The sequence below is a fragment of the Bartonella elizabethae F9251 = ATCC 49927 genome (assembly GCF_000518165.1).
Lineage (GTDB): Bacteria > Pseudomonadota > Alphaproteobacteria > Rhizobiales > Rhizobiaceae > Bartonella > Bartonella elizabethae.
Genome location: NZ_JADB01000004.1, coordinates 57,672 through 115,342, shown reverse-complemented (window position 1 = coordinate 115,342; position 57,671 = coordinate 57,672). Strand labels below are relative to the sequence as shown.

45 protein-coding genes, 1 tRNA gene and 1 other RNA gene (2 of these 47 cut by a window edge) are annotated in these 57,671 nt (G+C 38.4%); 22 read left to right on the top strand and 25 right to left on the bottom strand.

The features are described from left to right. Both ybaL and T429_RS0105585 read left to right on the top strand, forming a co-directional pair. Positions 1–937 carry the 3' portion of a cation:proton antiporter domain-containing protein gene (gene ybaL / locus T429_RS0105590; RefSeq protein ID WP_005773241.1) on the top strand. Its footprint begins 806 nt before the window's first position, so the window shows 937 of its 1,743 coding nt (coding positions 807–1,743); its start codon lies off the left edge, out of view; the stop codon is at positions 935–937. 24 nt (positions 938–961) lie between these two features. Further along, a complete protein-coding gene (locus T429_RS0105585) occupies positions 962–1,915 on the top strand; it encodes a lysylphosphatidylglycerol synthase transmembrane domain-containing protein (protein WP_005773240.1) in 954 nt (317 codons plus the stop codon). A 574-nt stretch (positions 1,916–2,489) separates the two neighbouring features. Here T429_RS0105585 and T429_RS0105575 read toward each other — a convergent pair. After that, positions 2,490–2,565 (bottom strand) — tRNA-Lys (locus T429_RS0105575). A 436-nt stretch (positions 2,566–3,001) separates the two neighbouring features. On the opposite strand from T429_RS0105575, the gene T429_RS0105570 reads away from it, so the two are divergent. The 5 genes from T429_RS0105570 to T429_RS0105550 all read left to right on the top strand — a co-directional run bounded on the left by T429_RS0105570 (position 3,002) and on the right by T429_RS0105550 (position 10,571). Beyond that, complete coding sequence (locus T429_RS0105570) at positions 3,002–4,570, top strand: TerC family protein (RefSeq protein ID WP_005773239.1); 1,569 nt, start codon at positions 3,002–3,004, stop codon at positions 4,568–4,570. Positions 4,571–4,996: 426 nt separating this feature from the next. Then, on the top strand, positions 4,997–5,605 hold the full coding sequence (locus T429_RS0105565) for a fumarylacetoacetate hydrolase family protein (RefSeq protein WP_005773237.1): 609 nt from the start codon (positions 4,997–4,999) through the stop codon (positions 5,603–5,605). After that, on the top strand, positions 5,602–6,234 hold the full coding sequence (locus T429_RS0105560) for a LysE family translocator (RefSeq protein WP_026500894.1): 633 nt from the start codon (positions 5,602–5,604) through the stop codon (positions 6,232–6,234). Before T429_RS0105565 ends, T429_RS0105560 begins: the two co-directional genes overlap by 4 nt. Positions 6,235–7,002: 768 nt before the next feature. Next, on the top strand, positions 7,003–8,403 hold the full coding sequence (locus T429_RS0105555; RefSeq protein WP_005773235.1) for an amino acid permease: 1,401 nt from the start codon (positions 7,003–7,005) through the stop codon (positions 8,401–8,403). Positions 8,404–9,179: 776 nt separating this feature from the next. After that, positions 9,180–10,571, top strand: coding sequence for an amino acid permease (locus T429_RS0105550; RefSeq protein ID WP_005773234.1), 1,392 nt, complete (start codon positions 9,180–9,182; stop codon positions 10,569–10,571). Positions 10,572–10,698: 127 nt separating this feature from the next. Here T429_RS0105550 and ilvC read toward each other — a convergent pair whose 3' ends face one another. From ilvC to T429_RS0105535, 3 genes are all read right to left on the bottom strand, one after another. Then, positions 10,699–11,718, bottom strand: a complete 1,020-nt coding sequence (gene ilvC / locus T429_RS0105545; RefSeq protein ID WP_005773233.1) for a ketol-acid reductoisomerase — start codon at positions 11,716–11,718, stop codon at positions 10,699–10,701. Between the two features lie 1,145 nt (positions 11,719–12,863). Beyond that, positions 12,864–13,598: a pyridoxine 5'-phosphate synthase gene (locus tag T429_RS0105540; protein ID WP_005773232.1), complete on the bottom strand. Its 735-nt coding sequence runs from the start codon at positions 13,596–13,598 to the stop codon at positions 12,864–12,866. A gap of 84 nt (positions 13,599–13,682) precedes the next feature. After that, positions 13,683–14,804 carry an ATP-dependent DNA helicase gene (locus tag T429_RS0105535; RefSeq protein WP_005773231.1) on the bottom strand — a complete coding sequence of 374 codons (1,122 nt, stop codon included), beginning with the start codon at positions 14,802–14,804 and terminating at the stop codon, positions 13,683–13,685. 935 nt (positions 14,805–15,739) lie between these two features. Between T429_RS0105535 and T429_RS11225 the strand changes: the two genes are divergently transcribed. The 4 genes from T429_RS11225 (at position 15,740) to T429_RS11170 (ending at position 18,256) form a co-directional block, all read left to right on the top strand. After that, entirely contained in the window at positions 15,740–16,060 is a 321-nt protein-coding gene (locus T429_RS11225; RefSeq protein WP_322785256.1) for a Rossmann-fold NAD(P)-binding domain-containing protein, read from the top strand. A 48-nt stretch (positions 16,061–16,108) separates the two neighbouring features. Next, complete coding sequence (locus T429_RS11045; RefSeq protein WP_244548681.1) at positions 16,109–16,657, top strand: NAD(P)-dependent oxidoreductase; 549 nt, start codon at positions 16,109–16,111, stop codon at positions 16,655–16,657. Between the two features lie 231 nt (positions 16,658–16,888). Then, complete coding sequence (locus T429_RS0105525; RefSeq protein WP_005773228.1) at positions 16,889–18,097, top strand: MFS transporter; 1,209 nt, start codon at positions 16,889–16,891, stop codon at positions 18,095–18,097. 27 nt (positions 18,098–18,124) lie between these two features. Further along, the gene (locus T429_RS11170; protein WP_005773227.1) at positions 18,125–18,256 is read left to right on the top strand and encodes a hypothetical protein; all 132 of its coding nucleotides are present in this window, start codon (positions 18,125–18,127) and stop codon (positions 18,254–18,256) included. A gap of 224 nt (positions 18,257–18,480) precedes the next feature. Here the strand turns inward: T429_RS11170 and T429_RS0105515 are convergent, their stop codons facing one another. From T429_RS0105515 to T429_RS0105475, 7 genes are all read right to left on the bottom strand, one after another. Further along, positions 18,481–20,283, bottom strand: a complete 1,803-nt coding sequence (locus T429_RS0105515; protein WP_005773226.1) for an acetolactate synthase 3 large subunit — start codon at positions 20,281–20,283, stop codon at positions 18,481–18,483. A 234-nt stretch (positions 20,284–20,517) separates the two neighbouring features. Continuing rightward, a complete protein-coding gene (gene miaA / locus T429_RS0105505) occupies positions 20,518–21,390 on the bottom strand; it encodes a tRNA (adenosine(37)-N6)-dimethylallyltransferase MiaA (protein ID WP_005773225.1) in 873 nt (290 codons plus the stop codon). A 935-nt stretch (positions 21,391–22,325) separates the two neighbouring features. Further along, a complete protein-coding gene (locus T429_RS0105495; RefSeq protein WP_005773224.1) occupies positions 22,326–23,852 on the bottom strand; it encodes a Do family serine endopeptidase in 1,527 nt (508 codons plus the stop codon). Between the two features lie 148 nt (positions 23,853–24,000). Further along, the gene (hflC, locus tag T429_RS0105490; protein WP_005773223.1) at positions 24,001–24,936 is read right to left on the bottom strand and encodes a protease modulator HflC; all 936 of its coding nucleotides are present in this window, start codon (positions 24,934–24,936) and stop codon (positions 24,001–24,003) included. Positions 24,937–24,938: 2 nt separating this feature from the next. Next, positions 24,939–26,084, bottom strand: coding sequence for an FtsH protease activity modulator HflK (gene hflK, locus T429_RS0105485; RefSeq protein WP_005773222.1), 1,146 nt, complete (start codon positions 26,082–26,084; stop codon positions 24,939–24,941). Positions 26,085–26,204: 120 nt separating this feature from the next. Further along, complete coding sequence (locus T429_RS0105480; protein ID WP_005773221.1) at positions 26,205–26,714, bottom strand: dihydrofolate reductase; 510 nt, start codon at positions 26,712–26,714, stop codon at positions 26,205–26,207. Beyond that, complete coding sequence (locus T429_RS0105475) at positions 26,711–27,505, bottom strand: thymidylate synthase (protein WP_005773220.1); 795 nt, start codon at positions 27,503–27,505, stop codon at positions 26,711–26,713. The genes T429_RS0105480 and T429_RS0105475 overlap by 4 nt, the downstream gene beginning before the upstream one ends. A gap of 219 nt (positions 27,506–27,724) precedes the next feature. Between T429_RS0105475 and T429_RS0105470 the strand changes: the two genes are divergently transcribed. The 3 genes from T429_RS0105470 (at position 27,725) to T429_RS0105460 (ending at position 33,046) form a co-directional block, all read left to right on the top strand. Then, entirely contained in the window at positions 27,725–29,032 is a 1,308-nt protein-coding gene (locus T429_RS0105470) for an MFS family transporter (protein ID WP_026500893.1), read from the top strand. An 875-nt stretch (positions 29,033–29,907) separates the two neighbouring features. Then, complete coding sequence (locus T429_RS0105465; protein WP_005773218.1) at positions 29,908–31,215, top strand: MFS family transporter; 1,308 nt, start codon at positions 29,908–29,910, stop codon at positions 31,213–31,215. Between the two features lie 523 nt (positions 31,216–31,738). Next, positions 31,739–33,046 carry an MFS transporter gene (locus T429_RS0105460; RefSeq protein ID WP_005773217.1) on the top strand — a complete coding sequence of 436 codons (1,308 nt, stop codon included), beginning with the start codon at positions 31,739–31,741 and terminating at the stop codon, positions 33,044–33,046. A 67-nt stretch (positions 33,047–33,113) separates the two neighbouring features. Here the strand turns inward: T429_RS0105460 and T429_RS0105455 are convergent, their stop codons facing one another. After that, on the bottom strand, positions 33,114–33,419 hold the full coding sequence (locus tag T429_RS0105455) for a DUF2853 family protein (protein ID WP_005773215.1): 306 nt from the start codon (positions 33,417–33,419) through the stop codon (positions 33,114–33,116). Between the two features lie 97 nt (positions 33,420–33,516). Here T429_RS0105455 and ssrA point away from each other — a divergent pair. The 5 genes from ssrA (at position 33,517) to T429_RS0105435 (ending at position 37,485) form a co-directional block, all read left to right on the top strand. Beyond that, positions 33,517–33,873, top strand: a transfer-messenger RNA (tmRNA) gene (ssrA, locus tag T429_RS10345). A gap of 168 nt (positions 33,874–34,041) precedes the next feature. Then, complete coding sequence (locus tag T429_RS0105450; RefSeq protein ID WP_005775199.1) at positions 34,042–34,587, top strand: SspB family protein; 546 nt, start codon at positions 34,042–34,044, stop codon at positions 34,585–34,587. A 7-nt stretch (positions 34,588–34,594) separates the two neighbouring features. Next, on the top strand, positions 34,595–34,777 hold the full coding sequence (locus T429_RS0105445; RefSeq protein WP_005773213.1) for a DUF4169 family protein: 183 nt from the start codon (positions 34,595–34,597) through the stop codon (positions 34,775–34,777). 11 nt (positions 34,778–34,788) lie between these two features. Next, positions 34,789–35,040, top strand: coding sequence for a ribbon-helix-helix domain-containing protein (locus tag T429_RS0105440; RefSeq protein WP_005773212.1), 252 nt, complete (start codon positions 34,789–34,791; stop codon positions 35,038–35,040). 108 nt (positions 35,041–35,148) lie between these two features. Continuing rightward, the gene (locus T429_RS0105435) at positions 35,149–37,485 is read left to right on the top strand and encodes an ATP-dependent helicase (RefSeq protein ID WP_005773211.1); all 2,337 of its coding nucleotides are present in this window, start codon (positions 35,149–35,151) and stop codon (positions 37,483–37,485) included. Between the two features lie 55 nt (positions 37,486–37,540). Here the strand turns inward: T429_RS0105435 and T429_RS0105430 are convergent, their stop codons facing one another. After that, positions 37,541–38,170 (bottom strand): DapH/DapD/GlmU-related protein, encoded by a 630-nt coding sequence (locus T429_RS0105430; protein ID WP_005775197.1) that lies wholly within the window; start codon positions 38,168–38,170, stop codon positions 37,541–37,543. A 138-nt stretch (positions 38,171–38,308) separates the two neighbouring features. Here T429_RS0105430 and T429_RS0105425 point away from each other — a divergent pair, with 138 nt between their 5' ends. Genes T429_RS0105425 through T429_RS0105415 form a run of 3 tightly spaced genes read left to right on the top strand, consistent with a single transcriptional unit; the run spans position 38,309 to position 41,634 of the window. After that, complete coding sequence (locus T429_RS0105425; RefSeq protein ID WP_005773209.1) at positions 38,309–38,890, top strand: SCO family protein; 582 nt, start codon at positions 38,309–38,311, stop codon at positions 38,888–38,890. 30 nt (positions 38,891–38,920) lie between these two features. Beyond that, positions 38,921–39,790: a 50S ribosomal protein L11 methyltransferase gene (locus T429_RS0105420; protein WP_005773208.1), complete on the top strand. Its 870-nt coding sequence runs from the start codon at positions 38,921–38,923 to the stop codon at positions 39,788–39,790. 17 nt (positions 39,791–39,807) lie between these two features. Then, positions 39,808–41,634 (top strand): aminopeptidase P family protein, encoded by a 1,827-nt coding sequence (locus tag T429_RS0105415; RefSeq protein ID WP_005773207.1) that lies wholly within the window; start codon positions 39,808–39,810, stop codon positions 41,632–41,634. A 231-nt stretch (positions 41,635–41,865) separates the two neighbouring features. Here the strand turns inward: T429_RS0105415 and ligA are convergent, their stop codons facing one another. The 12 genes from ligA to T429_RS0105355 all read right to left on the bottom strand — a co-directional run. Then, positions 41,866–44,025: an NAD-dependent DNA ligase LigA gene (gene ligA, locus T429_RS0105410; RefSeq protein WP_005773206.1), complete on the bottom strand. Its 2,160-nt coding sequence runs from the start codon at positions 44,023–44,025 to the stop codon at positions 41,866–41,868. A gap of 134 nt (positions 44,026–44,159) precedes the next feature. Continuing rightward, positions 44,160–45,821, bottom strand: coding sequence for a DNA repair protein RecN (recN, locus tag T429_RS0105405; protein WP_005773205.1), 1,662 nt, complete (start codon positions 45,819–45,821; stop codon positions 44,160–44,162). A 7-nt stretch (positions 45,822–45,828) separates the two neighbouring features. Then, complete coding sequence (locus tag T429_RS0105400) at positions 45,829–46,722, bottom strand: outer membrane protein assembly factor BamD (protein ID WP_005773204.1); 894 nt, start codon at positions 46,720–46,722, stop codon at positions 45,829–45,831. Positions 46,723–46,884: 162 nt separating this feature from the next. Then, the gene (gene lpxC, locus T429_RS0105395) at positions 46,885–47,769 is read right to left on the bottom strand and encodes a UDP-3-O-acyl-N-acetylglucosamine deacetylase (RefSeq protein WP_005773202.1); all 885 of its coding nucleotides are present in this window, start codon (positions 47,767–47,769) and stop codon (positions 46,885–46,887) included. Positions 47,770–47,983: 214 nt separating this feature from the next. Then, complete coding sequence (gene ftsZ / locus T429_RS0105390) at positions 47,984–49,756, bottom strand: cell division protein FtsZ (RefSeq protein WP_005773201.1); 1,773 nt, start codon at positions 49,754–49,756, stop codon at positions 47,984–47,986. A gap of 63 nt (positions 49,757–49,819) precedes the next feature. Beyond that, entirely contained in the window at positions 49,820–51,121 is a 1,302-nt protein-coding gene (gene ftsA, locus T429_RS0105385) for a cell division protein FtsA (protein ID WP_026500892.1), read from the bottom strand. Continuing rightward, positions 51,118–52,029 (bottom strand): cell division protein FtsQ/DivIB, encoded by a 912-nt coding sequence (locus T429_RS0105380; protein WP_005773199.1) that lies wholly within the window; start codon positions 52,027–52,029, stop codon positions 51,118–51,120. Before T429_RS0105380 ends, ftsA begins: the two co-directional genes overlap by 4 nt. After that, positions 52,017–52,937 (bottom strand): D-alanine--D-alanine ligase, encoded by a 921-nt coding sequence (locus tag T429_RS0105375; protein ID WP_005773198.1) that lies wholly within the window; start codon positions 52,935–52,937, stop codon positions 52,017–52,019. The genes T429_RS0105380 and T429_RS0105375 overlap by 13 nt, the downstream gene beginning before the upstream one ends. 238 nt (positions 52,938–53,175) lie before the next feature. Continuing rightward, entirely contained in the window at positions 53,176–54,153 is a 978-nt protein-coding gene (murB, locus tag T429_RS0105370; protein WP_005773197.1) for a UDP-N-acetylmuramate dehydrogenase, read from the bottom strand. After that, positions 54,131–55,558 carry a UDP-N-acetylmuramate--L-alanine ligase gene (gene murC, locus T429_RS0105365; RefSeq protein ID WP_005773196.1) on the bottom strand — a complete coding sequence of 476 codons (1,428 nt, stop codon included), beginning with the start codon at positions 55,556–55,558 and terminating at the stop codon, positions 54,131–54,133. The genes murB and murC overlap by 23 nt, the downstream gene beginning before the upstream one ends. Further along, a complete protein-coding gene (murG, locus tag T429_RS0105360; protein ID WP_005773195.1) occupies positions 55,542–56,678 on the bottom strand; it encodes an undecaprenyldiphospho-muramoylpentapeptide beta-N-acetylglucosaminyltransferase in 1,137 nt (378 codons plus the stop codon). The genes murC and murG overlap by 17 nt, the downstream gene beginning before the upstream one ends. After that, positions 56,675–57,671 carry the 3' portion of an FtsW/RodA/SpoVE family cell cycle protein gene (locus T429_RS0105355; protein WP_005773194.1) on the bottom strand. The gene runs 152 nt beyond the window's last position, so the window shows 997 of its 1,149 coding nt (coding positions 153–1,149); its start codon lies beyond the right edge, outside the window; its stop codon occupies positions 56,675–56,677. The genes murG and T429_RS0105355 overlap by 4 nt, the downstream gene beginning before the upstream one ends.

Below are 57,671 nucleotides of genomic sequence, written 5' to 3'. Positions count from 1 at the left end.
TATGAGCGAATCAGAATTAAGTCACCATGCTGCTGAAGAATCTTTACCCCTGCGCGATGCCTTTTCTGTTCTCTTTTTTGTTTCTGTAGGCATGTTATTTGATCCAGAAAAGCTCTTAACTCATTTTTTTCCTCTCTTAGCAACCTTATTTATTATCGTCATTGGAAAATCTGCTGTCGCTTTTTTCATCGTTAAAGCTTTTCGCTATTCAAATGCAACAGCTTTAACGATTGCTGCAAGCCTTGCCCAAATCGGAGAATTTTCCTTTATCCTTGCGGGTTTAAGTCTAAGCTTAGGACTTTTAAACAATGACGCTCATGATTTAATTCTTGGAGGAGCAATTTTTTCTATTTTGCTCAATCCTCTTGTTTTCATTGCCTGTAACAAAATAAAAAAACATCTAGAAAAAATTTCTGCCTCTTCACAAAATACCCAAACAATTATTGATATTGATACACAAGATCCTGACCAAGATTTTTTGCCAATAACCTTAAAAAACAACCATATCGTCATTATTGGCTATAGTCGTATTGGTCAATGTATTGCATTATCTTTAATAAATAGAGATCACCCTATAGTAATTGTGGAAGAATCAAAACGCCTCGCTGATAAAGCAATTGCCGATGGCTTTGAGGTTATTTGTGGCAATATTATTCAACAAGAAATAATGAACGCTGCCAATATAAATCATGCACATAAAGTTGTTATTACAATGCGAAGTACCATTGAAGTCGGAGAATGTATCGTGAATATACGTGATATGCAGAAAGATATCCAGATAATCACACATGCATTATCTGACACAGAGACAGCTTATCTCATTGATTTAGGGGCTGATGTTGTAGTAACGGATGATGAAGAAATTGCCAATGGCATTATAGAGCATATAACAGAACAAAGGTCTGTAAAGAATATGCATAATCATGAAAATTTATAGAAAACATAACATGGATAAAGAAGCGTGAAAATAAAGCAATTTATATGGCCCTTAATTGGTATCTTAGCAATGCTGATATCTGTTCGGATTCTTTATATAAAGCTCTCTGCCATTTCGTTCGAAGACGTATTGGAACGTTTGAGCGATTTAAATACACAGCACTGGTTATTAGCCTGTTTATGTTCTCTGCTTGCCTATGCTGCTCTTGCTGGTTATGATCGTATCGCCTTACAACATCTAGGCCATAAAATTTCTTGGATTTTTATTGCGATCTGTTCATTCACAACTTACGCTCTTTCGCATAATATCGGTGCTTCAGTTTTTTCTGGTGCCGTCGTGCGTTATCGCGCTTATAAAATGAAAGGATTAAATGGAACAGAAATCGCCATATTAGTAGGTTTTTGTTCTTTTACTTTTGTCATCGGTACAATCTTACTGTTGGGGATCGTTTTGGTTTTGCAACCCGAAATTATCACCCTCATTCATGAAGAGCTTCCCGAATGGCTAGGAACGACAGTTGGAGCAATTTTACTCAGTTGCATAGCACTTTATACGTTTGGGAGTTGGCTGCAATTGAAGCCCTTACGCTTGGGCAAGAAAATTCAGCTTTCCTATCCACGACTAAAAATTGTTATTCAACAGCTCCTCATTAGCCCTCTAGAGCTTTTAGGAGCAGCAGGAATTATATATGCTGTTCTCCCCTACAATGCAGATATTCATTTTATTTCTGTTCTTGGTGTTTTCCTTGCATCTTTTACGATAACGCTTCTCTCCAATGCGCCAGCAGGAGGTGTCGGCGTTCTTGAAGCGCTCTTCATAACAGGTATGCCCAATATAAATCCAACCGATGTTATCGCAGCACTTATTGTCTTTAGAATACTCTATTTGATCATACCACTCATCATTTCGTTATTTGTGGTTGCCATTTTTGAAGCACAACAATATTGGAAAAGAGCCCCCAAAACACCTCCTAAATAAGTAAAAGGCTATCAATGGCTTCTTTTGTGTGTGCTTATAAATGATAGGATCATATTGAAGTTCAAGTTGTATCTGTAAATTAATACAATCATTATTTTTATTTATCTTTTTTTCCTTCGAACTTGAAATGCTCCCTTGATAAGAAACTTATTCTGAATAAAAACAGAGAAATATTTATCTATTTTCCTTCAAAGAAATTCCCATAAACTTGAAAATATCTACCCGTGTAGAAAACACTCATTTCGATAATATACAACATATTGATTTATGAAGATAATTTATCGTTATTCACCTTGAATACCGTAAGATTCTCTCATTTCCAATCTCTCCTACCTTGAATCAATCAAAACCGTGTTTTTTGCACGTTATAAGCAGGAAGAAGCGCCTGAAGTTAAACTGTACAAAAAAGGATTAAAATACCTCTTTTAAATCGTTTCAAGGACAAGAGTTGCTGGTATAATATTGGGACGAACAAAGTGTGTAGTGTCAGCTTTTTCCTCCCCCAATTTCATTAAACCTCTTATATCTTAAAAAATTTCACGCAATCAATAAATTATTTATAATATAAAATAAATGGTGGGTGATGAGGGGATCGAACCCACGACCCGCTGATTAAGAGTCAGCTGCTCTACCGACTGAGCTAATCACCCATAAGCTTTCCCAAAAATGAGAGTGGACGTTTCTATAACGCTCCTAAGGGTAGATGTCTAGATATTTTGTTGTTTTTTATAGAGAGTCACTGTTTGTAAGGTTAAAAATATGACATTCACCACTTGATCTTATATAAAAATAAACCCATTATAAGAAGCTCTATAAATAAATTTTCTGTTTGTTATACAGGACCCATAGTTGGAGGATTATCGAGCATAATGCCCGAGCAAAATTTAGAGGAACCTTCTTGTGATTGTAAGCGAGATGGGACGTCGTTTTGTTTTATCAATAATCATATGCATTTAAGCAATGCTTTGCTGTTTTTTTCTCTGAATGTAAATTTTTTACATTCAATGTTTATGATCCAATATACGAATAAAAGCTCATGAATTTTTTTTGTCTATTGCGCGCTTTTAAGCTTTTAAAAGGTAAGAAATGATGGAATGGATCACTGATCCCCATGCGTGGTTTGGTTTGGTCACGTTGGTTTTTCTCGAAATTGTTTTAGGAATAGATAACCTTATCTTTATTGCAATTTTAGCTGAAAAATTGCCATTGCATTTGCGTGACCGAGCACGCTTGATAGGTCTTACTTTAGCATTAATCATGCGGCTTTTCCTTCTTACAGTTATTGGATGGGTTATGAGACTCGATACGATCATTCTTTCACTTTCATCCTTTGTCTTTAGTTGGCATAGCTTTATTTTAATTGGGGGTGGAGCCTTTTTACTGGCAAAAGGAACGTTAGAATTACATGAAAGGTTAGAAGGAGTATCACATGAAAGGAAAACAGGCGTTGCTTATGCTGTTTTTTGGCAAGTCATTGTTCAAGTCGTGGTGCTAGATGCTGTTTTTTCACTTGATAGTATTATTACCGCAACAGGTATGATCGCAAAAGAGCAAGCAACAGTTATGTATATAGCAGTCATTGCCGCTATGGGAGTCATGATGTGTGGCTCTGGCCCTCTTATGCGTTTTATTAATCGTCATCCCACCATTGTAATCCTTTGTCTTGGATTTTTGATGATGATTGGTTTCACGCTCATCGTTGAAGGATTTGGTTTTCATATTCCCAAAGGGTATTTATATGCTGCTATTGGTTTTTCTGTTCTCATCGAAGCTTTTAATCAAATTGGACGTCGTAACCGTGAAAAGATGATTACAACGAATGATCTACGCAGTAGAACAGCTGATGCTGTTTTAAGGCTCTTAGGAGGGGGAAGTAAAGATAGTCATCTTGCTGAAACTGTAGATGTCATTGCGGAACAAGCCGCAGCTTCTGAGTTATTTAGACCAGAAGAAAAAGAGATGATTCGTGGTGTTCTCGATTTAGCAGATCGTCCTGTTCGCTCTATCATGTCGCCGCGCAATGAGATTGAGTGGTTAGATTTAAATGCTGATGAAAATGAAATGCGTGAAGAATTACAAAAGGTTAAGCATAGCCGCTTAATTCTTGCACGTGAAAAAGTGGATGAATTTGTTGGCGTTGCGTTGACAAAAGATCTTCTTTTGAATCTGGCTGAGGGTAAAAAGATTAATTGGAAAAAAGCGATGCGAGAACCGCTTGTTGTTCATGAAAACACAAGTGTTTTACGATTGATGGAACAATTACGTCATTCTTCGATTCAGCTTGCAATTATTGTTGATGAGCATGGCTCTTTTGAAGGAATTGCAACACCAACCGATATTCTTGAAGCTATTGCGGGAGATTTTCCTGATGACGATGAAGAGCTCATGATCGCAGAACAACTTGAAAATGGCAGCCTTCTTGTAGAGGGATACGCTGATATCCGCCGTTTAAGTAGTTATCTTGGACGAAATCTTGTTGATGAAGCAGACCGTTATACGACTCTGGCAGGCTTTATGCTTTGGCAATTTGGTCATTTGCCGAATGAAGGAGAAAGTTTTGAAACGGAAGGTTTACGCTTTAAAGTGATTGAAATGGAACGCCGAAACATATCTAAAATCCTTATTTCTCCACTTGTGTTACCAGAAAAAAGCTAATTCTTTTGATCCATAAGATAAGTAAAAAGATTTTTCTTCATGATGAAAAAGTGAAAAGAATAGGAAATTGATAACTTAATTATATCGTCCTTATTTTATTTTTTTAAGCATGAAAGAATATACAAAAATTAAGTTATCAATGAATTTTTAGTACAAAAAATTCTCATCGACTGTGATTGCTTAGAGAAGCATCTAAGCAAAAATCCTGAGTTTCCCCACGCATTCCTTAATGTTCTTTCTGTAAAACCCTATAGCCTACCCTCTCATTAAAAGCTTAGAGAGACAATACTGACTGTTTATTATCAATAATTGATCATTAATCCACACAATGCATATTTTTTACAAAGCTCATAGAGCGATATGAGAAAAGATATTGTTACCCTAGTGATATATTTTCGATATAAAAGACATTTTTGGAGATTTCCTATGATTAATAATATTTACTGTGTCGGATATAATTATGTTGAACATGCTCATGAACTAGGGAATGTTGTTCAAGATGAACCTGTTATCTTTAGCAAACCGAATAGTTCACTCATCTTAGGAAATCAAATTGATCTTCCTAGCTTTTCTGAAGAAATACATTTCGAAACTGAAATTGTGCTCAGAATCTCAAAGGATACCTTTATGGTCAATGAGAGAGAAGCTGAAGAATGTTATGATGCTGTAGCAATAGGTCTTGATCTAACCGCTAGAGATTTGCAAACGAAACTAAAAGAAAAAAAGCTTCCTTGGCTTTTATCTAAAGGCTTTAAAGGAGCTGCATACGTCTCTGACTTCATAAAAAAAGAAAAAATGAATGCCCCAATAGCCTTTACAATGAAGTTGAATGGTGAAACGAGGCAAGTTGGCAATACGAAAAATATGATCTTTAGCTTTGAAAAAATAATATCATTTTTAAGTCACTACATTCAGCTAAGAGATGGTGATATCATATATACAGGCACTCCACAAGGCGTAGGAAAACTTTCCTCATTTGATGAAATAGAACTATATCTCGAAGATCAATTAATTTCAGAGCTAAAAGTGAAATGAATCATCAAATACTGACCTTTTTCATCGTTTCATTTTTTTTAGTCATCTCACCAGGGCCGAATATGGCCCTTATCATTGATAATGCAGTGAGACTGGGGAAAAAGAATGCATTTGCTAATGTTTTAGGATTGTGCACAGCAACATATGCACATGGTGCATTTTCCATACTAGGTGTATCAGCAATTGTTCTCAATAACAAAACGCTCTTTTTTTTGGTAAAGCTCATGGGGAGCTGCTATTTATTATATATAGGCATTAAATCGATTAAATCTGGAATTAACACCTTAAACTCAAAAGAAATAATACAAAAAAATGAAAAGAATACTGAAGCTAAAGTGAAGTTTTTAACCAGCTACGTAGATGGTTTTATGACACAAATACTCAATCCTAAAGTATCTATGTTCTATATAGCGGCCTTTCCTAAATTTTTGGCGTCTGGCGGCGGTCATAAAAAAGGTTTTGAACTTGTAACGATACATTCCTTTAATATCTTTGCATGGTTTACTTTAATGACCATTTTTATATCATTTGCTCGCACCACTTTAAAAAAGAAAAAAATAAAAGGATGCATTAATAGTGCGACAGGAACAGTTTTGTCTCTATTTTCTTTTTTCATTTTCTTTGGATAACACTTCCTCTTTGATAAGAGATCGCAAAGCTAATTCCGTGATTCTATCTATCGCTATGAATATTCCAACCTCTAACAGAGCTGATCAACCACTAGTTGCTTCTCATGTTCTCTGTATAACTGAATGACACCGCATTTCTTTATCATCGTCTAAAGAATTTTTGTATCAACAAGTAAAAGCCTTACGCAAAATTTTATAAAATATTATCAATAGATAAGGGAAATTATTATTCACAACTTTAAAAGAGAAAAGTATGGCATTCCTCTTTTTCTTTGTAAAAAGGATAACTCCTTCTCACTTATGATAGCATCATAAAAATAAAAAAAGTGATTTTAGAAAGCACTTAAACTTTCGATCATTAAAGACTTTTCCCTAAACTAAAATGACAATTCTCTAACGCTCCTTGAGAAAAAATTAAAATGCTCTCTTATGAATAATAATATACTGATGATAAATGATAATTTATTATAAAGTCATAAAAAAGTCTAACAATTCCCAGAGATAATTTTAAAGGAGTACTCTATCGAATCCTTTTTATGAGCCATTTATTTGTTATTAAAACAACAAAAAGAGCCCTCTTCAAATATCTGTTATGTTAATTTAAGAGAAAAACATTCTTTTTTGCAGAACTATATTCTTTTCTTTATCCACACAAAATCATAAAAAATGTTTTTTTCCTTTACTCCTCATTTATATCATGCTTCGATATGAAATATACCTTTTTAGTGTCATTTAATTTCAAAATAATTCAAAGGGAACCCCCAAAAAATGAACCATAAACAAAATTTAAAAGATGATCCTCAAAAGAAACTACAACGTGGACTCGATAATCGTCACGTACAACTTATAGCCCTCGGTGGGGCTATTGGAACGGGACTCTTCATGGGATCAGGAAAAACAATTAGTGTAGCAGGACCTTCTATCATACTCGTTTATGCTATTATTGGATGTGCTCTATACTTTGTCATGCGTGCAATGGGAGAATTATTGCTTTCTAATTCACAATATCGATCTCTTATTGATTTTTCAACCGATATGCTAGGGCCGGGAATCGCTTTTTTTGTTGGCTGGAACTATTGGTTAAGCTGGGTTGTGACTGGAGCAGCAGATATTATTGCTATCATTAATTATATGCATTTCTGGTGGCCAACACTTAATCCATGGATTGTTGTTTTTGCTTGTATTGGTTTCTTTTTAATCCTTAACCTCCTTGCCGTAAAGTTTTTTGGTGAACTTGAATTCTGGTTTGGTCTTATCAAAGTTGTAGCAATTTTAGCATTAGTTATTGTTGGATTTTATATGATCGCTACAGGCTTTACTTCTCCAAATGGTACGGTTGCTTCTCTCAGTCACGTATGGAATGGTGGAGACATATTCCCCCGAGGGATTACCGGTTTTTTTGCGGGATTTCAAATTGCCATTTTTTCTTTTGTTGGTATAGAAATTGCTGGAACAACGGCAGCTGAAGTCAAAGAACCTAAAAAAGTTCTCCCTAAAGCAATTAATGCAATACCGGTGCGTATTGTCCTTTTTTATATCCTTTCTCTTGCTGTGATTATGTCCGTTACACCTTGGAATCAAATTGTTCCAGAAAAAAGCCCCTTTGTCTCCATGTTTTGGCTCGCTGGCATTCCAATAGCTGCGGGTTTGGTCAATTTTGTTGTTCTCACCTCAGCAGCTTCTTCAGCAAACAGTGGTATTTTTTCAACTAGCCGTATGATATATGGACTTGCAACACAAAAAGGGGCTCCTCCAATTTTAGGGAAGCTTTCCAAATACCGTGTTCCAGCCAATGCTTTGTTCTTTTCCTGCCTATGTATTTTAGTAGGATATACAATTGCATCATCATCTCCAAGCATCATAAGTGCTTTTACAATTGTGACCTGCATTTCAGCGATTGCATTTTTATTCGTATGGTCCGTTATTTTAATTAGCTATATTGTGTATCGTCGCAATCACCCTCATTTACATGCTGAATCCGTCTACAAAATGCCGGGAGGTCCCATTATGTGCGGGGTTGTGTTAGTTTTCTTTGCTTTTATGCTCTATTTGTTGACATTAGAACATGACACACTAACAGCTTTAAAATACAGTATCTTTTGGTTTATTTTCTTAGGCATCATGTACTTTATGTTTATAAGAAAAAAAATTGCTCCCAAAAATAAATAAGATCATACAAAACATTTCAAAAAAGGGTAACTAAGGGTTACCCTTTTTCTACTTAACCTGTCTCCCAACACCTCAAAAAAAGAGAATTTCTCTCAGCACAAATTTGTAAATAATCTGACCTGTTAAAAGAAGTGTGCTGCTAACCACTCATATGGTTCTACCCTACATAAGGCTCTAGCAAAGCCTCCCCTGAATACTGACCACACATTCTTAAAATACCTAAAATGTATAAAATTTTCTATGCTTTATCACTGCTCTCAACAAGGGTTTTTGTACGGCATAATAGGATAAAACACGAGCTATTCTGTAAAGAATTTTCTATAAAACTTCACCTACATTGGTGACTAAAAATATTTAGATTTTATCTAAAATAACTGCAAAATTTTTTCTATAAAATACTTTTAAATAAACTATAAATTATTATTTATTCGAAAATATTTAAAATATATTATTAATATATAATTATAGTTATTATGAATATAAAATTAAAATGCAACAAATATAAACAATAATAAGTAAAATTCCATTATTTATATAATATATTTTAAATATAAATATGTACAAATAATAAAAAATTAAAATTTTATACTAAAATTTATATGACATAAATTTTATACAAAATAATTATTTCATTAATTTATAAATTTTTTTCATTATTTATATAAAATAATAGAAAAAAATTCCTTTACTCCTTAACCATATCATGTTCCGATAGAAGAGATTATCTTTTTTAGGGTAATTTTTATTTTAAAATAACTAAAGGGAACTTCCCAAAAATGAACAAACAAAATTTAGAAAAAAAAACTAAGAAGAAATTGCAACGTGGACTCCATAACCGCCACATACAACTTATAGCTCTTGGTGGAGCGATTGGAACAGGTCTTTTTATGGGATCAGGAAAAACAATCAGTGTAGCAGGTCCCTCAATCCTCCTCGTTTATGCGATTATTGGTTGTGCTCTATACTTTGTCATGCGTGCTATGGGAGAATTATTGCTTTCTAATACACAATATCGATCTTTTATTGACTTCTCCACCGATCTTCTAGGGCCATGTGCTGGATTCTTCATCGGCTGGACATATTGGTTGTGTTGGATTGTTACTGGAACTGCTGAAATTATTGCTATTGTCAGTTATGCACACTTTTGGTGGCCTGAACTCAATCCATGGCTTCCTGTTATCATTGGTCTTATGTCCTTTTTAATCCTTAACCTCGTCGCCGTAAAACTTTTTGGCGAACTTGAGTTTTGGTTTGGTTTTATCAAAATCATAGCAATTTTAGTTTTAATTGTTGTGGGATTTTATATGATCTTCACCGGTTTTATTTCTCCAAACGGTACAGTTGCTTCCCTTAGCAATATATGGAATGGGGGAAATCTTTTTCCACGAGGAATTACAGGCTTTTTTGCTGGATTTCAAATTGTTATTTTTGCTTTTGTTGGCATTGAGCTGGCAGGAACAGCGGCTGCTGAAGTAAAAGAGCCTCAAACAGCCCTACCGCAAGCTGTCAATTCAATACCAATCCGCATTGTATTCTTTTATATCTTCTCTCTTCTTGTGATTATGTCTGTGACGCCTTGGAATCAAATCAGTCCAGATAAAAGCCCTTTTGTAACAATGTATGCCCTTATTGGTATTCCAACTGCTGCTGGTTTGATGAACTTTGTTGTCCTCACAGCAGCTGCGTCTTCCGCAAATAGTGGAATTTTTTCTACCAGCCGTATGGTATATGGGCTCGCAACACAAAAAGGAGCACCTAAATTTTTAGGAAAACTTTCTCGTAATCACGTTCCAGCCAACGCATTATTCTTTTCATGTTTATGCATCTTATTAGGTTATGCGGTTGTAACGTTATCTCAAACTCTCATAGCTGCTTTTACAATTGTTACGACAATTGCCGCAACGTTGTTTATATTTGTATGGTCTATCATTTTGATCAGCTATATCGTCTATCGTCGCAACCGTCCTCTCCAGCATGCTGTCTCTCCCTATAAAATGCCAGGGGGGGTTATTATGTGTTGGATCCTTCTCGTTTTCTTTGCATTCATTATTTATTTATTGTCATTAGAAGCAGATACTTCCATAGCTTTAAAATACACTCCAGCATGGTTTATATTTTTAGGCATTGTATATTTTCTTTTTGGAAGAAAGAATTATGCGAAAACTTAAAAAATAAAGCCCTTTAAACAATAAAGCTTGTGTTGCAAGAAAACATATAAAAAGGGTAACTCAAGTTACCCTTTTTTGATATTTGTCTATAAAATTATAAAGGTGATAAAAGATCTCTGGAGAGACTTCAATTACGTTCTTTATCAACCAAAGCGTTAGATTTTATCCAAGGCATCATAGAACGAAGTTTTTTACCAACTTCTTCAATAGGATGATTATCATTTAAACGCCGCATAGTTTTAAAATGAGCCGCACCTGCCTTATATTCTTGAATCCAATTCGATGTAAATTTACCTGTTTGAATATCTTTCAATATACGCTTCATTTCTGCTCTGGTTTCATCTGTAATCACACGTGGACCAGACATATATTCACCCCATTCTGCTGTATTAGAAATCGAATAATTCATATTTGCAATGCCCCCTTCATACATGAGATCAACAATCAGTTTAACCTCATGTAAACATTCAAAATAAGCCATTTCTGGTGCATAACCTGCTTGTGTGAGTGTTTCATACCCTGCTCGTATCAGTTCAACAAGACCACCACACAGAACTGCTTGTTCACCAAAAAGATCCGTTTCACACTCTTCTTTAAATGTTGTTTCAATCACCCCAGCACGTCCACCACCAAGTCCACATGCATAAGATAATGCTACACTATGAGCATGCCCTGAAGCATCTTGCGCCACCGCTATTAAGCAAGGAACACCACAACCCCGTTGGTATTCATGACGAACTGTATGCCCTGGACCTTTAGGAGCAATCATCACAATATCAACGGTTTTTTTAGGTTCAATCAAGCCAAAATGAATGCTCAAACCATGAGCAAAAGCAATCGCCGCCCCATCACGTAAATGGTTATGAATATGCTCTTTATAAATATCAGCTTGCAACTCATCTGGTGTTGCCATCATGATGAGATCTGCCCATTTTGCTGCCTCAGCAACACTCACCACTTCAAACCCATCGGCCTTAGCCTTTTTAACTGTTTCCGACCCTGAACGCAAAGCTATCTGCACATTTTGTACACCGGAATCTTTCAAATTCAAAGCGTGTGCACGCCCTTGAGAACCATAACCAATAATGGCCACTTTTTTTCCTTTAATGAGATTAACATCCGCATCACGATCATAATAAACACGCATAAAAACACTTCCTTCCTTCTCTATTTAAACTGGATTTCAGATTATTTTTATTAAATAAGAAACATTATCTTCAGTGCATTACACACTCATAAAGATAAAAAACGCTGCTTATAAAAACACAACAATTGAATAATCTTTTAAAGTTTACATATTGCATAGAAAAACCGTAGCCCCCAAACATTCCCAAAACATATATGAATCCCCAAATAAACTTCAACTGCTGTCCTACAAAGGCGATACCTACACAAAACAAGATTTCTAAAGAAAATATATCTGCTAAGATTCTATTCTTCTATCGCGCAACAAAACGTTATAGCCTAAAATTAAGATACAACATATAACTTCTAGCATGAACCAAATTAATATGGATAGCAAGAAAAATTACAAAATAACAAAGATTGTTTTAATACAACCTTCAAAAGCATATATCTAACAATATCTCTAAAATAACAGAGAATATGCATTCCCTTACAACTTTTACTTTTTGCATTCTTTAATAGACACACCTCTCACACGAAACAAAATGTCCAAAATAGAACACTCTTGTGTTATTCACCCACGCACTTTTTTTAATCTCTCACTGTGTTCGAGCTCTTTTCAAGAATCCCCAATCTAAAATTTGTAAGAGTTTAAGATTTATGGTGCTCCCTCTTTCCTTCATAAAGCTATAAATTGATATCATCACTCTATTTTTTGCTCCCAATATTACAGCAACGCGTATTGCATGGATCTCATTTATAAAAAGTATTTTCTGATTTTAAATCCATTTCTGATGAAATTATAAAAATCCTTGCATTTCACAAGAAAAACCATGAAATGAGTCCCTGAAAATTCGTGTACTAATTCATTAAAAATCCTCTAGCAATTTCCTTATAATGAAAAATACTTTCAAAATTCTATTTTTCATCCCCCTATATCTTATCCCTTTGAAGAAAGCATAGTAAGAAGGTCCCTCATAATGACGATCTAAATAAAAAGTATCTCAAGCACTCAAAAAAACAAAAAACGATCAATAAACAGAGAAATAATAGAATATTTATAACACGTGTTAACAGTGCTATTTATTTAAACAGATATAAAATTATTTTTTTAAGATAAACTGGACTTTATAAAAGTTTTTTTCCAATTTTACAGAGAGAAAAAGATTACGATAATAACCGAAGAAAACGCTGAACAGTTGCATGTATTCCATACTCCAACGCATCAGCAATAAGCCCATGGCCAATAGAAACTTCATCAAGCCAAGGAATATTTTTAACCAGAGCAGAAAGATTCATAATCGTCAGATCATGTCCTGCATTCATACCTAACTGCAACTCTTTCGCTCTTTTTGCCGCCAGAACAAGTTTATCGAGCTCTTGATCTTGTTTTATTTTGTCCTGAAATGCACCACCATAAGGTCCCGTGTAAAATTCTACACGATCAGCCCCTATTGCTTTAGCAATATCAAGACCATCGATAGAAGGATTAGCAAACAATGATACACGAATCTTTCTTTTTTTTAAATTCTGAATAATAGGGGCTAAAAATTCTGCACTCTGAGCAAAATTCCACCCATGATCAGATGTTGATTGATCTGGATCATCAGGGACAAGAGTGATCTGGTCAGCATAATTTTCAGCAATACCCAAAAACTGATCACTTGGATAACCTTCAATATTAAACTCAGCCGTAGGAAAAGTGTTCTTTATTAAACCGTATATATCTGGCAAATCCGCAAAACGAATATGCCTTTCATCAGGGCGCGGATGAACCGTCAACCCTGCCGCTCCAGCAGCAAGCGCTATATACCCAATATTCTTGATACTTGGCCACGGAAGATTGCGTCGGTTGCGCAAAACAGCAACAGCATTAAGATTAACCGAAAGTTTTACCGCCATGCCCATTTCCATTTTTCTATAGTGTGTAACAAGATAGAAAAAAGATATTTTCCATCTGAAACTTAGATGATACACATATTTTTTCTATCGGACAATCGTTAAACGCTCTGCTGCGCGGGTAATTCCCGTATAAAGCCAGCGTGCATACATATCACGAAAGGCGAAACTTTCATCAAACAAAACGACATTGTTCCATTGAGAACCTTGCGCTTTATGAACCGTCAAAGCATACCCATAATCAAAATCATCATATCGCTTTTTTAATGCCCACGAAATTTCCTGATCAGGATTTTCAAAAGCTGCTTTTAAAAGTTTAATTTTTGTTACCCCACGCTCACTTTCTTCTGGTTTTACCAGAAGATTAATACTTGGTTTAACCGTCTCTTTCTGTGAAGTCATCACCTTCCATAAAGAGCCATTTAATAAACCTTTAGCAGGATCATTTCGCAAACACACAAGCTTATCTCCCGCTTGCGGATAATCTGCTGTAAATCCCTTTAACATACGCAAACGCTGATTATAAAGGTGACGTGTACGATTAATTCCGACCAAGACCTGATCCGCATCCAAAACCAATTGTTGATTAACCTCTTTACGTGTCACAACGCGCGCTTCTCCATAATCACCATAAGCAATATCGCGTCCTTCACGCACATCCATAGCAAGCCGGATAATCGGATTATCTCTCGCTTGCCGATGAATTTCTGAGAGAAGAAAATCTGGTTCTCCATTGGAAAAAAAGCCTCCACCTGAAATAGGAGGCAATTGGCCTGGATCACCAAGAACAAGAATTGGCGTCCGAAAACTCATTAAATCACGGGCCAATTGTTCATCGACCATCGAGCATTCATCAACAATAATGAGTTTAGCTTGTGCAGCAGCACTTCTTCGATTTAATGTAAATGTTGGAGCAATAGACTTTTTCCCCGTAATTTCATCGGAAACTTCCTCTTCTCCACGTGGACAATAAATCAATGAATGAATTGTACAAGCATTGCTTGCACCTTTAGAACGCAAAACCTGCGCTGCCTTGCCCGTAAAAGCAGCAAACTGGACAGAACCATCAACTGTCTCTGCAAAATAGCGTGCGAGTGTCGTCTTACCCGTTCCCGCATAGCCAAAAAGGCGAAAAAGAGGAGAATGCCCTTCCCTCAACCACGCGGCAACAGCCTTCAATGCATTATTCTGTTCCGACGAAAATTGCATGATTTATCAAAATAAGATTCGCATAAAAAGAGCAAGCATTAAAAAACATGACCAAAAAAACTGTCATTAAGAATTTCTCATACACAGGCTATTGAATAACTTTCGTAGCATAATTATCAATTATTTACCCATTGCTTTTTCAAGATCTGGTAACATTTTAAATTTTACCTATACATCGATCCTCAATGTAACACCTTATACTTATCCAATAAAATGTCATTTTTTACAACAGTAACACCAACAATGGAATATGCATATCTTAAATTTACTATAACACCTATAGATGCTTTTTCTAACCAAAGTTTAGAATGAGAAAAAGAGCATTGCAAGTGTAACACCCTCGCGAGAAAAAATGTCCGTAACAGGATAAGAAGTATGTAATTTTATGAATACCATTTTATACAATCAATCAGCTTTCTGACACATAAAATAAAGTACATCCATTATTACGAAATAATAATTAAATATATCAAAAACCTTTTGGCAGAAATAGAAAGAGCTCTCATCAAAACTCCTTAATCCCATGAAGATATACCTATAAAGTTCCTATCTCCCTCTTATCATGATTTTAATAAATTTTACTCTTCATGCTACAAATAAGTTATATCTCAATGAATAAAGAGAAACATCACGCTTATATGAAGCACGCTTTATCTCGCACAAATATATGTAGCTTTTCCTGTTTCGACAATAAAATCTGGTTCGTAAAGATGGCCGTCTTGGTAGTCTATTATAAGAAAACTGGGACATGGTTTCAGTCCAGCCTAGCACTTCAGATTCGTCCTCTAAAATATGAGAAAAGTGTAATTCTCCATCTACTCAGTCAAACTTTTTTGTCACAATGTTTTAAAGTTTATAAAAACTAACTGATTAATGCTATTCTGATTGCTAGAAATAATAAGCTCAAATATTAATGAATGAAACGGGAGGTTTAAATTGAAAATATTGATTCCAGACGACTATCAAAAAGCCACCCTAACATTACAGCCTATTACAAAATTAATGAAGTACTTGTTATAAATAATTTAGCTAAAGAATGTAATGTAGAAGATAAGCTCAGAGAAATAGACATTCTTATCTTAATCAGAGAGCGGACTATTGTTGATAGAAATCTTCTCCTAAAACTGCCAAATTTAAAATTAATCTGCCAAACAGGTCCTATAGGTTCACATATTGATATAGAAGCTTGTAGAGAGTTCGGAATTGAAATCTTAGACGATGTGGCAATCCAACTTCTGTTGCTGAATTTGGCCTAGCTCTTAATGATGTCTGCGCGTAGAAAACTCTGTCAATCTGTGTCTGATATGAAAAAAGGACGATGGCAAACAACATTTGGCAACCAAATGAAAGGGGCTACTCTTGGAATATTCGGGTTTGGGCGTATTGGCAAAATGGTTGCTCAATATGCTCAAGCTTTTGGCATGTCCATTTTGGTTTATGGGAGCGAGCGCTCAACGCAAGAAGCAAAAAATTTAGGTTATCATTTTACGCATTCAAAAGATGAGTTTTTTACACGTCCTGACATTATATCTCTACATTTGCGTTTAAGCGATAAAACCAGAGAAATCATTAAACTAGATGATCTATTAAGTATGAAGCCTCATGCTATTTTTGTCAACACAGCGCGTTCAGCTTTGGTTGAAAAAGGGGCAATAGAAAAAATACTAACTTTGGAAAATTCAACTTACTTTGCACTGGATGTTTATGACAGCGAGCCAGTATATGAGAGCAAATTATTGCAATCAGACAGAGTTCTGTGCACACCGCATCTGGGCTATGTGACTAAAGAAAGTTTTGAGAGTTATATTGAAAAAGCTTGTCAAAATATAACGTCTTTTATGAAGAGCGCTTAATGCCGGCTGAGTCAATGTTTATAAAATTTATTCTTTATCGCTAGCATATCAAATTTGCACGACACATCATAGGTTATTTCCTTGAATTAAGCGTATTTCTTAGCTTTCATATGAATACCAATCGTATTGATAGATTTTTATGTAATCAGCATAAAATACTAATTTATTGTTGCAATCATTATTTAAAAAGGCAATTTTATTGGATTACTCTTTAATTGGAGGGAGGACATAGTGGGCAATAATAAATTTATAGAAAAAAATTATTATCGATGGATTATATTACTTGTTGCCACGATCGCCCAAACATCAGCCTGCTTCTTTGTTCAAGGGATTGGTCCTTTAGCTGAATTTTTTAAGAAGGATTTTTCGCTCAGTGACTCTCAGATAGGTTTGCTGTCTTCAGCTGCGCAGTTCCTCCCTATTATTGGATTACTTGTAGCTGGCGAATTACTAGACAAGTTTAACGAGCGCTATATTGTTGGCGTTGGCGCGGTCGGTGTTTCTGTCACACTTTTGTTGGGAGCAATCGCAGATAACTATATTTCCCTTTTGGTTTGTTTGCTCATTGTCGGGGGATTTTATAGTTCTGTTCAACCCGGTGGTGCTAAATCTGTTTCTTCATGGTTTCCACAATCCCAGCGCGGATTTGCAATGGGAATAAGACAGGCGGGACTACCATTAGGTGGAGCTTTGGCTGGGATAGTTCTTCCTGCGAGTGCACGTATCTATGGTATACAAGGTGCGTTTTTGGTTGGTGCCATCGTTTCTTTTTTAGGTGGATGTATATTTATTATTTTTTATCACTCACGAGCAAAAGTTATCGCTATCGTTCCAGAAAAAAGGGGAAGAGTTTCATTCTATACAAATGTAAGGTCTCGTCTTGCAATGTTGGCTGCGCCGCATATGAAGAATATTATTTTTTCAGGCGTTTCACTTACGATAGTTCAATATGTTTTAACCATTTTTATAACGATTTATTTTCATAGAATCTATCACCTGTCTTTAGATAAAAGTGCTTATTTGTTTTTTGTATCACAAGCTTCTGGTGCCTTAGGAAGAATTATCTTAGCAGCGTGGAGTGATCATTGTAGAAAAGGACGATTTTTTCCAGTCTTGTTTTGCATGATTGCAGTCGTTTTTGGATTATTAATATTAATTTTGAGCATTCATGGATCCATAATTTATTTAACGCTTTTATCTGCTTGGTTAGGTTTTTTTGGAATGGGATGGTATGGCCCTTGGGTTGCTTATATTGTAGACTCTTCGCCAAAAGAAAGCATTGGCTTTTCTCTGGGTTTAGCAATGTCTGTCAACCAAATCGCAATTATTACTGCTCCACCATTATTTGGATTAATCCAAGATTTTACAGACACTTATTTACTAACATGGCTGATTTTAATTTTAATGATTGTTTTTTCACTTTTCTTAATAAAAAAGTAGGCAAATATAATTGGAGAGAAAATTATAATGATAAATGAAAATACTTTTGAGTTGAGCAATGGCGAAAGAAACAAACTTTGGGAAGCTTTAGACCATGCTATTTATGGTCCATACGGTGGTATTGAATACTCGGTTGAGTTAAAAAAATCTATTATCTAAAAGATGCAACGAAATAGCTATTAATGTGAACGTATGAATTTAAAAAAAAACAGCGTGTACAAATAATAATATACCCCGTATCTTTAAATAAAGCCCTATGTCTTTAAACAAAGAATAAAAATCATAAAATGAGCTCTAAGGATAATACACAAAGAAGAGACAGAGATGAAGCCTCCAAAGACTTCATCATCACCATCCTTCACCATTTTGCGAACATATTCATTTTATACAAGAATTTTCCCCGCAGAAGAAACAGCATTTGCAACAGTTTCCTCGCTTGCTTCATCAGGTAATAACATCTCATTATGGGCACATCCCGATGGGATCATGGGAAAACAATTTTCTAAATGATAAACACGACAATCAAAAAGAACAGGCTTATCACTGTCAATCATTTGCTGAATTTTATCATCAAGTTCATCGGGTTTTGAACAATAAATTCCCACCGCTCCATAAGCTTGTGCCAATTTCACAAAGTCAGGCATCGATTCCGTATAAGAGTGAGAAAGACGATTACCATGCAGTAATTGCTGCCACTGACGAACCATTCCCATATATTGATTATTTAAAATAAAAATTTTCACGGGTGTGTCATGTTGAATGGCTGTTGCAAGCTCTTGAATATTCATCTGAATGGAAGCATCACCAGAAATACAAACAACAAGCGCATCAGGATGGGCTATTTGCACACCAATCGCCGCAGGAAGACCATACCCCATCGTTCCAAGACCACCAGAAGTCATCCAATGTTTTGGTTCATCAAAGTGATAATATTGCGCTGCCCACATCTGATGCTGTCCAACATCCGTTGTAATATAAGCACGAGCATCTTTGGTCAGTGCATAAAGCCGTTCAAGAGCATATTGGGGCATGATAACATCTTTTTTTTCCATATATGCCAATGAATTACGAGCTCTCCAGCGATTAATTTGCGTCCACCATATTTTTCGACTTTCTTGATCAAACTTTGATTTCTGCTCATGCAAATGTTGCATTATATCTGCCAAAACATGCCCCACATCGCCAATAAGTGGAACTTCTGCTTTGACGATTTTATTAATTGCAGAAGGATCAATATCAATATGAATAATACGTGCATGAGGTGCAAATGCATCAAGGCGTCCTGTGATACGATCATCAAACCGAGCGCCAACAGCCAACATGACATCACAATCATGCATGGCCATATTAGCCTCATAGGTTCCATGCATTCCCAGCATTCCGAGCCAATTTTTTCCAGAAGCAGGATAAGCACCAAGTCCCATTAAGGTTGAAGTAATGGGAAAATCTCCCCATTGAACCAAATTACGCAAGAGCTGGATAGCCTCCCCTCCCGATGAAATAACACCACCACCAGAATAAATAACAGGACGTTTTGCCTCAACTAAAAGAGAAACAGCAGTTTCAATAGCCTCACGATTATTCCCTTTCAACGATAGAGAAGAATGCAAAGACTCTTGAACTTGAGGCGCCCTATAAAATCCTGAAGCAAATTGAACATCCTTGGGAATATCAATCAAAACCGGTCCTGGGCGTCCCGAACGCGCAAGAGAAAAAGCTTCATGAATAATGTCCGCAAGATCATTGACATCTTTAACCAACCAATTACCCTTCGTACAAGGCTTTGTAATTCCAACTGTATCAGCCTCTTGAAAAGCATTTGTTCCAATTAGCGTTGTCGCTACTTGACCAGAAAAACAAACAAGAGGGATAGAATCCATGAGAGCATCTTGCAAAGGTGTCACAGCATTCGTTGCCCCTGGACCAGAAGTCACAAGCATAACACCGACCTTTCCAGTACTGCGTGCATAGCCTTCAGCGGCATGCCCCGCTGCTTGTTCATGACGCACCAAAATATGCTGGAGTGTATCTTGGTGATAAAGAACGTCAAAAATAGGAAGAACAGCCCCACCAGGATAACCAAAAATATGTGTAACACCTTGATCTATAAGAGCCTGAACCACTATTTCAGCCCCCGACATTACTTTTCCATCTACACTCTCTCGCTGTCTTGGATCATTTCTCATTTTTCCCACTCACCTACTTGATAGGACAATAAAAAAGCCCCTAACGGAGCCCATAAAAAAAGACTCTCAAGGAGCCCTCTACACAACATATATTGTATGATCTCCCCCATTATTCTAACGCATAAAATATATAAAAAACCCTCTATAGAAGAATTTCTAATTCCATTGAACCCATTCGTCAATAAAAAACTAATATTTTCTCAAAAAATTCTTCTTAAAGCTCCAGTTTTTTCATCAAGAAGTAAGTATCCATTCTTTATCAAATTGATGACGAAACCATGTCATTTGTCTTTTTGCGTATCTCCTCGTTTGTGTTTTCACCGCTTCCAGAGCATTTTCAAAGCTTCTATCTCCATCCAAATAAGCCATAAATTCAGGTATACCAATTGCTTTCATCGCTGGTAACGAAGGGGAAAGCATAAGTTTCTTTATGGCTACCACCTCTTCTAAAGCCCCTCTTTCAATCATAGAGTCCAAGCGTTTATGAATACGTTCATAAAGCAGAGGGCGAGGTGGCATGAGAAGAATTTTTTCAGCACAATGAGACATAATGAGAGGTGTTGTTTTTTGCTTCTGCCACCAACTGAGCTTCTCACCGGTTGCCTCATAAACTTCCAAAGCACGAACAATACGCTGTCCATCTTGCGAAGAAATCTTTTCAGCAACAACAGCATCAATCTGTAACAACTGGCGATAAAGACTTGCAACACCCTCTTTATCAAGCAGCAAGCGCCATTTCTGCCGCACAACATCTGGAACACGAGGGATTTGCGAAATCCCCTCCAAAAGAGCACGAAAATAAAGTCCTGTTCCACCAACAAAAATAATGGATCTCGATGTAAAAGTAACCAATAGCTTCTCAACATCACACAACCATTGTCCTACAGAATAATTCAAACGAGGACTCACATGACCATAAAGATAATGGGGAACAATCGCGGTATCAGCCGCACTCGGCCGTGCCGTTAAAATATTTAAAATGTCATAAACCTGCATTGAATCAGTGTTAATAATGAGAGCATTTCTTTCTTGAGCCATTTGCAAAGCAAGTTCTGATTTTCCACTTGCCGTGGGCCCTGCTATCAATGTAATTGTTCTCTGTGTCATGAAGAGCAATTCCTACCAATCAGAAACTTATTGCCACATGCATAACCACCTGCAAAGCCCCTGTATTTTTTTCCATTATCATAAAGTAAAAACTTTATAAAAATACGAACAAGACTTTTCCTTCCAGATAAAGAAAACCCTTATGAAAATTATAAAACAGAAAAAATGGACTTAATAATAACATCATAGGAATTTGCAAGAATCTTTTGCGATCATACTTCAATATAACAAACGATAGCCATATTCATTCTGTCCATTAGGCTATTAAAAATAAGCTTTTTATCCTCATTTATGGAAAAGAACACTAAGCTAACTCTTTATAATCAAACAGATTTATTTTTTCTATAAAAACAGCATACTGCTCTAGCTTAAAAATAAAAGCCCCAGCAGCTTTCTTCTTCACACTTTCTTTGATATCATTATTTTTTCATTCATCACAAAGAAAGATGTCAATATATCGATAGCTTATTGAGTCTAATACCATTTTTCTATGGAATGACTTTTTCAACCTGAAGAGAAAAAAACATTCTCTACAGTACAATAAGTATAATTACAAAGTGCTGAAAGTCTTCCTAGATAAAACATTATTTATAATAATAATTGAGCGTTTTGAAATTTACCTGCAAGCTCTATAAGATTGATTTATTTTGCTCCCTTTCTCACCAGAAACGATATCAATACCATTTACCTGCGCGACAGAAATTATAAAAATCACTTTAAGAAAGACAGCAAATATGATTGCTAACTTGTACTTTTATTTAGTGCACAAATGGAGCCGTCTGATAAACTTTATGTCATACAATCCACACTCTTCATCGTGAAATAGGCTTTAAAAAATACGAGATAGATATCAGGTTGAGCTACTTAAATACCCATATATTAAGGATAATAAAAAACAAAAAAACGAATTCTCCAGACATGAATCCTATAAGGCATCAATCCATTGGGATCGTTACGAACCGCAACTCTCCATCTGGACGCGCTATGATGAATAGAACATTTTTGCGTCCAGCTTCACGTAATTTATGAAAACGTTTTTTAGCCTCATCAATTGTTGTAATAGCACTCTGGTTGATATCAACAATCACTTCACCAACGCGAATACGCTTTTTATCCGCAGCACTATTTTGTGTAACAGATGTCACCACGAGTCCTCGAAGTTTATCTGAAATTGAATAACGATGACGCAAATCCTCTGTCAATTCAGATAACGTCATGCCCATCAATTGCATTGTTACACTTTTGGGCAGATCATTACCTTTTTTATCATCGACTTCTTCTTCTGTATCTTCATTGTCATCGGTCTCAATCAAACGTCCAAGCTTAACTTTTACGGTTTTTTCTTGCCCATTCCGAAAAATAGTGACATTCACAACTCTTCCTTCTGAACTCTCCGCGACTAAACGGGGTAAATCATGCGCATGCTTAATTTTGGAATTCCCAAAGGAAAGAATAACATCTCCTGTTTGCAACTGGCTATTATCGACATTATTTTTTTCCGTCTGTTCTACTTTACCAGCCACCAAAGCTCCTACAGCATTTTTTAGTTTTAGACTTTTTGCAATATCCTCTGTCACCGGCTGAATACGAATAGCCAACCAACCACGCCTTATTTCTCCAAACTCACGCAACTGATTAATCACAGACAGAGCCATATCCGATGGTATAGCAAATCCAATACCAATCGATCCTCCAGAAGGGGAAACAATGGCTGTATTAATGCCAATGACTTCACCATTTCTATCAAATAACGGACCACCAGAATTGCCTCGATTAATCGCTGCATCTGTTTGAATAAAATTATCATAAGGACCAGCATTAAGATCACGGTTACGTGCAGAAATAATACCAACCGTTACACTCCCACCAAAACCATAAGGATTACCAATAGCCATAACCCAGTCACCAATACGCGCTTTTTCTGAATCACCAAAACGCACAGCTTTTAATTTTTTACGTCCCGCATCCACTTGAAGCAACGCTAAATCTGTTTTGCTATCCTTACCAAGGAGCTTTGCCTTGAGTTTTGTACCATCCGTAAAATTCACTTCAATATCATCAGCATCAACGATAACATGATAATTCGTAACAATAATCCCTTTCTGGGCATCAATTACAAAACCAGACCCCAAAGAACGCACCTTTTGAAATTGACTATTTTTTTCCCCCTCTTTGGGTGTAAAAAAATCATTAAAATATTCCTCCAATAATGAATCTTTGGGAATAACGGGTATCGAAGTATTTTCATCCTGTTCTGTTCCTTCAACAGTCTGTGCCGTAGAAATATTCACAACCGTCTCCAAAAGCTCAGAAGCTAAATCAGGAACGGAAGGCAACGCTTTATTTGTCTCTGCGCTCCAAGACAAACGCATGGATCCTGATAAAAACAAAAGCACACAAAAAACAACTCTTGTGATAAAAGACTTCAAAAATATATTTCTACTCACAATACTTCTACCCATGACATGCCTTTAAACCAAAGCTGTAAAGAGCCTTACTCAATATTTATTATGCAAAATCAGTATGGCTTAACATTCTTTTATATTCATCATAAAACAAAGAGCTATAGAGGATACAGCTCAGACACGTACCCTCCATACATTGTTTTATCTATTCCCCATTGGACTTTGAATCAGTTTTATTCAAATTAGGACTCATTGTTGATGAAAGTTTTTTCTTTGCTTGCGGAGAATTTCGAAAATAAAAAAAGAAATCCTCATTTGGTGAAATCACCATCGGTATTCTCTCTAAATTCTTATACTGCTCCATCGCTAACCAAAAATCGTAAAAAGATGGATTAACTTCTCGCGCTTTGAGTAAAATGCGAATACTTTCAGCCTGTCCTTCACCGCGGGTAATTTCAGCATCACGCTTTGCAGCCGCCACAATTTCCTCATATTCACGATTTGCCTCTGCAACGATACGATCTCGTTCTTGTTGACCACGAGCGCGAATATTTTCTGCAACCGCTTCCCGCTCCGCAGCCATTTGCCGATAAACATCTTCGGAAACAGCATCAGTTAAATCTGTTTTCCGAATACGCACATCAACAATCTTAATACCCAGCGAACCTGCATCTATAGAAAATTGCTTTTGAACCTCAGCCATCATCGCACCTCGTTCATCCGATAAGGCTGCTTTAAATTCTCGCTTACCATAAACAGCCCGCAAAGCGTCAATAAAGCGTGGTGCGAGATTTTCACGTGCTGCAATTTGCGGGCGCCCTGAAGCAATACGCTGTAAAAACAATTTAGGATCTGTAATACGATAAATAAAGAACGCATCCACTTCATAATAAGCCCCCCCACGAACTTGCACAGATTGTGTAGGAACATCGTAACGCAACAGCCGATTATCCACCACAATCATCTTATCCACAAAAGGTATTTTTACATAAATTCCAGGATTAGATTCCACCTTAACAATCTGTCCAAAGCGCTTAATAGCAACTTGTTGACGAGGATAGACAATAAAAAATGACATCCACAACATGACCAAAAAAATTATTATGGTACTAAAAACAAACAAAAAACGAGACTGCTGCATGATTAACGTCCTCCAGAAATCTGAGTATCCAAGAGCGATGTAGAACGTGCTGATTTTATCTTTGTTTTTTCTGATAAATTATTATGCAGCAATTCATTCAAAGGAAGATAAGGCACCGCAGGAGAATTAATTTGATCGAGAAGCAATTTATTGGGGGAAGAAAAAATACGCCCCATCGTCTCCATATAAAGACGATAACGCGCAGCCTCTGGTGAAATTGCAGCCTCACGAGCTATGGCTTGGAAACGTTCAGCACGCCCTGTTGCCTCTTCAACCATTTGTGCTTTTTCACCTTTTGCGATTTCCCGTGTCCGTGAAGCTTCACCATTTGCTAAACCAATTTTTGTAAAACGCACACGATTTCCTTCTTCAATCATTCGTCCACGTTCTTGCTCAGCCTGCTGCACAGAATTAAACGCCGCAGCAACTTTGGTAGGAGGAGCAGCTTCACTAATCGATACACGGCTTATTTCGACTCCGAGTTGATATTTATCGACAGTCAACTGGGTAATCTTTCTCACATCGTTAGCAACTTCTTCTTTTTTATCACGTAAAACATCATCAACAGGTCTTGAGCCAATAACCTCTCGCATTGCACTTTCAGCGACCTGACGAACAGTTCCTTCTTGATCATTCACATTAAATAAAAATTGCCCTGGGTGTGAAATGCGATAGTAAACAGAAAAATTGACATTCACAATATTTTGATCACTCGACAGCATCAAACCTTCACTTTGTTGTCTCTGTCCAGGCTGCCCACCAATTGCAATTGTTTTTTCCGTTAAAGGAACTTTCATATAAGTCTCAATAGGCCAAAAATGAAAATGCAACCCATCACCGATAATTTCTTCCTTAGGCACACCGAAACGTAATTCTACGGCTTGCTCATTTTGTTGAACAATATAAAGTGACTGATAAAGAAAAATACACACAGCAAGCAGCAGGAACACGACAAAAACGCCCCCTCGACTAAATTGTTTAAACTGATCCTGTCCTTTACGCAAAATATCATCAAGATTGGGGCCATTTCCGCCACCATTATTGCCACCAGAACCAAACAGATTCTTAGCCGATGTTTTTTTATCACCACTGTTTTTATTTTTATCGCCACTCCACGGGCCACCACCATTTTGATTTGTCCAGGGCATTATCACCTCTTTAACTGACTACCATTCATTCAAATACCACCCCTTCACTTAAAGCCTATAGGGTTCCTCTTATCTCAATTACGCAATAGATAAACCCTTTCCACTTCATATGACAAAAAATTATTTCCGCTCATAAACAACAAAACGTGTCGGATGGCTATCTTTATCTCCTTTTGGAATATCTTGTGTTTGCACAATAGTCCACTTTTCTTTATCAAAAATAGGAAAAAAACGATCACCTTCTATAGAAGCTAAAACTTCTGTAAGGAATATTTTGTCAGCAAGACCAAATCCTTGTTGAAAAATTTCACCCCCACCAATAATAAAAATTTCCTCTACATTATTTTGAGAAGCAGCATTTGTTGCAAGAGAACATGCCTGTGATAAAGAATGCGCAACAACAGCCCCTTCAGCGCTAAAGGTACAATCGCGTGTAATGACGATATTTGTGCGCCCTGGTAAAGGTCTCCCGATAGAATCCCAAGTTTTTCGCCCCATTATAATAGGCTTAGCCAACGTCAACGCCTTAAAGCGTTGCAAATCTGTCGATAAATGCCACGGCATTGCACCTTCACGACCGATAACACCATTTTCTGCAACAGCAGCAATCAAACAAATGGAAATCTTCATATTGCTACCGGCGCTTTAATATGGGGGTGTGCTTCATAATTAAGCAATTCAAAATCCTCAAATTTAAAAGAAAAAAGATCTGTTACCGTTGGATTTATACGCATACAGGGCAAAGCATTTGGTATACGAGACAATTGATATTTTGCCTGTTCAAAATGATTAGAATAAAGATGCGCGTCGCCCAGCGTATGAATAAAATCACCAACTTTAAGACCACTGACTTGTGCAATCATCATCGTTAATAATGCATAGGACGCAATATTAAATGGAACCCCTAAGAAAATATCCGCCGAACGCTGGTAAAGTTGACAGGATAATTTACCCTCAGCAATGTAAAATTGAAAAAAACAATGACAAGGTGGCAGAGCCATCTCTTCTATCAATGCGGGATTCCATGCTGATACAATCAGGCGACGAGAATGAGGCGTCTCCTTAATCATCGTCAACAGATCACTGATTTGATCAATATGGCGTCCATCAGGAGCAGGCCAAGAGCGCCACTGATACCCATAAACAGGACCAAGATTTCCTTGTTTATCAGCCCATTCGTCCCAAATAGATACACCATGCTCCTTTAACCATGCAATATTTGTATCGCCTTTAAGAAACCATAAAAGCTCATAAATAATTGAACGTAAGTGTAATTTCTTTGTTGTCAACAATGGAAATCCTGCTTGTAAATCAAAGCGCATCTGATAGCCAAAAATAGATCGCGTCCCCACTCCTGTCCGATCTGTGCGATCAATACCCTGATTTAAAACATGCGATAAAAGAGCAAGATATGATTTCATAGAGCTATTATGTCCGATTCTTTTCATTATAGAAAATAAAAACTATAAATCCGAATAAACATAATTCAAATCTTTTTCCAAAAACATCTTACACAAGAAATTATCATGATCTGATTAAAATTTTGATGCAAAAGATAAAATACTATAGACAGCTTCTAAGAAAATAACATAGAGGGATAATGAACAAAGATGGATGAACGTAAAATGAAGGGATTGACTATGGAAAAACAAGAATCTTTAGCACCACATGATACAAGAAAACGTGTTCTTTCGATCATATCGAGTGCATCAGGGAATCTGGTAGAATGGTATGATTTTTATGTTTATTCTTTTACATCTATTTATTTTGCCTCACAGTTTTTTCCCTCCAATGGAGATGTTGTTACCGAACTTTTAAAATCTTCCTTCGTCTTTTTTATAGGCTTCCTCATGCGTCCAATTGGCGGTTGGCTCTTTGGATTTATTGCTGATCGTTATGGACGTAAACGCTCTTTGCTGATTTCTGTTTTTATGATGTGTGGTGGTTCGTTTCTCATCGCTCTTCTTCCTACATATGAAACGATTGGAGCAGTAGCACCAATTCTTCTTATTTTACTCCGCATGCTTCAAGGGCTCTCAGTCGGCGGTGAATACGGAACAACAGCGACTTATATGAGTGAAGTTGCTCTTAAAAAACGTCGTGGTTTCTTTAGCTCGTTTCAATATGCCACGCTCATTGGAGGTCAACTCCTTGCAAGTTTGGTTATGTTTATTCTCGCCCTCTATCTCACAGAAGATCAGTTAAAGGCATGGGGATGGCGTATTCCTTTTGCGATTGGTGGATGTGGCGCAATTGTTGCGATTTATCTGCGTCGTTCACTTCACGAAACAACCACTAAAGAAAGTCGCTCTAAAAAACAAGCTGGCAGTCTTAAAGAACTTCTACGCAATCACACAAAAGCGTTTCTTTTAGTTATCGGTTTTACAGCAGGAGGATCGCTGACATTTTATACCTGTACGACTTATATGCAAAAATATCTGATAACAACAACCGGATTTGATAAGCATACTGCGACAACAATAATGACTGCCGCACTATTTGTTTTTATGCTACTCCAACCGCTCTTTGGTTCTCTCGCAGATAAAATTGGCACAAAAGCTTCACTGCTTATTTGGAGTTCCTTATCTATCATCTTTACAATTCCTGCACTTAAAATTATTGGAAACACTAATGATATGTGGGTTGCTCTCTCTATTATTATTGGCATGCTTTGTATTATGAGCTTTTATACGTCCGTCTCTGGTATCGTAAAAGCAGAAATGTTTCCTGCTTCAATCCGAGCAATGGGGGTTGGTCTCTCTTATGCTATTGCTAACGCGCTATTTGGTGGTTCTGCTGAAGCTGTGGCGCTTGAATTTAAAAAAATCGGCTATGAATCTATATTCCACTTTTACATAGCCGGCATGATGATCATTGCCTTCATCGCAATTCTCTTAATGCCAGATGCTCGTAAGAAAGGGTATTTACAAGGAGATGATATTGATTAACTTTTGATCCTAACAAAAAAAGCCCAGTATTCTGGGCTTTTTTTATATCTGCTCTACGGGAATTTAAAACTTACACTTTTTTATTTTTATCCTTCTAAACACGCTAAAGAAAAAATTTTCTCTCCTCCCGCATGGGACCCTTATAAAAATAAATAGCTCCACACTGTTATGAAGAGATGTTTTTGGGACTGAATTTCGTTTACTGAAGACAAAAAACATTTAATTTATTTTAATACTTCTATTCTTCATCAAAGTCGAAGCTAAATAATTACCCTCCAAGAGGTTTTATCAATAATAAATGACACATTGTCTCATGCTTTTGTTTAATACATTCTTTTATGGTCGCCTACAAGCAAAACAAAGCCCCCATGAAAAATAGAAAATACCCATTATATTATGAACCTTCGCACTTTTTAAAGACACGTTTCTCAAATATACTCAAGTCCATTTCACGACACAATATCAAACCTATAAGCCCAAAACAGCATTCATCACTCTAGAAAAAATCTTACAGTGAGACTACTAAAATTTAAGTTGCAATATCATTCTTTTACCATTGTAAATTTTTAACCTCTCCATTAGCCTCTATAAAAGAATATAATTATGAAATAAAAGTAATAATTACAAACAGTATAAATTAAATTATAAGTCATAATATAATTTAATTTTATTTGCTTTATTTACATTTATATTAATATAAATATTGTTTATTATTTTTAATATGCAAAGAAAAACTCTTAAAAAAATAAAAATACAACAAATGATCTTAAAGTGTTTTCCTAAGAAATTATCATGATACAATTAAGTTTTTATGATACAGATCATCAATAACTTTGACGAGTATAAAAATTATCAATGTAAAAGGGGAAAACATCATGAATCACCAAATAACTTTAGATCCACATGATACAAGAAAACGTATTTTTGCTATCATATCCAGTGCCTCAGGAAATCTGGTAGAATGGTACGACTTTTATGCTTACTCCTTTGCATCGGTTTATTTTGCATCACAATTTTTTCCTAAAGATAATGATAACGTTACACAACTATTAAAAACTGCAGGAATATTTTTTATTGGCTTTCTTATGCGTCCTATTGGAGCATGGCTCTTTGGCTTCATTGCTGACCGCTATGGACGCAAACGTTCAATGCTGATTTCTGTTTTTATGATGTGTGGGGGATCTCTTCTCATTGCTATACTTCCCACTTACGAAACCTTGGGAATAACAGCAGCATTCCTGCTACTTTTAATCCGCATGTTTCAAGGGCTCTCCGTCGGTGGTGAATATGGTACAACAGCAACTTATATGAGTGAGGTTGCTCTTAAAAAGCATCGCGGATTCTTTGCATCTTTCCAATATGCCACACTCATTACGGGACAGCTTCTTGCGAGTTTCATTATCTTTATTCTAGCACTTTATTTCACTGAAGATCAGTTAAAAGCATGGGGCTGGCGTATTCCTTTTGTCATTGGTGGCTTTGGAGCAATGGTTGCAATGTATCTGCGCAGTTCGCTCCATGAAACAACGACAGAAGAAAGTCGCTCTAAACAACATGCTGGAAGTATTAGAGAACTTTTACGCAATCATACAAAAGCTTTCTTTTTAGTTATTGGCTTTACGGCAGGAGGATCGCTTACATTTTATACATACACCACTTACATGCAAAAATATCTGATCACCACCACCGGATTTGATAAACACACTGCGACGACAATAATGACTGCCGCACTCTTCATTTTTGTGTTACTCCAACCTCTCGTTGGTTCTCTAGCCGATAAAATTGGCACAAGGATTTTGCTCATTAGCTGGAGTGCCTTATCCATTATCTGCACAATTCCTGTCCTTAAAATGGTTGGCAATGCTCACAATGCATGGGCTGCGCTATTAATCATTATTGGAATGCTGTGTATTATGAGTCTCTACACCTCCATTGCTGGTATCATAAAAGCAGAATTATTCCCTGCTTCAATCCGAGCAATCGGTGTTGGACTTGCTTTTGCCATTGGGAATGCACTGTTTGGGGGCTCTGCGGAATATGTAGCGCTTGGATTAAAAAATATGGGATACGAATCTGTTTTCTTTTTTTACATAATTGGTATGATGATTATTGCACTTATCTCAATTCTTTTAATGCCAGATATAGACAAGGGGGGATATCTGAAAGACGATGAGATCCATTAAATTTTTACACACACTAAAAAGCCCAAGGACTTGGGCTTTTTATGAATGTTATAAAGTCTTAAAAACAACAGATATAAAACAATTCATTTTCGACCGTTTACCATACAGGAAAAACTCTTATGCTTCTTGCACAAGTTGAGGATCTATAAATCTATATTATTGAAATTTTTCAAAGATCTTTAATCACGAAGCGACAAAATCATAAAAAATTACACAACTTTTTTCACTGTTTAAATATCCTATAGGAAATTCTTAAACTAGTTATTTAAGAACTCTTTTTACCAACATTTCACCCCGCTTAAATCTCCTTTTCAATGTGCCCCCTTCCCCTTACATACGCTGTGATGCACTTTATCCTACAACGCAATAACACCCTCAAAAGGCTCACGCCTATATAAAAACAAACTCTCTTAAATAGCTTTCATAAGAAATTACTATGATATAATTAAATTTTAGTGATACAAATTATAAAACAAACTTAATAATAAAAAGATAAATTATAAATCTAAAAGGGGAACATTTCATGAAAAATGGAACAACTTCAGCATCACAGGATGCAAGAAAACGTATTTTTGCTATTATAGCAAGCGCATCGGGAAATCTCGTAGAATGGTATGATTTTTACGTTTATTCATTTGCATCAATTTATTTTGCCTCACAATTTTTTCCTTCAGATGGTGATGCGATTACGCCCCTGTTGAAAACTGCAGGTGTCTTTTTTATTGGCTTTCTTATGCGCCCTATTGGAGCTTGGTTTTTGGGATTTATCGCTGATCGTTATGGACGTAAATTCTCGATGCTTGTCTCCATTTTTATGATGTGTGGAGGTTCTTTTTTCATTGCCATCCTTCCCACCTATAAAACCTTGGGAATAACATCAGCAATCCTTTTACTTTTAGCTCGGATGATGCAAGGACTTTCAGCAGGTGGCGAATATGGTACAGCTGCCACTTATATAAGCGAAGTTTCCCTCAAAAAACATCGTGGGCTTTTTGCTTCTTTCCAATCTGGCACCCTTATTACAGGTCAACTTCTCGCTAGTTTTACTATATTTATTTTAGCAATTTATCTCACTGAAGATCAGTTAAAAGCATGGGGATGGCGTATTCCTTTTGTGATTGGTGGATTTGGAGCAATCGTTGTGATTTATCTGCGCCGTTCACTCCATGAAACAACCACAAAAGAAAGTCGCTCTCAAAAACACTCTGGGAGTCTTAAGGAACTTCTCACCAAACATACAAAAGCCGTTGTCGTAATTGCCTGCTTTGCATCAGGAGGATCACTCACATTTTATACCTTTACGACTTATATGCAGAAATATCTGATCACCACCACCGGCTTTGATAAACATACCGCAACAACGATAATGACAGCTGTACTATTTATTTTCATCCTGTTCCAACCCATAGCGGGAATCATCGCCGATAAAATTGGAACCAAAACTTTACTCATCATTTGGAGTATACTCTCTGTGCTCTTTACATTTCCTGGGCTCTGGATCATCGGTAACACCCATAGTATAGGGGTTGCATTATCTGTTATTATTGGCTTGCTCTTCATTATGAGCATGTATACATCTATCTCTGGTGTCGTAAAATCAGCCATGTTTCCCTCTTCTATACGTGCATTAGGCGTTAGCATCTCTCATGCTATTGGCAATGCTTTATTTGGTGGTTCTGCTGAATACGTCGCGTTTGGATTAAAAAAGGTTGGATATGAATCACTCTTTTATTTTTACATAACCATCGTAATGATTATGGCTTTCATTGCGCTTCTTTTTGTCCCGAGTATGCGTAAAGGAGGATACCTCCAAGAGGATGAAAAACGTTAACGCCTTCTATAAACGAAAAAGCCCAAGAAATTGGGCTTTTTTATCATTATCACAAATTTAATATTGTTTAAATTTTATCAAGTGCATTGAGTTGCTTAGCGACTAAATAATAAAAAGTTATACGACTTTTTCTACGCTCTCCAGCCATCATCTGAGCAACTTTTGAAACAGCCATTTTAGCATTCTTCTCATCAGCTTCTAAAACATCTTGGACCCATTTTTCAACGCGTTCTAACTCTTTTGGATCGGATGTTGCAACAAGCGCAGCATCCTGCTTTTTCATCACCAAAGCTAAACGATGGCTAAGTCGTTCGACTGCTGCTATATCGGGATTTGGATCATATACTTTAATATCTGCTAGATTATTTGTCATTTTGCATCATCTCCTCTTCAAAAATGAGCAACTATACTTTTATAGCCGCATCATATAGCTCCATAAATAATTAGAGGATTAAAAATATTAACAACCCCCCCTTTTCCTAAGACTGTTCTTCATCTATATTTAGAGAGCTGGCTTTCCAGCTATGGTAATAAATGGACGGTGAAATAAACCTATTGGACCCGGGGGCGGTACCCGGCGCCTCCACCAAAATATAAACCACCAAAATTATATTTTGGTGGGGGCGAAATAGGATCGACAAGGGTGTAAAGATCGCTCTTTTACTCGGCATTGTACCACCGTTATCGGGCTAAATGAGTAGTTGCAAATGACAACTATGCGGAAGCACGTCTCGCCGCTTAAGGTGGTGTGAATGTTTCAAACTGACTCTTAAACCGTCGCAGGTTTAAGCGGGGTTGGAAGGCACCTGGCAACAGAAGCCTTCACTTTTAAATGTTATTGATTGATCTTTCAGACATTATCAGACATTATTTTTTGTGTTTTTTTGATTCAATGAGGTACCTCGTAGACAAAATACTGCTGGTTTTTAATACATTCTCTTACACAAGATCAATACGGCCCATTCTGCTACGTGAAATAAAAGGAATAAACTTCGATGGTTAAAGATCAAATCCGTTACGATATTCTCGTTCAGGATGCGCTTCGTGGAGTTATCCGTAAAGTTTTATCAGAAGTTTCTAAAGCAGGACTTCCGGGAAATCATCATTTTTTTATAACTTTTTTTACAAATGCCCCAGGCGTTAAAATTTCTCCTCGGTTAAAAAATCGCTATCCTGAACAAATGACGATCGTCTTGCAACATCAGTTTAGAGATCTCAGTGTTTCAGAAACAGCCTTCGAAGTGACCCTCTCTTTCAGAGAAATTACCGAAAAACTCGTGATTCCTTTTACTTCTATTCAAGTCTTTTACGATCCTGTAGCAACCTTTGAAGCAGCATTTGATCTCCCCTCAAAACTTCCCGCTGTAGAAAGTGAAAATTCAGAAAATAGCTCTTCTACGCCTATCGTTCCATCAAACAAACAAAAAAAAGAAAATACGCTCATAAAAGAACAAAATCTCAGTGCCAATAAAGAACCTTCAAATAACGATACAAAACCAAGTGCTGATGTTGTCTCTTTAGATTCTTTTCGGAAAAAATAAATTTTTTATGACTGAACCGATAAATCTTCGCCAATTTCGAAAACAAAAAAAGCGTGCAGAAAAAGCTCTTCATGCTGCGGAAAATCGTTATCGTTTTGGACGGACAAAAACTGAAAAACTTTTCGAGCAACAAAAATCTTTCAAAACGCAAAAATTTCTTGATCAAAATCGTTTACAAAACGACGAATAAAGAGGGAAAAAATGAACGAAAGTGTTCGTATTGATTGGTCAAAAGTCATTCCGCAAAAAATATCTGTTCGCGTTGATGGACACGCAACAAGCGTCTCTTTAGAACCGCCATTTTTAGAAATTCTCAAAGATATAGCCCGCAAAAAAGGACAATCTTTAGCCTTCATTATCACTGATATTGATAGCCAAAGACCACAACAAGTCAATCTTTCAGCCTCGTTACGCGTTTACGCTCTTCAAAGTATTCTTACTCAACGTCTTTAAATACTTACTTTTGTTTTAACATCTCTCATTCAATTAAGACTTTTGTGGCTTTAAAAAAGTTTTTTAAACCTAGCACTTTAATGAAAAAAAGATTACAAAAAAGGTATAATGAATAATTTTTCCGATCACATACCTTTTTTTGAAGAAGATGACGCTCCAACCCATGATGAGAAAAACTCTGGGATTGCTTCCCATGTTCTAAAAAACAAACAATCATATAACATAGACTATTTAGAACAGCTCAACCCAGAACAGCAACAAGCTGTTATAAATACGGAGGGTCCTCTTTTAGTCCTTGCAGGTGCAGGTACTGGAAAAACACGCGTTTTAACAACCCGTATTTCTCATATTCTACGCTCTGGACTTGCCTCTCCTCAACAAATACTTGCTGTCACTTTTACCAACAAAGCAGCCCGTGAAATGAAAATACGTATTGGTGAACTCATTGGTGAAGTGGTAGAAGGAATGCCTTGGCTTGGAACTTTTCATTCCACTGGAGCTAAAATTTTACGCCGCCACGCAGAGCTTGTTGATTTAAAAAGAAATTTTACAATTCTCGATAGCGATGATGTTCTCCGACTTTTAAAACAGCTTATTCAAGCTGAAGGGTTAGACGACAAGCGCTGGCCCGCACGAAACCTTGCCATGATGATTGATTCTTGGAAAAATCAAGGGCTTTCACCAGAACATATCTCAAAAAGTGATTCGCATTCCTTTGGCAATGGCATGGGACGGGACCTTTATCACAGTTATCAAAATCGATTAAAAGACCTGAACGCTTGTGATTTTGGCGATCTTTTGCTTCATTCTATCTCTATCTTCCAACATAATCCAGATATTCTTCGCGAATATCATTCTCAATTTCGCTATATTCTTGTCGATGAATATCAAGATACAAATACAGCACAATATCTTTGGCTCCGCCTTTTGTCGCAACATCCTCAAGGTCATCATGTTAATCTTTGTTGTGTTGGCGATGATGACCAATCCATTTATGGATGGCGTGGTGCAAAAGTCGAAAACATATTACGATTTGAAAAAGATTTTCCTTCTGCCCAAATTATTCGTCTAGAACGCAATTACCGCTCAACATCTCATATTCTTAAAGCCGCCTCTCATCTGATTGCTCATAATGAAGAAAGACTGGGCAAAGTTCTTTTCTCTGCTCAAATAAAAAGTGAGGAAGAAAAAGTAAAAATTCATTCAGCATGGGATTCGGCAGAAGAAGCGCGAGCCATTGGAGAAGAAATCGAACGCGCTAAACTAAGCGGTCATGCCTTAAATCATATGGCTATTTTGGTACGCGCATCATTTCAAATGCGTGAATTTGAAGATCGCTTTGTAACGCTTGGTCTTAACTATCGCGTCATTGGTGGTCCTCGTTTTTATGAACGAATGGAAATACGTGATGCCATGGCTTATTTGCGCGTTGTTGTCCAACCGGCTGATGATTTAGCCTTTGAGCGTATTATCAATACCCCTAAACGCAGCATAGGCGATGCAACCTTGCGCATTCTTTATGAGAGTGCACGCGCACGTGCTGTTTCTCTCTTTTCTGCGGCCACTGACATCATTGAAACAGACGAGCTAAAGCCTAAGACACGCAGTGCTTTACGAAACCTTATTGAAAACTTCCACCGCTGGCAAAATATGCTGCAAGACACCCCCCACAGAGAACTTGCCGAGATCATTCTTGATGATTCTGGTTATACAACCATGTGGTTAGAAGACCGCTCACCAGAAGCGCCCACACGATTAGAGAACCTTAAAGAAATGATCCGTTCCATGGAACAATTTGAAAATCTTCAAAGCTTTTTAGAACATGTTGCACTGGTGATGGAAACGGAAAATAATGAGAACATGGATGCCGTCAACATCATGACACTTCATTCAGCCAAAGGACTTGAATTTGAAACCGTTTTTCTTCCAGGTTGGGAAGAAGGACTCTTTCCCCATCAGCGCTCCTTAGATGAAGGTGGACGTTCAGGATTAGAAGAAGAACGACGTCTTGCTTATGTAGGGCTTACAAGAGCAAAAAAATATCTGCATATATGGTTTGTATCCAACCGAAGAGTTCACGGACTTTGGCAATCAGCTCTTCCCTCCCGTTTTCTAGATGAACTACCAACAGAACATATAGAAGCCATAGCCATGGAAACATCTTATGGTGGTTATGGAAAATCCTCCTTTCAACATCACAATTGCTTCTATAATGACTATGCAACACCAAAACAAAAGCGTGTACAAAAAAACAAAAATATTGAAGGGAACGTTATCACTCAATCAATCTCTCACGCACCATCAGATTTTTCTATTAATGATCGAATTTTTCACATAAAATTTGGTTATGGTCATATTACCGCGATAGACGATCATAAATTGACAATCATGTTTGAAAAAGCTGGAGAAAAGCGTGTTCTAGATAATTTTGTAGACAAAGCTTAACGAAAGAAAACCACAATCCATTTTTTCAAAAGACCTCTTTATTTTATTTTGAATGTCATTTCCATTTGCGAACAAAAGCCTCAATGGAAAGGTTTTGCATATCAGGCAATGCGTTATAAATTTTATCAAGCGGCCAATCCCACCAAGCCATATCTAAAAGATTTTCTATCACATGATCGGGAAAACGCATCCGCAATTGTTGAGCTGGAACCCCAGCAACAATCGTATAAGGCATAATATCTTTTGTTATAACGGCATTAGCTCCAATAATTGCCCCATGTCCAACTGTTACCCCAGGCATAATAACCGCTCCATGCCCAATCCATACATCGTGCCCAATGATAACACGTTTTGCACAACGCTTTTCGCGAAAAGAACAATCGAGTGACCTATAACGAAAATATTCGTTTGGCCGATAGGTTATTTTATGTGTTGAAACGCGCTCCATGGGATGTTCCAACGCATTTATCCGTACATGAGAGGCAATCGAACAAAAACGGCCAATATCGCTATAAATAGCCTCACTGTTACGTTCTAAATAAGAAAAATCCCCAATGATTACATCCCGCAAAATTACTCGCTCATTAATTTCCACATAGCGTCCTAATTTACAACCATGCAACCGTGCCGTTGTGTGAATACGTGGTTTATTTTCATGGAATCGAAGATCATTCTCAATATTCATTTAGCTTTCACCAATTTTTGTCCGATAATTAACACAAGAGACATAACCATCAGATGAGCAAAATCAACTATGAAACAAAGATTGCAAAACAAACCAGCCAATGCTAGAGTTTTTTGGCGCCTTTAAGAGAGACAAGCTATGAAAAATGTAATCCGCATCTTGGGACTAACAGTTATATTTCTTACGGGAATTTTTATTTATGATACATTGATCAATAAGCCTTTAGGTGATGACTTTACGCTCACCGATTCCAATGGACAAACTGTTACGCAAGCTGATGTTCGCAGTAAACCTTCAATTATTTTCTTCGGTTTTACGATGTGCCCTGAAATCTGTCCTACAACATTGATGAATCTTGATCGATGGTTAACAGCTCTTGGACCAAAGGCTGATAAATTAGGAATATGGTTTGTGACCGTTGATCCTGAACGAGATACACCGGAAGCTCTTCATGAATATCTCAGTAATTTTACCAATAAAATTATTGGCATTAGCGGAGAGCCTGAGAAAGTTCATAAAATGGTTAATTCATTTAATATTTTTGCTAAAAAAGTACCTGGAACAGATGGAAATTATACTTATGATCATACAGCAGCAATTTTTTTGCTTAAAAAAGGTGGCAAACTCGCTGGTATTATACCTTATGAACCCAAAGAAGATGATAATGAATTAAAAGACGAAATCGCCATTGAACGACTCAAAAAACTTGTCTCAAACTAAATAAAAAGCCAATTATAAAGAAAGAACAGGATGTCACAGCAAATTCGTCTGTATTATACTGCTTTTAAAAGTGAAGCAGAACGATTTTATACGCTTATAGAAGCAGCTTTTGACGAAGAAGGATATCCTTTGGCTCTTACAGAGATAGATGAAAAAAATGCCATCTATGAGCTTTCACTCTATGTAGATCAAGACAATGAAGAGCGTGTTCTGCAACGTTTTGCACAGACCCTTTCTATAGATTCTGATAAAATTAATAGGGAAGTTTTACCTAATATTGATTGGGTGCAAAAAAGCCTAGAAGGACTACAACCTGTACATGCTGGCCCTTTTTTCCTTCATGGAAGCCATAACCGTAATGATATCCCACAAGGTGTTTTTCCCATTGAAATTGACGCAAATCAAGCTTTTGGCACTGGACATCATGGAACAACAGCCGGTTGTTTAGAAATGATTGCCAAAATCATGAAACACGAGAATCCACAAAATGCCCTTGATCTTGGAACTGGCAGTGGTGTCTTAGCCATTGGCATAGCAAAGCTCAAACCTATTGCTATACTTGCATCTGATATTGATCCCATTGCTATTAAAGTTGCACAACACAATATCGCACTCAATGGCGTAGAAAAATATATTAGGGCAATTACAGCAACAGGTTTTGCTCATGATGAAATTGCATCACGTGCGCCCTTTGATCTCATCATTGCCAATATCCTTGCCAATCCGCTTATTGAACTTGCTCCAGAAATGGTTCAAGTCCTTCAAAAAGGTGGATCACTTGTACTTTCTGGAATCCTTGAAGAACAACATAATCTTGTCTTGGAAGCTTATGTAAAACAGGGATTAAAACATCTTGAAACATACCACCGTCAAGGATGGGTTACGATACATCTTAAATAAATGAAAAGGACGTTGTTATGTATCAATCTTTTGAAGCAACAACAAATCCCAGCCATGCTCTCGGGCGTATTTCCTCTCTTCGTAAAGAACTCGATCGTCTTGGGCTCGATGGTTTTCTTGTTCCCCGGTGCGATGAACATCAAGGAGAATATGTCCCCCCCCATGCTCAACGTTTAAGCTGGCTCACTGGCTTTACGGGTTCAGCAGGGATCGCTCTCATTTTAAAAAATAAAGCTATTATCTTTACTGATGGGCGCTATAAACTCCAAGTTCGCCAACAAACTAATCCTCATATTTTTGAATATGAAGATCTCGTAACGTGCCCCCCCTCACAATGGCTTGAAAAAAATGGAGCACAACTTTCTATTGGCTTTGATCCATGGCTCCACACCATTGCCGCTACAGATACACTGAAAAAATCCTTAGAGATAAAAACAGGTGGAAAGCTTATAGCAGTCCAACAAAATCCTATTGATCTTATCTGGCATGATCAACCACCATCACCACAATCTGCCTTATCGATTCATCCTCTCCAATATGCAGGATGGGATAGCGATGAAAAGCTCTCCTTAGTTCGCAAAACCATACAACAAGCCAATGCAGATGCTTTTATTTTTACAGATCCCTCCTCTATTGCATGGATGTTCAATATACGTGGCAATGATGTTTCCAACACACCTTTTTCTCTTTGTTTTGCCCTAATACCTGTAAACGAAACACCAGCCTTATTCATTGATAGCAACAAGCTTGGCGAAGAACAAAAACAATATCTGGAACGTTATACAAAATTATATGAACCAGAACAGCTTATTGCAAAGATTCAAGATTATAGTCAAAAAGGCATGATTTTTGCTTTAGATCCACAGTTAACATGTGAAAAGTTACGCACTATCCTTGAAGAAAGTGGCAAATCTTTCATCACACTGACCGATCCTGCAGCTCTACCCCGAGCCATTAAAAATGCCACAGAACAAGAAGGAGCGCGGAAAGCACATCTGTGCGATGGTGTTGCTCTTACCCGTTTTTTTACTTGGTTAGACAAACAAACACCAAGCACAATAAATGAAATTTCTGCTGCTCAGAAATTAGAAGAATTTCGCATCAATACAGCAAAAGACATGGGAAAAAAACTTGAAGATCTCTCTTTTGATACAATCTCAGCAGCAGGTGCACATGGAGCAATTATCCATTACCGTGTAACAAATGAAACCAATAAACCACTCAAGGCTGGTGAACTTTATCTTGTGGATTCAGGTGGACAATACAGGGATGGCACCACAGATGTCACACGCACAGTTGCAATTGGGGATATTGGAGAAGAAGAAAAACGCTGTTTTACTCTGGTTCTTAAAGGCATGATTGCTCTTTCAACAGCATGTTTTCCAAAAGGAACACGCGGACAAGACATTGATGTTCTAGCACGCATTGCCTTGTGGAAAGCCGGTTTTGATTATGCCCATGGTACGGGTCATGGCGTTGGTTCTTATCTCTCTGTTCATGAAGGACCACAAAATATTTCGCGCAAAGGATGCCAAGAATTGATTCCTGGAATGATTGTTTCGAATGAACCTGGATATTATCGTGAAGGCGCTTTTGGTATCCGTCTTGAAAATTTGCTTATTGTAAAGCCAGCACAAAAAATTGCTGGCGGAGAGAAAGAAATGCTCTCGTTTGAAACACTCACCCATTGCCCCATCGATCGAAAGCTCATCCTTCCAGAGCTTTTAACACAAGAAGAGCGACAATGGCTCAATAATTACCATGCACGTGTTTATCAAATGAATGAACCTTATTTAAGTGAAGAAGAGAAAGAATGGGTAAAAGAGGCAACTATGCCTCTTTAAGTAAAGAAATACAAATATCTCTTAAAGCTTCCAATAAGGACACCCCTGTCCTTTTTCCAAGCCAAAATATGCACTGAACGTGAAGAAATATCAAAACGCTTCATTATTTTATCGTCTTGATAAGACTTTCACAGCATTAATAATTATAAATTGGCTTTCAATATCAGTAAATCGCATCTAATGAGAAAAAAAGATAAGCATATCCATCATGCTTGAGTGTCATTTTCCCTCTTAACCATAATGTCCCTCAATCAGCTGTAGCCAAGCCTCTTCATCGATAACCTCAACACCTAACTCCCCAGCTTTAGTCAATTTTGATCCCGCTCCAGGCCCTGCAACAAGAAGATCTGTTTTTTTAGAAAGTGAACCGGAAGTCTTTGCCCCTAATCGCTCTGCCAATGCTTTTGCTTCATCGCGAGACATATGCGCTAAAGTTCCTGTAAAAACTATGATCTTTCCCGCTAACGGTGAAGATTCTGTCAAAACAGGCTCCTCATCGAGAGGAGTTACTTCTTCAAGCAAAACAGCCAAAACCTCACGGTTATGGGCTTCTTGATAAAAATCAACAATTGCCTCCCCTACCTGTGGTCCAATTCCTTCAATATTGGTAAGCTCCAGCCAAGCTTCATTGCCTTCTTTATTTTCCTGCTCACATGGCATAAGCGCTTCCATTGCCGCAGTTTCAAAAGCTGTATAAGTTTGATAAGCACGTGCAAGACGGCGTGCATTGACCTCTCCAACATGGCGAATTCCCAATGCAAACAAAAAACGACTGAGAGGAATTTTTCGACGTGCATTAATGGCATCATAAAGTTTGCGCACTGAAACAGCACCAAAACCCTCCATATTTTCCAAACGTACCAACGAGTTTTCTTGGCGCCGCTGTAAAGTAAAAATATCAGCAGGTGTATGAATCCGAAGCGTTTCTTCTTGAATATGAAAGAAAAACTCCACCTGTTTTTTTCCAAGCCCTTCAATATCAAAGGCATTGCGTGCAACGAAATGACGAATACGCTCAATTGCTTGTGCAGGACAGATAAGCCCCCCAGTACAACGACGCACAGCTTCTCCTGCTTCACGAACCGCATGACTGCCACAAGCAGGGCAGAGATGAGGAAAAACAAAAGCAGAAGAGTCTTTTTTACGTTTTTCTACAACAATATCAACTACTTGAGGAATTACATCGCCAGCACGTTGTATAATCACCGTATCGCCGATACGAATATCACGTCCCTCACGAATGGGCTCTCCTTTATGACCAATTCCTTTAATATAATCCTCATTATGCAAACTTGCATTGGTCACCACCACCCCACCAACAGTAATTGGCGTAAGACGTGCAACAGGGGTTAATGCTCCCGTGCGCCCCACTTGAATATCAATGTCTTCCAAAAGCGCCATAGCCTTTTCTGCTGGAAATTTATGCGCAATAGCCCAACGCGGCGAACGAGAAACAAATCCCAAACGCTTTTGGAGCATCAAATCATTAATCTTATAAACAATGCCATCAATATCATAGTTTAAAGAATGACGGCATTCTTCGACATCACGATAATAGGAAATAATTTCCTCTACTGTCTTAAAAACTTTTGTTAATGGATTGATAATAAAGCCATATTCTTTGAGATTTTTTATCATCTCCATTTGGCTTTCTGCAAATATTTCGCTCACCTCACCACAACCATAAGCAAAAAATCGCAGCTTTCTGCTAGCAGTTATCCGTGAATCCAGTTGACGCAATGATCCAGCCGCAGCATTTCGAGGGTTGGCAAAGGTTAACTTACCCTTCTCTTGTTGGCTGATATTAAGCGCTTGGAAATCCTCCCGCTCCATATAAACTTCACCGCGAACCTCAAGAATATCAGGAAATTTGCCTTGCAAAACTTTTGGAATATCAGAAATTGTTCGTGCATTCGCTGTCACATTTTCACCAACAGCTCCATCACCCCGCGTTGCAGCACATACAAGCTTCCCCTTTTCATAGCGCAAAGACAACGATAAACCATCAATTTTTGGCTCCGCCGTTATTTCTAATATTTGTGTTTCTGCAAACCGTAAAAAACGACGCACACGTTCAACAAATTCAGTAACATCTTCAGACTTAAACGCATTATCAAGGGAAAGCATCGGTTGTGTATGAACAGATTTTTCAAACTTTTCAGAAACCGGTGCTCCAATTTTATGTGAAGGAGAGTCTATACGAACGAGTTCGGGAAAGAGAGCTTCAATTTCTGCGTTACGCTGGCGAAGAGCATCATATTCAGCATCAGAAATTTCAGGTTGATCATCACGATTATAAAGCACATCATGACGTGCAATCTCTTTTGCTAACCACTCTAATTCACTTTCTGCTTCAAGAGCAGTGAGGCTTTTAATTCCGTCCTTGTTCATAAAATCTATTCCAAATGATGGGCTATAGTCATAAAAATCTCAACTCTTTAAATTATAAAGTGAACTCAAATGAACACACGCTTGTCAGTAAAATAATTAATAAGCGATATTTTTATCGTTGAATCACTGAATCTTTATGCAAGAAGTTTTTGAGCAGCAGCTCGTGCCTCCTCAGTAATCTGTTCTCCTGCCAACATACGAGCAATTTCTTCTGCACGCTCCTCCTCTTCCATTTTATGAAGAACAGTCATAAAGCACCCCTTATCATCACTTTCAATCTTTGAAATAAGAAAATGGCTATGCGCTTTCGATGCAACTTGGGGTGCATGCGTAATAGCAAAAACCTGAATCTTTTCCGACAAACGTTGCAACCGTTGCCCAATAGCGGCCGCAACAGCGCCCCCAGCACCTGTATCAATTTCATCAAAAATCAACGTGGGAGCTGATCCGCGATCAGATAACACAACCTTTAATGCCAATAAAAAGCGAGACAATTCACCACCAGAAGCAACACTCAGCATGGGTCCCGCCCGTGTTCTAGGATTGGTCCGCACCCAATATTCAATACGATCACACCCCTCTGCACTTCGCCTTTCAACATCAGTCTGCATTTCGACAATAAATTCTGCCTTTTCTAATTTTAATGCCGGCAACTCAGCCATAACACTTTCAGATAAATGCTTTGCTGTTTCCCGACGTTTTATTGTTAAGGTTTGTGCCAATGTATCATAATTTTTCTGTGCCTCTCTTGCCTCATCTTCAAAACGCGTTAACGTGTTCTGAGCCTCTTCAAAATCAGTAAGTTCAGCATCCATTTTATCGCGTAACTGAACCAATTCATCCGCAGAAACTTGATATTTACGGGCAAAACCGCGAAGCGTAAAAAGACGCTCTTCTATCCGTTCCAATTCATCAGGTTCAAAATCCAATGCCCGTATTGCTGTCTCAATGCCTTCTTGTGCTGTTGCAAGTGCATGCAACGCATCGTCAAGAGATTTCACCACTGGTGTAATGAGCTCTTCTGCCTCAGGGATTTTTCGCTCCAAACGCCTCACCAAATTAGAAAGCACCGGAACTGGCGATTTTTGACCACTCAAAAGATCATCAGCTTCCTTAATATCCGTCGCTATTTTTTCTAACTTAAGCATATCCGCACGACGAAGAGAAAGCGCCTCCTCTTCACCAACTTGAAAATCAAGCTTTTCAAGCTCTTCCACACACGCCCGAAGATAATCCATCTCGCGCGTTGCATTTTCTACTTTAAGACGCTGTTGTTGCAAACGCTCTTCACATTCATGCCATACCCGATAACATTGACGTAAATTTTCCACGTCACCTTCAAGCCCCCCAAAGGCATCTAATAACTGGCGATGTGTCGCAACATCAACAAGCGCACGATCATCATGCTGTCCATGGATTTCAACCAAGTGACGACCAACACTCCGCATCAATGCAACACTCGCCACCTGATCATTGATAAAGACACGACTGCGTCCATCACTCGATTGCACACGTCGTAAAATAATATCCCCTTCATCATCAAGACCATTCTCACGAATAAGCTGACGTGCAGGATGTGAAAGAGGGACATCAAAAACAGCGGTGACCTGTCCGCGATCAGTACCATGACGCACAAGCGAAGCATCTCCCCGTCCCCCAAGAGCAAGCGACAAAGCATCAAGTAAAATAGATTTTCCCGCCCCTGTTTCTCCAGTTAAAACCGTCAACCCCGCCGTAAAATGAATATCGAGCGTTTCGATCAAAACAATATTATGAATCGAAAGCTGTACCAGCATGAGAGAATCAACGTGCCCTCTTCTTATCACCACCTAAAGCATTTGAGATCCAAGAAGATTTATGCTCATGTGGCACTATTTTATTCTTCTGCAAGAGATTATAAGAAAATTTATACCACTCACTTTTGGGATAATTCCGTCCTAAAATAGCTGCTGCCGTTTGTGCTTCCGCCGTTAAACCAAGAGCCAGATTAACTTCCGTTAAGCGGAAAAGCGCTTCTTCAATTTGATTTGTATCGGAATACTCTTCAACGACGGTACGAAACCTTCTACTTGCAGCAAGATAACGCCGACCTTCTTCATAATAACGGCCAATCTGCATTTCTTTACCAGCCAATTGTTCACGCCCGAAACGTATTTTATCCTTAGCATCCTTGACATATTCAGAATTAGGATAACGCTCTATAAGGAGCTGCATCGCAGCAATAGCGCGTTTCGTATCACGTTGATCACGTGTAACATCAGGAATCCGACGAAAAGAAGAAAGACCAATAATATAGTACGCATAAGCCGAGTCACTAGACCCTGGATAAAGAGTAATATAGCGTTGAGCCATACTAATTGAATCATCATATTTTCCGAGACGATAATTTGTAAAGGCCCCCATGACTAAAGATTTACGGCCCCAGTCTGTATAAGCATACTGTTTTTCAATCTTCAAAAACTTTTTCGCAGCATCTCCAAGCCGCCCACTCTCAAGGCTCGCAAGCCCCTGATTATAGAGAACATCTGGTGGATCCATTTTTAAAACATAAGCAGATGGATCAAGGGTATTTTTCTCTTTAAAGAGACATCCCGCTAACATACAGGTGCTTCCCAAAAGCACCACCCCTAATATCTTGCGTACAATGTTAGATTTTCTATATGCCATACTTCTAATGCACACATGAGATTTTTTCATAGTCTTTCCGGCCTCCACAGAATACCACTTTTGTAGCAAAAATAATTTATTAAAAGTTTTTATACCATATCACTCTAAAATGCACATAACCAATTTAGCAGTTTAGGTCAATCATCCCCTTAAAAATCAAAAAAACAATAAAAAAATCTTTTCAATTTTCCTTTACTCTTTCTCTAAAGAGCTTTTTTCGTAATATGATTCGTCTGCCAAAAGAGCTTTCACCAATTTTGCATTAATTCTATGGCCACTACAATAAGAACGAAATAATCCAATAAAAGGCCCCCCAAGCAAAGCAGTATCACCAATCGCATCAAGCATTTTGTGCCGAACACATTCATTTTCCCAATAAGGACCATCGGAATTTAAAATTTTGTCATCAAAACCGATAACAAGAGAATTTTCCAAAGAAGCGCCTCTCGCCTTTCCAGAAAGCCGTAATTTTTCCAAGTCTTTGATAAAACCAAAAGTGCGTGCGCGTGACAAATCATCTCGAAACCCTTGTGTGGTAAGATCAAAACTGAAATGTTGCCTACCAATGGCAGGAGAAGAAAAAGAGATCGTTATATCAAAACGGCGTCCATCAAATGGCAAAAGCTCTGCAAAACCATGAGCGTCTTCAACCCGCAAGGGCTTTTTTATCATGAAATAAGAACGGTATGCATTTTGCTGGACAATGCCAACTTCTTCAAAAGCTTGGCAATATTGCCATGCAGAACCATCTAAAATCGGGATCTCATTATGCGACACTTCAATGACAAGATTGTCCAAATTATAAGCAGCAATGGCTGCCATCAAATGTTCAATTGTTTCAACCCTTACTTCTCCATCTCCAAGCACCGTTGATAACTCAGTTTCTCCCATTTGCGATGCATGGGCTTGAAATATTTTCTCTTCTCCCTCTAGTCCACAATGCTTAAAAAGAATACCACATCCAACATCAGCTGGACAAACCTTGACCTCTGACAAACAGCCACTGTGAACGCCAATCCCCTTAAATGTTACTGCTTTTTTAAGAGTAGACTTATATCTTGGCATTAAATTCATCATATTATTTTATTGCATTTCTTTTACATCTTTTAACAAAATTTATAAAACTATAAAAAAAATATTCATAGTAAATAATAAAAAAACCGCTTTTTATAAGCGGTTTTTTTTTAAAACAAAGTATTTTATCTAAAATAACAGTATATTTTACTTTATAACTTTTAACTCATCACCAAAGAGGGCATAAAATTTCTTACTTTTCCTCATTTTTTACCAATTAATTTGCCTGACGACGTAAAAACGCCGGTATTTCTAACTGATCCTCTTCACTGATAAAAGTACGCTGATCTTGTGGAACTTGAGGATGCAACTCACCAGAACGACGTGGAACATAAACAGAAGCATCTTGAGAAAACGCCTGAGAGTTTTTATTGTAAAGAGAGGACTCTTGCTGCTGTGAGGATCTTACAGCAGGTTCCAATCTTGCTTCTAGCTCTTCATCCTCGCGATGTGTCAAGCTCTGTTTCAAACGCTGCCAAAGATTACGAGGACCTTGATCAGTCACAGATGTTCTTTGTCTCTGTCCATGAGCAACAGGAGGAAAATCCTTTAACTCAGGCATCCGCATTGGAGCGCGCGCTTGCATCTGTTGCGTTTGTTTTGGTTGCACTAGCTTTTCTTTTTGCTTCACAACCCCTGTCATCTCATCAAGAACATGCGCTGTAGCCTCCATGCTCACAGGCGCCGTCATAGTTTGTTGAGAAATACGACCTGCTTGCATACGTGGGGCATTTGATATCTGATCCTGTCCAGCATTTGAACCATAAGCAACTGTTTTTGTCGCATTTCGTGTCATCATTGCTTCTGCAGGCTGTGCAAAAATTTGACTTTTGGGACGGAACTGTTCTCCTGTTGGCTTACTCTTTTCTATTTCAAGTGATTCGATGACTTCTACCATTGATTCAGAACGCAAAGGCGGTGACTGAACATGAAAAGAACTGTGTGGCGTTCCAGGATCATTCTTACGTATTGAAGAGGTTGGCCTTTGGAGCTGAGGTTGAGAGGGCTGAACCACATCACTAACCTCACGATCAATACCGGTGGCAACCACAGAAACACGAATAACACCTTCCAATGACTCATCATCAATGGCGCCAAAGATTACATTCGCATCAGCATCCACTTCTTCACGAATACGATTAGCAGCTTCATCCACCTCAAAGAGGGTCATATCACGCCCACCCGTAATAGAAATCAATAAACCACGTGCTCCACGCATAGAGGTATCATCCAACAATGGGTTTGCAATAGCTGCTTCAGCAGCAGCCAAAGCACGCCCCTCACCAGATGCTTCACCTGTTCCCATCATGGCTCGGCCCATTTCGTGCATAACAGAACGAACATCAGCAAAATCAAGGTTAATCAAGCCCTCTTTAATCATCAAATCCGTAATGGAAGCAACACCAGAATAAAGCACTTGGTCAGCCATAGCAAAAGCATCAGCAAACGTTGTTTTATCATTTGCAATACGGAAAAGATTTTGATTGGGAATAACAATCAATGTATCGACAGACTTTTGTAATTCTTCAATACCAGCCTCGGCCGTTTTCATACGACGCGCCCCTTCAAACTGAAATGGCTTTGTCACAACACCAACGGTCAAAATACCTTTTTCCCGCGCTGCGCGCGCAACAACGGGAGCAGCCCCTGTTCCAGTACCTCCCCCCATACCAGCAGTAATAAAAACCATATGAGAGTCTGCAAGATGATCGATAATTTCATCAATACATTCCTCTGCCGCAGCTTGTCCAACTTCTGGTAAAGCCCCCGCACCCAAACCTTCTGTCACAGCAGCACCAAGCTGGATAACACGTTCAGCCTTTGACATAGCCAAAGCCTGTGCATCCGTATTTGCAACAACAAAGTCAACTCCTTGAAGACCAGCATTAATCATATTATTCACGGCATTCCCGCCACCACCTCCAACACCAAAAACGGTAATGCGTGGCTTCAATTCCGCGATATCTGGCCGATGCAGATTAATCGTCATTTTCTTTTCCTTCTCATAAGACACCGCAAGCCAAAGCGATGAAATTTATCCAACTAGACTTAACTAAAAACTCTCACGCAACCACTGACCAACACGCTGAAAATACCCACGCGTGCCCATCGATAAATGATTTCCTGCCGCCTGCATTGTTTTTTCTTCAAAACCCACCAATTGCGGATAAATTAACAACCCAACAGCAGATGTAAACGCCGCCCCTTTTGCAAGAGAAGGAAGCCTCGAAATCCCTAAAGGCCGCCCGATACGAACATTTCTTCCTAATATAGTACGTGCCATTTCTGGCAATCCTGTTAACTGGCTTGCTCCCCCAGTCAAAATAACACGCTTACCAATGATGTGACCAAAACCAGAACGATTTAAACAATCACGAACCATTTCTAAAATTTCTTCAACACGCGCACGAATGATGCGACCAAGAACCGCGCGAGGATATTGCGTTTCACGCTGTTCACTCCCAATTTCTGCGACATTAATCATTTGCCGCTCATCGGCACTTGTTAAAAGTGCTGAACCATAAACAACTTTTAAACGTTCCGCCTCTGTTAGAGACATAGAAAATCCGCGCGCAACATCAAGAGTGACATGATGCCCGCCAACAGCAAGAGCATCCGCATGAACAAATTTTCCCTCAAAAAACACTGAAAACGTTGTTGTTCCACCACCAAAATCAATACATGCAGCTCCTAAATGTGCCTCATCATTCATCAAGACAGCAAGACCACTTGCAAAGGGAGTAGCAACCATTGCTTCAACACTCAAATGTGCACGATTAATACACGTTTCTAAATTACGCAAAGAGGCTGTTTCTGCGGTTAGCACATGCACATCGACACCAAATATTTCCCCTGCCATGCCGACGGGGTCAGAAATTCCTTTATCTCCATCCAAGATATAAGAAACTGGAACTGAATGCATAACATGGCGCTCAGCATCAAAAGCTTTACGCGAAACATCTGAAAAGGCCATACGCATATCACGCTTAGTCACTTCACGACCATTCAAATCGACCTCTCCATGAATCAAAGCACTTTGTAATCGACTTGAGGAAAAATTCACAATTACTGAATCTACCACCAAACCAGCCATTTTTTCTGCTGCATCAACAGCCAAGCGTATGGATTGTTCTGCTGCAAACATATCCATGACAACACCAGATTTAATACCGCGTGAACGCTGTACTCCAAAGCCTAGAATTTCCATAGAATGTGTACGACCATGCAAATAGTGCGCATACTTTAAAGGACGCAAACAAGCAATCAGACAAACAATCTTACTTGAGCCAACATCAAGAACCGTTAAAAAACGTGTCTTACGCCCCCCCCGATGATGTGATCTGAGCAACATCATGGGTTTCCTACCTTTCGCGTCTTTAAAATAGTTTCTTCTTCTGCGACACGAGCCTGATAACGCTCCAACGTTTCATCTGATAAAGAAACAGTAATTCGATCAGCAAGACGTAAATCAACACTGAGAATATCGCGCGATAAAAGATCTTGCATCCTACCGGATGAAATAAGAGAGGAAAGCCTTTCCAGGGCACCATTTTCAGGCAACATAAGGCGCATTCCATTATCCAAAACAAGATCCCAACGCCGATCACCTACCCGCACAAAAGCACGAACACGATCATACACTTGCCGATAAACTGACAGCGCTTGAATAAATCCTTTAGCTGCATTTTGCGCACCCTGCCCAACCACAAGAGGCAAATCCCGAACAATTCCTCCTTTAAAGGGCACAATGACACGCCCCGTATGATCAACAATATCTATTATGCTATCATGTTGCCAAATAGCATAAGGCTCACGCTCCACGATGGAAATATGCATTCTATTGGGATAAATTTTCTGAACATTTGCCGATTGAACCCAAGCCTGTTTTTCCAAAAGAGAACGTGCTCTTTCAACATCAAAAGTGAATATAGAGGGCGCAGCATCAAGTTTTAACATTTTCAAAATATCTTGCTTTGTCAAACGCTTATTACCACTGATATCGACTTGCGTGACCACAAAACCACTATCCGATATGAACGCATTTACGATCATCGCCATCTGACCACTTGATGAAAGTCCATAAAAAGCTGTCACAAAGAAAAACCATACAACAGCGAAAGAACCGAAATGACGTGGAATATGAATATTGACAAAAACAAACTCAAACATAAACCGAAGAAAACGACGATAAAGACGTGGCAAAGCCGGCACTGAAGGCACCTCCATCGGAACATTTGTTTTATTAACATTCAACGCATACATGATGCGTCCTCCACCATCCATTGAACAATATCGCCGTAAGTACGACCGCTCGCTTTTGCAATATCAGGAAGAAGAGACGTCGATGTCATACCGGGTTGCGTATTAATTTCAAGCCAAACCAATTCTCCAGTTTTCTCATCAAAACGAAAATCAGAACGGCTAACACCTCGACACCCTATCGCCTGATGGGCTGCTAAAGACATTCTTTGCACACTTTGGTAAATATTTAGTGAAAGTTGTGCAGGACAAATGTGAAGAGAACCACCCGTCTTATATTTTGACTCATAATCGTAGAATGGAAAATGTTGGTTGGGGAGAATTTCACACACATCCAGCACTTCATTGCCTAAAACAGCACAAGTCAATTCACGACCAGGAATATATTTCTCAACCATCACCTCATCGGCATATCCCCACTCAGATCCCCCAATATTATGGGGTGGTGCTGCTTCATTTTCTTGAACAATGACAACACCAAAGCTTGATCCTTCACACACAGGTTTAATAACATAAGGAGGCTCCATGGGATGCGTTTTCCCAACAGCAAAGCGGTTCATAATACGAGAAGGAGCAACACAAACCCCCACACTTTCAACAATAATTTTTGCACGTCCCTTATCCATTGCCAAAGCGGATGCCATCACACCAGAATGGGTATAAGGGATTTTTAAATATTCAAGAATCCCCTGAATCCGACCATCTTCACCAAATGGACCATGCAATGCATTGAAGGCAATATCAGGCTGCAACTGTTCAAGAACAGAAGCAATATGAGCGTCAACATCCACACGGCTCACACGGTACCCTTGCATCTCAAGAACATCAGCACAAGCTGCCCCTGAAGATAAACTTACAGACCGTTCAGAAGAAAAACCTCCCATTAACACAGCTATATGTTTATCTTTCATAATCAATCACCCTCTTTCGCATACTATATGTAGCCTATATAGAAGACACCAGTACCACATACAGGAAAAACAAAGTTTATCCTTGCGAATCAATAACCTAGCATTTTGCATAATGAATCAGACTCAAAAGCCTGATGCAAGAGATTCTTTGTTAATTTATTGATTCTTAATAGAATTTTTTTATTATCTCTTTGAAATGACTCAATTTTTTATTTGCACTTTTTTAGTGAACAATAAATCAATGAAATGGATCAAAAGGAGGAACACTTCGCCCCCGCTCAAATTGACCAATACGCTCTATTTCCCATTGTAAAAGGTGAGCTGAATGTGCAAAAACACGCGCACGCACTGTTTCTCCCAATGCTTCAAGATCATAGCCTGTTGCTTGGCCTGTATTAATCATAAAATTACAGTGCATTTCACTCATTTGAGCACCACCAATCCGTAAACCTCGACACCCTGCTTCATCAATAACGCGCCACGCAGATGTATTCTCAGGGTTTTTGAAAGTTGATCCTCCTGTCTTCTCGCGAATAGGTTGTACAGTTTCTCTGTGGAGGGCAACTTCATCCATAGCAGCACGAATAGCATCTTTATGACCGGGTTCGCCTTCCAATAAAGCAGCCGTAAAAATAAAATCTTTAGGAATATCACAATGACGATAAGAATAATGCATATCTTTCAAATTTAAGATATGACGTTGTCCTTTACGATCCAGCGCATAGACCTCAACAACACGCGCAGCTGTTTCAACACCATTTGCACCCGCATTCATTTTGAGAGCCCCTCCAAGGCCACCAGGAATACCATGATAAAAATGAAAACCTGCGATTTCTGCCTTTAAAGCAGCAGCAGCTAAATGTTTATCCGCCGTACCAGCACCAACTAAAAAACCTTTTGAAGAAACTTGCTGCACTTGCCCAAAATTTTTAGGTGAAAGACGAATCACGACCCCAGGAACGCCCCCATCACGCACCAGAAGATTAGAACCGATCCCAACAATTGTTATAGGAACAGTTTCAGGTAAATTTTGAAGAAAGAGAGCCAAATCTTCCTCATCAACAGGCTGATAAAAAAGCTCTGCCAACCCACCAGTGCGAAACCATGTCACCTTACGCATCTCAACATTCGGCGTAAGCTTGCCTCTGACATTACCCAACAGCGGTTGCAATTGCGCCAATAGCGCCTCACCATCAATGTTCTGAAAATTTATCATGACCACCAAGTCCCGACAACTGATGAGGCAACGCACAAGCCCATTGTGTGATATTGCCCGCACCAAGAAAAACAACATAATCCTCTGGCTGCGCAAATTTTGATACAAGAGACACAACATCTTCCAGACCGTGTATCAAACGCACATCACGATGACCAGCCATTTTAATATGCTCTACCAATTCTTGCGAACCAAAGCCTAGGATAGGCTCTTCACCAGCCGCATATACGGGGGTAATCAACACTGTATCGGCATCATTAAAACAAGTAGCAAACTCATCAAATAAATGATGCAAACGTGAATAACGATGCGGTTGTGCAATGGCAATGACACGCCCTTTTGCACTCTCACGTGCGGCGCGCAAAACAGCCTTTATTTCAACAGGGTGATGTCCATAATCATCAAATATTTCAATACCACGCCAACTTCCTGTTCGGGTAAAACGTCGTTTTACGCCCCCAAATTCCGCTAAGCCCTTCTTTATCAATTCATTTGAAATGCCAAGTTCATGCGCAATGGCTATTGCCGCTGTTGCATTAGCAACATTATGTTCTCCTGCCATGGGCAGGAGCAAATTTTTCAACTCAATCTTTCTTCCTGTCTTGCGTGAACGAATAAGAACATCAAAATACGTTTTTTGACCATCCATCGAAAGATTAAGAAAACGAACATCCGCTTGTGGATTTGCACCATAAGTAATCACCCAACGATCATCAATACGGCCCGCCAATGACTGAACCTCTGGATGATCAAGACACAAAACAGCAAAACCATAAAAAGGAACATTTTCTACGAATTGCCGAAAAGCTGCGCGGACAGCATCAAAACTTCCATAATGATCCAAATGCTCAGCATCAATATTGGTAACAACAGCAATATCAGCAGGCAGCTTTAAAAATGTGCCATCACTTTCATCGGCTTCAACAATCATCCAATCGCCCTCTCCTGTCCGAGAATTCGTACCATAGGCATTAATAATACCGCCATTAATCACCACCGGATCAAAACGACCAGCATCAAGAAGCGCTGCGACCATTGATGTGGTCGTTGTTTTACCATGTGTACCACCTACTGCAATTGCACGCCTAAACCGCATCAGCTCGGCAAGCATTTCTGCACGTCTGACAAGCGGCAAATGTCTTTCCTTTGCAGCAATATACTCAGGATTTGTTTTTTTAACGGCAGTAGAAAAAACAACAACCTCAGCATTTCCTAAATTTTCAGCACAATGACCGATATGAACGTTAATTCCTTTTCTCTTCAAACGTTCAACATTGGCACTCTCAACTTGATCAGACCCTTGAACTTTATAACCAAGATTATAAAAAACCTCCGCAATTCCACTCATACCGATCCCCCCGATTCCAATAAAATGGATAACGCCTATATCAAGTGGCATTTTCATCAAAAAGCTCCTCTTTTATATCTGACAACAATCGCCCTGCAATTAAGGCTTCAGCCATATCAGCAAGACAACACGTTGCACGAGGTTGCCCAACTTTTTTTGCAGCAAGCGCTTGTTTTTCCAATAAATGGGGTGCACAACAAGCTTGCGTTAGAAGAGCCGCAAGTTTTTGCGCATTTAAATCTTTTTCTAATATAATTTCCGCACCACCCACACGTGCAAGAAGGGCAGCATTGGCAGACTGATCATGATCCAAAGCATGAGGATAAGGAACAAGCAAAGCAGGTCTACCAATCACCGCTATCTCACAAACCGATGAAGCACCAGCACGCGACAAAATAAAATGGGCATGCGCCATACGTTCAGCCATATCATCAAAGAAAGGAGCAACCTCAGCTTGTACACCCATATCACGATAGATTTTAATCAACTCTCCAGCTTCACCACGAATTTGCTGTACAATCTTTAAGCGTTTACGGTTCTGATCATCAAGCAAAGCAATCGCTTCTGGAACAATATGTGAAAAAAAAGACGCCCCTTGGCTACCCCCAAAAATCAAAAAATAAAATGGCTCATCACCTGTAGAAGGCTGATAGGAAACTTCAGCCGCCTTCAACACAGCCTCACGCACTGGATTCCCCGTCAAAAGCGTTTTATGAGCATAAGGACCATGTGGGGACAACAAACCACCAGCGATTGCACGCACAAAAATTGCCAACATCCGGTTGGCACGCCCCATAACGGCATTTTGCTCATGAATAAATGTTACACGCCGCATTAAGGCCGCAATAAAAAGAGGAGGAAAACTCGGATACCCCCCAAAACCACCAACCAGAACAGGACGTAATTTATAAAACAGCCCCAACGATTGCCCCATACCTTTAAGCAAAGACCAAAACGTTTTTATCAAAGCAAAAGGATGACGTCTTGTAAATGTAGCCGATGAAACGATATGTATATGTTCTTTATCAAAGCTCCGTACAAAAGATCGCGCTCTTTCATCTGTTATTAAATGAACATCATATCCACGTCGCCTTAATTCAACAGCAAGTGCTTCAGCAGGAAAAAGATGTCCACCTGTACCCCCCGCCACCAAAACAATAACTTTTTTATCATTCATAAAGAGCTATCCAAGACAGAAGAAGAAAAAGCTGAAAGGCGTGCTTCTGGCCAACGACGTGTTAAACTGAGTAAAATTCCCATTGAAAACGCAATTGCCACCATTGATGAACCACCATAAGAAATAAACGGCAATGTCATGCCTTTGGGAGGGATTAAGTGAAGATTGACAGCCATATTAATAGCTGATTGAAAGCCTATCATCATGGCTATACCCGTAATACCAAGACGGATGAAGGAATCACGCGTATTCATAGCTATATATAATGAACGCATAACGATAAAGCCAAAAAGCATCATAATTAACAAACAAAGAATAATACCATATTCTTCCGCAGCAACAGAAAATACAAAATCTGTATGGCTATCAGGAATGATCCGTTTTACTGTTCCCTCTCCGGGACCTTGCCCAAACCAACCACCATTTAAAATAGCCTCACGTCCTACATCCACTTGAAAGGTATCTCCTTCCCCTGTCAAAAAACCATTGATACGATCGCGCACATGAGGCAAAAAAAGATAAGCAAGAATAATTCCTACAACGCCAAAAATGAGAAAGAAAAAAATAACCGTAAGAGGCACACCAGCAATAAAAAACAGCCCCCCCCATGTTGCACTTATTAAAATTGTTTGTCCAATATCAGGCTGTAAAACCAGAAGAACACAACAAATGGCATAAAGGAGAGTTGCTAACATGTAACCTGGAATTCCCCTCCTGCGTATCTGTTCTGAAAAAAGCCAAGCGGACATCACCACAAAAGCTGGCTTCATAAACTCTGAAGCTTGTACAGAAAAACCAAAGAGCAAAATCCACCGCCGTGCTCCCTTTAATTCAGGACCCCAAAATAGGGTTGCAACCATAAGAGCAAGCGTTACAATAAGCAAAAGAGCACATAAACGACGAATATTAGGAAGCGAAAAAAAAGAAATGGTAACCATTGTAAAAAATGCTGAAATGCTAAAAATGATATGCCAGCGAACAAAATAAAAACTA

Excerpts from the sequence above, each read along its gene's own strand:
- T429_RS11170 (WP_005773227.1), top strand. The coding sequence starts at position 18,125 with ATGATAAATGAAAATACTTTTGAGTTGAGCAATGGCGAAAGAAACAAA.
- T429_RS0105495 (WP_005773224.1), bottom strand. The coding sequence starts at position 23,852 with ATGGGTAGAAGTATTGTGAGTAGAAATATATTTTTGAAGTCTTTTATC.
- T429_RS0105535 (WP_005773231.1), bottom strand. The coding sequence starts at position 14,804 with ATGCAATTTTCGTCGGAACAGAATAATGCATTGAAGGCTGTTGCCGCG.
- T429_RS0105465 (WP_005773218.1), top strand. The coding sequence starts at position 29,908 with ATGAATCACCAAATAACTTTAGATCCACATGATACAAGAAAACGTATT.
- ftsA (WP_026500892.1), bottom strand. The coding sequence starts at position 51,121 with ATGATGTTGCTCAGATCACATCATCGGGGGGGGCGTAAGACACGTTTT.
- T429_RS0105400 (WP_005773204.1), bottom strand. The coding sequence starts at position 46,722 with ATGAAAAAATCTCATGTGTGCATTAGAAGTATGGCATATAGAAAATCT.
- T429_RS0105475 (WP_005773220.1), bottom strand. The coding sequence starts at position 27,505 with ATGAAATCATATCTTGCTCTTTTATCGCATGTTTTAAATCAGGGTATT.
- T429_RS0105555 (WP_005773235.1), top strand. The coding sequence starts at position 7,003 with ATGAACCATAAACAAAATTTAAAAGATGATCCTCAAAAGAAACTACAA.
- T429_RS0105550 (WP_005773234.1), top strand. The coding sequence starts at position 9,180 with ATGAACAAACAAAATTTAGAAAAAAAAACTAAGAAGAAATTGCAACGT.
- recN (WP_005773205.1), bottom strand. The coding sequence starts at position 45,821 with ATGCTGGTACAGCTTTCGATTCATAATATTGTTTTGATCGAAACGCTC.
- T429_RS0105380 (WP_005773199.1), bottom strand. The coding sequence starts at position 52,029 with ATGTATGCGTTGAATGTTAATAAAACAAATGTTCCGATGGAGGTGCCT.
- T429_RS0105460 (WP_005773217.1), top strand. The coding sequence starts at position 31,739 with ATGAAAAATGGAACAACTTCAGCATCACAGGATGCAAGAAAACGTATT.
- hflC (WP_005773223.1), bottom strand. The coding sequence starts at position 24,936 with ATGCAGCAGTCTCGTTTTTTGTTTGTTTTTAGTACCATAATAATTTTT.
- T429_RS0105425 (WP_005773209.1), top strand. The coding sequence starts at position 38,309 with ATGAAAAATGTAATCCGCATCTTGGGACTAACAGTTATATTTCTTACG.
- T429_RS11045 (WP_244548681.1), top strand. The coding sequence starts at position 16,109 with ATGAAAAAAGGACGATGGCAAACAACATTTGGCAACCAAATGAAAGGG.
- murG (WP_005773195.1), bottom strand. The coding sequence starts at position 56,678 with ATGAATGATAAAAAAGTTATTGTTTTGGTGGCGGGGGGTACAGGTGGA.
- T429_RS0105470 (WP_026500893.1), top strand. The coding sequence starts at position 27,725 with ATGGAAAAACAAGAATCTTTAGCACCACATGATACAAGAAAACGTGTT.
- T429_RS0105440 (WP_005773212.1), top strand. The coding sequence starts at position 34,789 with ATGAACGAAAGTGTTCGTATTGATTGGTCAAAAGTCATTCCGCAAAAA.
- ligA (WP_005773206.1), bottom strand. The coding sequence starts at position 44,025 with ATGAACAAGGACGGAATTAAAAGCCTCACTGCTCTTGAAGCAGAAAGT.
- ftsZ (WP_005773201.1), bottom strand. The coding sequence starts at position 49,756 with ATGACGATTAATCTGCATCGGCCAGATATCGCGGAATTGAAGCCACGC.
- hflK (WP_005773222.1), bottom strand. The coding sequence starts at position 26,084 with ATGCCCTGGACAAATCAAAATGGTGGTGGCCCGTGGAGTGGCGATAAA.
- lpxC (WP_005773202.1), bottom strand. The coding sequence starts at position 47,769 with ATGATGAATTTAATGCCAAGATATAAGTCTACTCTTAAAAAAGCAGTA.
- T429_RS0105430 (WP_005775197.1), bottom strand. The coding sequence starts at position 38,170 with ATGAATATTGAGAATGATCTTCGATTCCATGAAAATAAACCACGTATT.
- T429_RS0105450 (WP_005775199.1), top strand. The coding sequence starts at position 34,042 with ATGGTTAAAGATCAAATCCGTTACGATATTCTCGTTCAGGATGCGCTT.
- ilvC (WP_005773233.1), bottom strand. The coding sequence starts at position 11,718 with ATGCGTGTTTATTATGATCGTGATGCGGATGTTAATCTCATTAAAGGA.
- murB (WP_005773197.1), bottom strand. The coding sequence starts at position 54,153 with ATGATAAATTTTCAGAACATTGATGGTGAGGCGCTATTGGCGCAATTG.
- T429_RS0105560 (WP_026500894.1), top strand. The coding sequence starts at position 5,602 with ATGAATCATCAAATACTGACCTTTTTCATCGTTTCATTTTTTTTAGTC.
- T429_RS0105455 (WP_005773215.1), bottom strand. The coding sequence starts at position 33,419 with ATGACAAATAATCTAGCAGATATTAAAGTATATGATCCAAATCCCGAT.
- T429_RS0105415 (WP_005773207.1), top strand. The coding sequence starts at position 39,808 with ATGTATCAATCTTTTGAAGCAACAACAAATCCCAGCCATGCTCTCGGG.
- murC (WP_005773196.1), bottom strand. The coding sequence starts at position 55,558 with ATGAAAATGCCACTTGATATAGGCGTTATCCATTTTATTGGAATCGGG.
- T429_RS0105540 (WP_005773232.1), bottom strand. The coding sequence starts at position 13,598 with ATGGCGGTAAAACTTTCGGTTAATCTTAATGCTGTTGCTGTTTTGCGC.
- T429_RS0105420 (WP_005773208.1), top strand. The coding sequence starts at position 38,921 with ATGTCACAGCAAATTCGTCTGTATTATACTGCTTTTAAAAGTGAAGCA.
- miaA (WP_005773225.1), bottom strand. The coding sequence starts at position 21,390 with ATGACACAGAGAACAATTACATTGATAGCAGGGCCCACGGCAAGTGGA.
- T429_RS0105445 (WP_005773213.1), top strand. The coding sequence starts at position 34,595 with ATGACTGAACCGATAAATCTTCGCCAATTTCGAAAACAAAAAAAGCGT.
- T429_RS0105565 (WP_005773237.1), top strand. The coding sequence starts at position 4,997 with ATGATTAATAATATTTACTGTGTCGGATATAATTATGTTGAACATGCT.
- T429_RS0105515 (WP_005773226.1), bottom strand. The coding sequence starts at position 20,283 with ATGAGAAATGATCCAAGACAGCGAGAGAGTGTAGATGGAAAAGTAATG.
- T429_RS0105570 (WP_005773239.1), top strand. The coding sequence starts at position 3,002 with ATGATGGAATGGATCACTGATCCCCATGCGTGGTTTGGTTTGGTCACG.
- T429_RS0105435 (WP_005773211.1), top strand. The coding sequence starts at position 35,149 with ATGAATAATTTTTCCGATCACATACCTTTTTTTGAAGAAGATGACGCT.
- T429_RS0105480 (WP_005773221.1), bottom strand. The coding sequence starts at position 26,714 with ATGAAGATTTCCATTTGTTTGATTGCTGCTGTTGCAGAAAATGGTGTT.
- T429_RS0105375 (WP_005773198.1), bottom strand. The coding sequence starts at position 52,937 with ATGAAAGATAAACATATAGCTGTGTTAATGGGAGGTTTTTCTTCTGAA.